The following is a 53,843-nucleotide window of genomic DNA, read 5'->3' on the forward strand; positions in this document are numbered from 1 at the left end:
CCGCCTTCGGGTCGAAAAGATCCACGCCGCTCCTGCTGTTTCCGTAGCCCGTTCTGGTGCCGTCCATTCTACGTGGCTGCGACGCTTACCGGGCTGCCGGTGCCTTCCCTGGATATTGGGACACGGCATGGGCACTTCTCCCCATGGAGCAAACCCGCAGGAATATGTAACACTCAACGCACAGTCCGTCATCCTCAGGGGGAAATGAAGATGAAATTCGAGCCCGATACTTTTACGGTGCCGTCTGCGCCGATTTCCGGACGTAGCGTTCGATACTCCATGGACCCAGCCGGTATTCATGCGACTTTGGTGGATGTTGCTGCAGACGGGGAATCCCTTAATCAGGCGGCGAAGGACACCCGTGCCTCCGGTGAAAAAATCTCCGGCGCCTTCGGTACCGCCGAGGTTGCAGCGGCGGCGTTCAACCGGTTTTGGGCGGCCCGTGACGATGTTGGGGAGCGGGTCGCCTCCCTTGTCTTCCGCAAGGCTGAAGCTGTCTCGACCGCTGCCCACGCATTTAGCCAGGCGGACAGCGACATGGCCTCCACAGCCCTGTCCAAACTTCCGGCCACTTACGCGTCGCCCAGCGGCGGCGGCATCCGGGCGGTGAAGTGAACATGACATCGCCACAGCTTCCTGACATCGTCGTCCCATGGGACACGCTGCAGAGTGCCGCGGAAGACATGTCTGTACGGGGGCAGATCACCGCAGAATACCTGCGCGACGCAACGTCGGTCTGGTCGCGTCTTCGTAGCTTTTATCAGGAGCCCGACACGGAGGAGCGAGTCTTCACTGCGCTGGATGATGTGCGGGAACCTTTGGAGAATTGGCACCGGTCGCTCCAGGAAGCCACTCAGGTTATCAGCGAGTTCGTGACAGCTGGTCGTGACTTGGAGCGTCGCCGACAGGATCTCCAGAGCACCGCCTTACAGCAGGGCAGCGGGCCGGAGGCAGGAGCCGGGCAGGATGAGCGTGCAGAACAGCAGCTCAACGAGGAGGCCGCAGCATTGACCCGCGAGTGGGCCAGCCTGCAGGAGGCCGCTGCCGCCTCCTTGGAACGCATCGCATATGGCACGGGTGCGGGCCTGCCGATGGGAGGGGAACCAGGCCGCGGAGTTCTACCTGCCGTCGGATGGGCGGAGCTGACCAGCCAACTGGACGATCGGTTCGGCACCCTCCATCCCGACGCGCTGCTGCCTTCCATAACGGGACTGAATGAGGAGGAACTGCGTGAGTGGGCAGCGGCCAATCCGGAGGCTGCCGCACTTTTGGCGGACAGGCGTCTGAACGGTCCGTTCCGGGCCGGAACTCCCGAAGCGATCATGCGCTCCGCGATGGCGGACGGCGCCCACCTCACCGAACACGGCGTGGCCGGTATCCGCAGCGCGTGGCTGGCCCTGTCCCCTGAGCATCAAGAGCGGCTGATGTTGCTCTACCCGGCGGTGTTCGGCAACCTCAACGGCATTCCCTTTGGGCAACGAACCAAGGCCAATATAGTCACATTGGCGGGCTATCGGCAGACCGCAAATGAAGTCCTGAATTCACCCGAGCCTTACCATCTCGACTATCCCACCCAGGAGGAATGGTATGCAGCGTTCCAGGCATGGGAAGCGGAAAAGACCCGCATGGCGGATTTGCTCCGAGGACTGGACCATGCCCATAAGTCAGGCGCTCAGGTAGTCAGCCTGGGCATGGAGGGCAATGGGCAGGTCATAACCATGGTTGGAACACCCTCCGATTCGACCACTCAGGTGGCCACGCTGGTCCCAGGCACCGGAGCGAAGCTCGGCGAGCTGGGCAGTTATTCGGAACGTCTGGCAGGAATCACCGGTGACCCCGCGGACCATAAAGTGGCCTTCTACTTCCAGAGCGCCGATTCACCCCAGAGCCTGGTTCTTGATAACGCGAGCCCCCATTTCAACGAAACGGGCGCGCCGATGTTGGCCGCATTCGACTTCGCCCTAGATCTGGAGATCCCGGCCGAAGCCCGCAGCACCTATGTCGGCTACAGTGCCGGCGGGTCCCTCATGGGCACCGCCGAGCGGGAAGGACTGGACTCCACCAACATTGTGTACGTGGCCCCTGCAGGCCCCGGGCACCAAGTCACCGGAGTGGATGCCACTGCTAATTCGGAAGCGAACCGTTACTGGGTCCAGACCCGTGACGATCTGATCCGCTTCGCCCAGGCCGGCGGCGGAAGCGCGCACAGCGGTTCCTTCTGGCAGACCGGCAGCCCGGAAAAAATGGGAGCAATCCGGCTCGAGCCCGGTTTTGCGGACCCGGATGATCCGGGCACCCTCTTGAAAGGGCACGAGGATTATTTCAAACGAGGTTCAACTGCTGCGATGAACATTCAAGGCGTCATCGACGGATCTACAGTGAGCCTGTTCGTAGAGGACGAAGTAATCCTGGGTGCCGATGGCTCCACCTCCTATTCACCAATCGAGGCCAATCCCGGTGACTACTCGCACGGCAGACTGGAATGGATCAACACCTTGGACCTCGAAAAATGATTCCCGCAACCCCTAAGCTGCGCGGGCACAGATTAACTGTGGGACTCCTGGCCGTCCTGCTGACGGTTATGACCACCAGCTGTGCTGCCTCAACATCCAACACTCCTCAGGACTCGGAGACTGCCATGACAGAGACGCTTTCATCGGACGAGTTTGCCGCTATGCAGGGCCGGCTCGAGCAGCTGATGCCCGCCCTGGAAACCGCGGGCGGCCGGTTCGTTGATCTCCACCTGAACCAAATCAGGGAAGTGTCCTGCCTACGGATCGAAAGTGAAAAAGAGCAGACCCAGACCAGCTGGCACGGCGAGCTCAGCGGCCCCGCCGCGGACCCGGAAACCGCCAACGCCGCCCTGGACGCCGTCCGCGATCTTCTGCTGGCCGAGGGGTGGGAGCTGTCCTGGGAAAAGAACGAACCACAGGAAGAGGTGGGCAGGCTGCGGGAGCTGAGCCTGCATAAGGACGGGCTCAAGGTTGCAGCCAGTTATGCGCGGGATCGGTCCGGATACGGCACAGTTCTGGTGTTGTCGACGACGCGTTGCACCGAACATCCGGAGGACCATCAGATGCTTCGCTCATCCCTCGATCCGGAGTACGGCGTCACGCACCCGAACTACACCGACGGCGACGACTAAATGGGTTCAAGCCGACCGACGCCGGCGCCGCTGTGCCCGGTTGTCTTGGGAATGACGGCCGCCGGCTAGTCCTCGCCGGCACCGGGCGGATAGTCGTCGTCGTTCCCCGGGACGTCCGTTTTCTGTTCCAGGATGTCGGCCTCGGACCCCTCGGGATAGACCGCACCTTCCGGTCCGGCGTCGCCGGCGCCGGGAACTGCGGGAATGTCCTGCTCAATGCCGTCCGCTTCCGAGCCGTCGCGGTGGATTTCACCGGCCGGCCCGGCGTCGCCGGCACCGGGGACCGCGGGCAGCGACTGTTCGGCCCGATCAGCGTCCGAACCGCCGGGGATTACCGGTTGGTCAGCGTCCTTGCGCATGCGCCTGCCTCCAATGCGGGTTGCCGTGGCCGCCGCGGGCGGCTTTGGTCTCTTCTGTCTATCACCGAAGCCGCCCGGTAGAAATAGCCTGCGGAACAGGTTAGGCGTCGTCCCGCAGGTCCAGTACCACCTTGATGTCGCCGTCGCGGTCCTCGAAGGCCTGGGCGTAGTCCGCCAGCGGAACCCGGCGCGAAATCAGCTGCTCCAGCCAGCGGGAGTCGCTCTTGGCCAGGGCCGCTGCGGCCTTGAGGTAGTGGCGCCGGTTGGCGTTGACGGTGCCGAAGACCACGCGGTTGTCCATCACCAGATTCAGGTTCAGTTCGCCCAGATCCACCGGCTGCTCTCCGCCGGGCTCGGAAACACCGGTGAGGCAGGTGACGGAGTTCTTGGCACCGTGATGGAGGACATCGTTGATCACCGTGGGCACGCCGGTGCATTCGATGATGATGTCCGGGGTGATGCCGGACTCGGGGAGCGTGTCGGTGTGGAAGACGGCACCCAGTTCCTTGGTCAGCTTCTCCTTCGGCCCGTCCTCTTCCAGATCGAAGACGTGCACTTCGAGTCCGCGCTGGACTCCGAACAAGGCACCGAGCAGTCCCACGGGGCCGGCGCCGGTGACGGCGACAACCCGCGGCCGGAAGTACGCGCGGCCGCCGATCCGGTCAATCTGCTCCCAGGCCTTGGCCAGGATGGTGGCCGGTTCCAGCAGCACCCCGACGCGTTCCAGCGAGGGTTCGAGCTTGACCATGTCGTCGGGGTCCCCGCGCCAGTACTCGCGCGCGAAACCGTCGAGGCCTTCGATGCCGTGCTCGGTGTAGGTGCCGGTCAGGCACATGTCCCATTCGCCGGCGGCGCAGGCGCGGCAGTTCTCGGCGCACGGGCGGCGGACTATCCCGACGACGAGGTCCCCGGCAGCCAGTTCGGAATCCTCCGGGGCCTCCACGACGCGGCCCAGGTTCTCGTGCCCCATCACCAGGTAGTCCCGGTCAGCGGGTGCGGTGCCGAATTCGGCGGCAATGACCTCACGGTCCGTGGCGCACAGGCCCACCGCGAGAGTCTCCACCAGCACGCTGCCTTCGGCGGCTTCCGGCTCGGGCAGGTCCCGCAGCTCCAGTGAGTCCTTCTGCCCGGGGGTGATGATTAGTGCCTGCATGTGTTTTCCTTCCCGCGGCTGCTTGCTGTCTGTATCCCAGATTAGCGCCGGGGCAGCGGCGGTTGAGACCCTGTGCACGATCCAGTGCCCGGAAACAGGGAAGGCCCGCCCCGATAGGGCAGGCCTTCCTTGTGGTGGAGATGGGGGGAATCGAACCCCCGTCCGGTGTTGTATTGCCAGGGCTTCTCCGGGCGCAGTATGCGTCGGATTTTCTCGGCCCCAGCCATCTTGCATACAGGTGGCTGTTCCGGGCCCAGCCGTCAAAATGTCCCGAACACCCCGACGGCGGGAGTGTTCAGCAGTGGCTCTCTAAACGACGCCAGCATCCGGAGCGAGAGCAACTCCGGGCTGACGGACTACTCCGGCTGCTTAGGCAGCGAGAGCGAAGTCAGTGCGCATAGGTTTGGCACTTATTGTTTTGCAGAGAGCGTTAACGAGATAACTCTGCGTTCTCGGCCCGCTTCCCCTGGCTCAACAAACATCGTCGAAACCGATCATCCCCGTATGGAGTTACCAAGCACCGTTCCCGGTGTTCCAGCCGGCCCTTTCGGACCGTCCACAAGATACAACGACGCCGGCCCGCGGATCATTCCCTCTCGACGGCACCTTTTGGAGGTGCGGGAAGGACCAGCGGACCGGCCCCGGTTAAACCGTGTCCCGGAAGCGGCAGCTGCTAGCGGCGGCGGCCGAAAACCAGGGAGGCCAGCGCCACGGCACCGGTCACGGTGTAGACGGCAGGCCAGGCACCCATCTTCTTGGCCAACGGGTGGGACAGTCCGAAGGCGGCTACGTAGCCGGCGGTCAGCGCCGCGGCAGTGCCCGTGCCGGCGTCGCGCTTCCAGAGGGCAAACGCACCGGCGCCGGCAGCGGCGAGCACAGCCCCGCCCAGCTGGCGGTTACCGGTGCTGCGTGCGGTCTTGTAGCCGCCGATGAGGCCGGCGGAAGTGATCAATGGGGTCAGCAGGGACAAGGTTTTCTCCTCGAGATAGGCAACACCTCCAGCTTATGCCGGGCTCCGCGCCGCCCGCCTCTCCGGCGTGGGACTAACCGGGCGGCTCTACCGGCACGGGGCCCCAGCCAGTGGTGCCCCTGTCAACTGGTGTGATCACTCTGGCAACACCAGCACCACTGCGTGGGACCCTCTGCACGGGACGGCACCCGCGGAGGCTCCCGCCGCCGTCATAGACTGGTCCTCCCCAAGCAGCAGCGCGAACGGAGGACCGTGGCGGATACGACATTGACCGAGCTGGCAGACCGGCTTTCAGCATGGGCTGAGCGGCCGGGCGGAACCGTGATCGTCGGCGTCGCCGGGGCTCCCGGGGCGGGGAAGACCACCCTGGTGGAAGCGCTGGTCCGCGACCTGAACGGCGCCGTCGACGACGTCGAAACGCACCGGTTTGCCCACGTGCCCATGGACGGCTTCCACCTCTCGGACCGGGAGCTGACCCGGCAGGGCCTGCTGACACGCAAGGGTGCGCCGGAAACCTTCGATGCGTACGGCTACGCGGCGCTGCTGGAACGCCTCCGGTCCCCGCGGAGCGCCGTCGTCTACGCGCCGGGTTTTGAACGGACCCTGGAGCAGCCGCTGGCCGGCGACATTCCCGTGTTTCCGGCAGCGAAGGTGATCCTGACGGAGGGAAACTACCTGCTGCTGGACCGCCCGGAATGGAGGCATGTCCGCTCCCGGTGCACGGAGGTCTGGTACTGCGAGCCCGATGACGAGCTGCGCGTGCAGCGGCTGGTGGAACGGCATGTCCGGTTCGGCAAGGCCCCGGAGCAGGCCGCCGCCTGGGTGCGCGACGTCGATGAGGCCAATTCGCGCCTGGTCCAGGAGTCCAGGCACCGCGCCGACGTTGTGGTCCGCCCGGTATGGGTGTGACAAGCGCCGGCTTTGGGCCGTAAGCCGCTGCCTCGCGTATAAAAGGACGCAGACTGCAAGTGTTGAAAGCAGGCCCTACGGAGCCGGCCCGAAGAAGGAGACAAAGCCATGGATGCACGCCCCCAGCCACTGCTGGAAGACGGAGCCTCGCTGGAGCAGGTGGGCAGGGGCTCGGTCTGGGCCGAGGGCCCCACCTGGGTACCGGAGCGAAATGCCGTGCGCTACAGCGACGTGCGGTCCAACCGGATCCTGGAGTACAGCGAAACCACCGGCGAACTCAGCGTTTACGGCGAGGACATTGAGTTCACCAACGGCCGCGCCCTGGACGCGGACGGTTCCGTGGTGCAGTGCTCGCACGGGCGCCGCGCCATCGAACGCGACCGCAGCGGCAGCGTGGAAACCCTGGTGGACCGCTTCGGCGACGTCCGCTTCAACTCGCCCAACGACGTCGTCGTTAAGTCCGACGGCACCATCTGGTTCTCGGACCCCTCCTACGGGATCGACAACCCGGCCGAAGGCCATCCCGGCGAGCTGGAGTACGGGGACCGGTACGTGTTCCGGTTTGATCCGGCCAGCGGGGAACTCACCGCTGTGATCACCGACATCATGGCCCCCAACGGGCTGGCGTTCTCCCCGGACGAGTCAGTCCTCTACGTCTCCGACACTGCCGAGGACGCCGTCTCCCCCTACGGCCCGGCGCAGTCCGAGGGCAACCCGATCCGGGCCTACGACGTCGTCGAGGGCCGGCAGGCGAAGAACGGCCGGGTGTTCGTGCGCGTGTCGCCCGGTGTGCCCGACGGATTCCGGGTGGACACGGATGGCAACATCTGGTCCTCCGGCGGCGACGGGGTACGGGTGTTTTCGCCCGCCGGTGAACTGCTCGAACATATCCCGGTGCCTGAAACCGTCAGCAACGTCTGCTTCGGCGGGCCGGACGGCCGGACGCTGTATATGACGGCAACCTCCAGCCTGTACCGGATCCGCACCACGGCAAGCGACGCCGCAGCCGCCCTGCGCTCGAGCCGGTAACGACGACGGCGGCACCGGCTGCGGCGGTTCAGGCAAGCAGGCGCCGCAGCCGGTATTCGAGTTTCCCGCGCCGGGTGCCGTCTTCGCTCAGGTGCGCGGTGCGCTGGATGTAGGCACGCCCCCACTGCTCCAGCAGGTAGTCATCCGCGGCCCGGACATGGCCCGGCGGAAACCGGTAGCGCAGCCGCGAGGCCAGGGACGGCCAGTTGGCTGAGCGCAGCAGTGCGGTGGCCTCGGCCAGTGAGTACACGGCATTGGCCTCCAGTGCCTGCACCAGCCAGTCATACTGTTCGGCACGGCTGCGCGGGTTTTCCGGCAGTTCCTGTTCGAGTACGCCGCGCAGTGCGGCGGCGGTCAGCTCGTCCCCGCTCTGCGCCCCGGGCCCCCGTGCGGCGCCGCGCATCCGCTGCAGGGCAACCACGTGGTTGATGGCATCGAACTCCCGGTCGGCCAGTTCGATCAGCCCGGAGGCCAGCGTGAACGCCCGGTTCACCTCCGGCGGCACCGGACCGGTGCCCTTGTAGCGGATTTCGTGTTCAAACTCGGCCCAGGCGTGCTGGAGGATGGTGCGGAACTGCACCTCGAAACGCTGTCCGCAGAGCGATTCGCAGCCCGGCGGCGGGTTTTCGGCGGGAACCCGCAGGACCAGGTGCTGTCCGGAGTAGCCGAAATCGCCCCGGATAATCTGCTCGGCCGACTTGTCCACATGGTCCAGCTCTTCAAAGGTGCCCGACAATGCCTCCATGGCGGCCGGGATATCCGATTCCAGGAAGAGGATGATCCGCACGCCGATCAGGTCGTCGATATCGTCAAGCCCGTTGATATACCGGGGTGATCCGTCCACGGTCCGCCGCTCAAGCTTCTTCCCCAGTGATTCGATGCCCTTCACCCGATGCTGGATGTGGTGATAATTCAGCCCGTCGTCGGCCAGCCGGGCAAGGACCGCCCCGTGGATCCCTTCCTCGGCGCTCTGGTAGCGGCCGCGGTTCATTGCGTAGTCACCCAACCAGCCGTTGATCCGCATGCTGTGCGTTGGCAGAAGTTCCATAGACAACTTGTTCCCCGGGCGGTCGGCCGACGCCGGTGGGCGGCCTCGGCGTGGAGCAATTTCCTCAATTCTGTGGGGACCGTCCCTGCCCTGCAAGGGTCCGCGGCGCTGTCCGCTGCCTTCCCGCCGGAGCCGGAAGGGACGGGGTGCTTGGGAAAGGTAACGCGAGGGGGTACCCCCGGGCCTGCCGGAGGACCATACTTCTGCCGTAGCCGGTGCCATAGACCTTGATTCCGGCGGTCCCGCCGGAATCGAAGGCACGGAGGGGAACAAGCATGTCCACAGATACCGGAAGCGGCGGTTCCGTTCTTCGCCGCAAGCCCATTGAGGAAATCGACGAGGAGAAAACCGGCAGCAAGCTGTTCAAGAGCCTCGGCCTCTGGCAGCTGACGGCCATCGGCGTGGGCGGCATCATCGGCATTGGGATCTTCACCCTTGCCGGATTGGTGGCCAACGGCGGCGCAGATGCCTCCCCGGTGGGACCGGCAGTGCTGATCTCCTTCCTTGTTGCGGGCCTGGCCAGCGCGGCGGCGGCCCTGTCCTACGCCGAGTTTGCCGGGATGGTACCGCGCGCCGGGTCCGCCTACACCTACGGGTACGTGGCGCTGGGCGAACTGATCGGCTGGTTCATCGGCTGGGACCTGCTGCTGGAATACACGGCAATCGTGGCGGTAGTGGCCATCGGCATCTCCGGTTATTTCGCCGAGTTCCTTGCCGGCTTCGGCATCGACATGCCCGTCTGGATGCAGGGAACCGGGGACACGGTGGAGGGCGGACTGATCAACCTCCCCGCCGCCGTCGTCTGCCTGTTCATCACCTTTATCCTCAGCCGCGGCACCAAGACCTTCGGCCGTTTCGAGCTGGTGGCCGTTGGCCTGAAGGTCCTGCTGATTGTGTTCATCGTGGGGCTGGGGTTTTTCTACGTCGACACGGATAACTACACGCCGTTCCTGCCCAGCGGTTTCGGTGCTGTGTTCACGGGCGCCGCCACCGTTTTCTTCGCCGTGTTCGGCTACGACGCGATGAGCACGGCCGCCGAGGAAGCCACGGACGGCAAGAAGCACATGCCCAAGGCCATCCTGCTCTCCCTGGCTGTGGCGATGGTCCTGTACATCCTGGCCACGCTGGTGCTGACCGGCATGCAGAACTATCGGGACATCAGCCCCACCGCCGGGTTCGCTTCCGCCTTCCAATCGGTCGGGCTGCCCGTCATTGCCACGGTGATCTCCGCCTTCGCCGTGCTCTCCATCCTTACGGTGATGCTCACCTTCCTGCTGGGTGTCACCCGGGTCTGGTTCTCCATGAGCCGCGACGGACTGCTCCCGGGCTGGTTCGCCGGGACCGACAAGCGCGGCACCCCGCAGCGGGTGACGTGGATTGCCGGCGGAACCTCCGCCCTGCTGGCGGGGTTCTTCCCCATCCGCGCCGTGGCCGACCTGACGAACATCGGCATCCTCGCCGCGTTCGTGGTGGTCTGCGTGGCGGTGATTGTGCTGCGCTACCGCCAGCCCGAGGCACCCCGCGAATTCCGGCTCCCACTGATGCCGTGGGTACCGGCGTTCGGGGTGCTGGCCTCCGGGTTCCTGATGCTGCAGCTGCACTGGGAAACCTGGCTCCGGTTCGGCATCTGGCTCGTCATCGGGATGCTGGTGTACGCGTTTTACGGGTATCGGCATTCCCTCCTGAACCCGAACAGTCCCCGGCACCGGGCCCAACGGGCGAACCCCCAGCCGGAAAACTGACAGTAACGGGCGTCAACACGGAATAGGCGCCGGCATCTATCGTCCAATTTCAATAAATACCGGTTATTATCTGCGGTATGGGTTTCGAATAAATTGGAACCCTCAGTTGGGGAGAATAACCGAATGGGCAGTCAGTCTCAGGCCACGCCTCCTGTGCGGGGGCGGTCCGTCATGCTTTTCCGCCGGGCACGGAGCGGCCTCGTGCTGATTGCCGCTTTCTGGCTTTGGCTGCTTTTTGGTGCCGCTGATTTTGTCGCAGCGCTTTTCGGTTCACCCATACATGCCGCTCTTGCCGTGTTTGCCCTCGGTGCGGTGACGCTTATTTCCCTGCTTTTCCTCCCGATCTGTGTTGCCTACCTGCTGCTCAACCGGCCAGGGACGCGGCCCGTATCGTCGGCCGCGCAGCGGTCCGGCCAAGCGCACGGCGCCGGCCTGGCGCCCGTGGTCCGGATGATGCCCCGCCGCGCCGCCGCCCGTGGTGCTGCCCTGACCGGCCGTGCCGCCGCCAAATGGCGGGACCTCGCTTCCTGATCTGCCGCGGCGGTCGGTTCGCTGCTGTTTCCCGCCCGGGTTTCCTCGCGGCTTTCTCCCGGTTTCCTCCGTTTCGGCAGGAATGTCAGAGGCGGTTGCCATTGTGGAGGTCATGACTTCCACCATCGGTACCCGGATGCCCTCCGCCCCGCCCGGCCCCGTCACCCACGCCCACTACCGTCGTGAGCCCTATGTCCGTTGCCGGACCGGAAACGGAACCGTTGACGGAAAGGCCGTGGCCTGGACCCGCACGGAGGTGCTCCTGCACTGGATTGACGACGACGGCCAGGCACACAACCGGTGGACGTCCGCCTCCAGCGTGCACCGGATTGCCCGGGACGATTCCGCCTGGCGCGACCCCTACGACGACTTCCGGTTCTATTACCAGCCCTCCCCCGCCGCCGCCTGAGCCCAGCCGCGGTTTTTGCGTAATCGTGCTTATCCGCATTTTGCAAAACTATTCGCTGCCGTTGGAAGTAACTGGGTCCCTTCCGGAAAAGTGGCCGCCGGAAAAGCTCGGGGACAAGAACGAATAACGGTTGGACAAAGACGGCCTGGGGTCGTGACCTGAATGCCCGAAAAAATATCGTTCCCGGCATAGCCATTTCAGTCTCGGGCCTGGTTATTTCTGCTAGCAATTCCAACCCGCATCAGGGCGCGCATCCCACGGGGTGCGTGCCCTGCGTTTTGTCCGGGGCTGATTTAGCCGGGACGCACCCGCGCAACCGGGGCGATCCACTGCCGATCCCACCCGGCGGAGGCCGTCCCGGAAGAATTGTTAGGCACACCGAAATTTAGGTGCTAGGTTGCTGTCATGGCCCGTACCGTCCAGCTCCCCGACGCCGCTGCGCGTCCGGCCGCCCGGCCCCGCAATATCCTGTGGCTGCTTGGCCCCGCCCTGGTGGCCGGCGTCGCCTACCTGGATCCGGGCAACGTAGCCAGCAATATGACCGCCGGGGCGAAGTTCGGCTACCTCCTCGTCTGGGTGGTGGTGACCGGCAACGTGATGGCGTGGCTGATCCAGTACCTCTCGGCCAAGCTGGGCCTGGTCACCGGCCGCAGCCTGCCGGAGCTTCTCGGCGAACGCATCGGCCGGAAACCGGCCCGGCGGCTGTACTGGCTGCAGGCCGAGCTCGTGGCCATGGCCACGGATGTCGCTGAGGTGATCGGCGGCGCCGTCGCGCTTTGGCTGCTCTTTGACCTGCCGCTGTTCCTGGGCGGAGTCATCACCGGCGGTATCTCCATGGTGGTGCTGCAGCTGCAGAACAGCGGCCGGCACCGAAGCTTCGAATACGTCATCGTTACGCTGATGCTGGTGATCGCGGTCGGCTTCACGGCCGGCGTGTTCCTCAGCCCGCCCGACGCCGGGTCGGTCGTCGAGGGACTGGTGCCGCGCTTCGAGGGCAGCGAATCCGTACTGCTTGCCGCCTCCATCCTGGGCGCCACCGTGATGCCGCACGCCATTTACGCGCACTCGGCCCTGACCCGGGACCGGTTCCCCGGGCGCACCGCCACCCTCACCACCAGCCGGCTGATCAAGGCCACCAAATGGGATGTAACCATTGCCCTGGCGGTGGCCGGTACGGTGAACCTGGCCATCCTGCTGCTCGCTGCCGGTTCCCTCCAGGGCGTGGAAGGGACCGACACCCTCCAGGGCGCGCACGCCGCCATTGCCGCATCGCTGGGCGGGGTGGTGGCCACCCTGTTCGCCGTCGGGCTGCTCGCGTCCGGCCTGGCGTCGACGTCGGTGGGCGCCTATGCCGGTGCGGAGATCATGCAGGGCCTGCTGAAGGTGCGCATCCCCATGCTGCTGCGCCGCCTGATCACCCTGCTTCCCGCCCTGGCTATCCTCGCCGTCGGCATCGATCCCACCTGGGCGCTGATCCTCAGCCAGGTCATCCTGTCCTTCGGCATTCCGTTCGCGCTGATTCCGCTGGTCTGGCTGACCGCGCAGCGGGATCTCATGGGGAACCACCGCAACCATTGGTGGACCACCAGCCTGGGCGTGCTGGTTTCGGTGCTGCTGGTGGGCCTGAACGTCACCCTGCTGGTGCTGACCTTCACCGGCGCCTGACCGCTAGCCGCTCAGGGAACCCTCCACGAGCGCGGTGGCGATGCTGTCGGCATCCGCCTGCGCGGCCAGATACCGCTCGGCGTCCAGCGCGGCGGAACAGCCGGTGCCGGCAGCCGTGACCGCCTGCCGGTAGCGGTGATCCACGGCGTCGCCGCACGCGAAGACCCCGTCCAGGTTGGTCTGGGTGCTCGGCGCAGCGACTCTGATGTAGCCCTCCGGGTCCAGTTCCACCTGTCCCGCCAGGAGATCGGTGCGCGGGGCATGGCCGATGGCCACAAAGATCCCCTGTGCCGGCAGGTCGCGGGTAGTCCCGGTGACGGTGTCCGTGAGCGTTATCCCGGTGACCTTGTCGGTGCCGTGGATGGCCGTGACCTCGCTGTTGAACTCGAAGCGGATCTTGCCGTGGTCACGGGCCCGCTGGGCCATGATGCGTGAGGCGCGCAGCGCGTCACGCCGGACGACGACGGTGACCGAGTCCGCGAAGCGGGTCAGGAACAGCGCTTCCTCCATGGCCGAATCCCCGCCGCCCACCACCACGACGTCCTGGCTGCGGAAGAAAAAGCCGTCGCAGGTGGCGCACCAGGAAATGCCCCGTCCGTTGAGCTGCTTTTCTTCGGGCAGCCCCAGTTCCTTGTACACGGAGCCGGTGGCGAGAATGACGCTGCGGGCCTTGTAGCTTTTCCCGGCACCGGTGGATACCCGCTTGGTGTGGCCGGCAAGGTCCACCGACACGACGTCGTCGTACTCCACCAGGGCACCGAACTTCTCCGCCTGCCGGCGCAGGTTGTCCATCAGGTCGGGCCCCAGGATGCCGTCGGGGAACCCCGGAAAGTTCTCCACTTCGGTGGTGTTCATCAGGGCGCCGCCCGCGGTGACGGAACCCGCGAGGATCCGCGGTTTCAACCCGGCGCGGGCGGCGTACACCCCTGCGGTGTACCCGGCCGGACCGGACCCGATGATGAGGACGGAATCAGTGCCCATCTGCGCCTCCCTTCGCCGGTGCGGTCCTTCAAGTCTGGCGGGCAGGAGGTTAGGGTCGGTACCCCGGGCGCGCTAAGCGGTGCCGGAAACGGCAAAGGAGCCAGCAGTGGTACTCAAACACATTCAGCTGATCCAGCTCCCCCGCGGTGTGATTGATGCCCTTGCCGCCGGCGACCTCCCCGGCGCCAACCGGCAGTCGCCCCTGGAACTTACCGAACACTTTTCGCAGGACCGGCAGCCGCTGTGGCGCATCCGGAGCGCCCAGTTGGAGCTGAATCCCGGGGACGCGGCGTGGATCACCCGCGCCATCTTTGACCCTGAGCTGAAGCGGGCGGTGGGCCTGGCAGGGTTCCACGGGCCCCCGGACGGCGAGGGCACGGTGGAAGTGGGGTACTCGGTGGACCCGGCCTACCGGCGCCGGGGCTACGCACGCGCGGCGTTGGAGGCGCTGCTTGCGGTGGCTGCCCGGGAACCGTCGATCCGCACCGTCCGCGCAACCATCAGCCCCGACAACGCCCCTTCCCGGCGGCTGGTGGAACAGTACGGGTTCGTGGCCAACGGCGACCAATGGGATGACGAGGACGGGCTGGAGATCATTTACGAAGTCCCGGCCGGGGGCAGCTGACGCCGGCCGGTTAGGATCGCTCCGGACCTGACGCTCAGCGGATGCGGGAACGGATCCTCAGCGCCGCCAGCAGGACAAAGACCACCACCATGGCAGCCAGGACAAACACCACATAGCCGGTGGGCACTTCCCAGTTCCCCACCGTGGCGGTGATGCCGAAGATTTCCCGCACCGCGGCGGCCGCTTCCGGCTGGTCCGTCACTGCGTCCATGGATCCGGCGGTCATTTCCTGGCGCACCACCATGGAGGACTGCATAAAGGGCAGTGCGCTGACGAAGTTCTTCACCCCCTCGGGAAAGGCCCCCACCGGGATGTAGGACCCGGCGGCGAAGCCGAGGATGGTGCCTACCAGCGTGGACAACGCCGCGAAAGAACCCGGGGTACGGACGAAGGTGACGATGAAGGCGCTCAGTGATCCGAAGGCGATACAGCTAAGCACCAGGTAACCGTAAGTGCGGGCCAGCTGGCCCGCTGTAAGCACCACGCCGTCCACGGCGGCGAGATATCCGAGGCTCACAGCCAACACCACGGTGGTCATGATCAGCGCGATCGCGACAGTGGAGAGCAGATACCCCAGGACCAGCTGCCCGCGGCTGATCGGGGAAACCAGGAAGTCCCGGAAGCGCCCCGTGGCGGTGTCATCCACGATCACGTTCACGGCGGCGAGCCCCGTGGTGATTGCGGTGATGCCCACGATCCCGGCGAACATCCACGCGTCCACAAAGCCCTTGATGTCCTCCTCGGCGGCCTGCGGAAACATTTCCGCCAGGCCTTCGGTCTGCTGGTTGCCCAGAAACAGGGTGTAGAGCAGGAACAGGACCAGTGCGCCGAGGAGGGAAAAGAACAGGTTGAGCCGGTCACGGAAGTACAGGCGCAGGTTCCGCCCGGTGATGTCCAGGACTACGTTCATGCTGCTTCCCCCTGCCGGCCGGTCAGGGCAAGGAAGACGTCATCCATCGTCCCGTGACGGAATTCGAAGTCCAGCACGCTGTCACCGTGCGCCGCGAGGAGGCGGCGGGCGGTGTCGGAGCGGTCTACGCGCAGCCGCAGCACGTTGCCGTCCACCCCGGCGACGTCGACCCCGGTTTCACGGGACAGGGCCACCAGTGCCTGCGGGTCGGAGGAGGTGATGGAGAGGATGCTGGTGCTGTATTCGGCCCGCAGCGTGGTGGGTGTGCCGTCGGCGATGATCTGTCCCTTTTCAATGACGCACACCCGGTCCGCTTCCTCGGTCTCCTCCATGTAGTGGGTGGTCAGGAAGACCGTGAGACCGTGGTTCTCGCGAAGGTCACGGATGGTGGACCAGACCAAGGCCCGGCTGGCCGGGTCAAGGCCCGCGGTGGGTTCGTCCAGGAAAAGGATCGACGGCGAGTGCAGCAGCGCCCGGGCAATGTCCACCCGGCGTCGTTCTCCGCCGGAGTAGGTGGCATAGCGCCGGTCGAGGAAGTCTCCCAAGCCGATCATCCGGCCCAGTTCCTCAATGCGGGCGTCATTGGCTGCTCTATCGGGTGAGTAGAACCGTGCCCGGGTTTGAAGGTTTTCCCGGCCGGTGAGGATGGGATCCAGCAGCGAATCCTGGAACACCACCCCAATGGCTTCGCGGACGCCGTCGCCGCTGGTTCGTACGTCGTGCCCCGCCACCTCGACGCTGCCCTCATCAAAGGGCAGGACGGTGGTCAGGCACGAGATGGTCGTGGATTTGCCTGCACCGTTGGCGCCCAGGAAAGCGAAAACACTCCCCGGCTCCACGTCAAAGGACAAATCATCAACGGCTGCAACACTGCCGAATTTTTTGGTGAGTCCCCGAACGGAAATTGCGGCTTCCGTAGTTACCAATTAGCCCCCTAGTTTGTGAAGAATTTATACGTCCAGGAGCAGATCGTCGAATTCCAGCGGGGTTACGGTGTTGTTTTCCCAGTCGGACCGAAGGATTGCATAGCCGACAGAGGCAACCCGGGTGCCGTCCGCCGTCGGCCACGCCTGCCGGTAGTGGGCTTCCTTGACGAATCCGGCGCGCAGGAACGTTTTACGCATCGCGATGTTGTCTTCCCGCGTCTGGCCTTCAACCCGGATGATTTGCGGTAGCTCGGTGAAGGCCAGTCCGCACAGGGCCCGCACGACGTCGGCGCCCAGTCCGCGGCCCCGCCGGCTTTCCGCCAGGCGGAGATCAAAGTCCAGGTTTTCGTCTGCCAGTCCCTCCAAAACCGCCAGCCCAATGTCTTCGCCGCCGTGCTGCACCCAGTACCCCTGGGATTCCCCGCTCCAGTAGTGTCCTTCCGCCACCCGCTTGTTTGCCAGGGACTCACCCGGAGCCGGGTTCACATGGAACGGAAACCGGTTGGCGGTCAGGAACGCGGTGACCGCACCGCCGTCGTCGGGGGTCATGCGGCGGAAGGTGACGGTCATGCGGGTGAGTCTAGCCAGCTGCCGGCACCGGCGAACCGCTGCGGTCCCGGCTCCCCGCCATGGCTGTCTTTTCCGCTTCTTCTTCGAGCCGGAGGCGCCAGCCCCGCGGCGGCGGCCAGGAGACACCCCACAGGGCGAGCTGCTGTTTGGTGAAACCACCTGCAGGAGTACGTGCTGCTTCTATTTCTTCACGGGTCGGCATTGGCAAATCATGACATGCGGCCGGGGTTATGTCACCGATAAGTCGGACATTTTCCAAGTGGTTTTTGCGGCCCCTTATTGACGGACCCGCAGAATGCCGCGATTCCGCTGGATCCCGCGGATTATCAGGGCTCCCACCGAATTCAGGGGACTCGCGGTATCACTAAAGAATTGTATTAGGGACTTCCGGTACCGCTTATTTGGCGATTAGGGATGAGTCGTCACCATAATCAATTGCCGATGACTTTCATGCCTCCCGGCCTAGGCACGGCACGGGACACCCTGCCCGCATAAAGCGGGTTGCGTCTAACGCCCCTAAGGGGATCGGGGCTAGGCCAGGTTTGCCGGCTCGTTACGCACGAGCTGATCCTGCACGACGGGATTTCCGGTGACGCCCAGCGAGGAAACTACGCGGTGAATGCCCACGAGGAGCATCGAGACACCGGCGATGGCAACAGCCACGCCGAGATACAGGAACATCACACTGTTGTGCGTATCGGCATAAGCACCGGATGACATCAGAACATCCATGGCCGAGAAGAGGATAAAGAGGGCACCGAGGAACAGAATCGCGCCGCCCCAGGAGATGAGCGCTGCGCTCTGCTTGAAGTTGTTCATAGAGCAACTCTATCGGCCCGGCCGGTGCCGCTTAGCCTGTCCATTGGTCCGGACAAAGCAAAACCCCCGGTTTCCCGGGGGTTTCTTGTGGAGCTTAGGGGAATCGAACCCCTGACCTTTTCATTGCGAACGAAACGCTCTACCAACTGAGCTAAAGCCCCGAAACTGCACCGTGCGGCGTCGTACTCCGTCCAAAACGACAGTCCAAACCACAGTCCGAACCACAGTCCGAACCAGCACAAACAACCGACCCCGCAAGGCTACACCGATTCTAATCACGCGCTCCGGCCCGCACCAAACCCCCGGCCCCCTAGGAATGCCGTGGGACCCTCGCTACGGTCAGGGACACCGGCACGGCCCGCCCGGGGAAGCGGTCGGCGCGAAGCACCGGAACCAAGGAGAATGCCATGGCCCTGATCACCGAAATGCTCGAAAACCATCCCGCCGGCGCCCGTACTTCGGACCCCCGGCTCCTCACCGAGTGCCTGCGAACCTGCGGTGAATGCGCGCAGGTCTGCAATGCCTGCGCGGACGCCTGCCTGGCTGAGGAGATGGTGGCCGATCTGGTCAGCTGCATCCGCATCGACCTGGACTGCGCCGAGATCTGCGCAACCACCTCCGCCGTCCTGTCCCGGACCAGTACCACCGGTCCGGCCACCGCAAGCCTGCTGCATGCCTGCCTCGCGGCCTGCGCCGCCTGTGCCGAGGAATGCCAGCAGCATGCGTCCGTGCACCAGCACTGCCGGATCTGTGCCGAAGCCTGCCGCCGCTGCCTTAACGCCTGCGAAAAGCTGCTGGCCTCGCTCAGTTAGCGGGTCCCCGGGTTTCAGGCACGCCACCGGGCCGTCTTGACCAGGTACGCCACCGTTTTCAGCGTCAGCTCCGGCTTCGCCGCGCGCAGGGCAGCAATCGCGGTGATCTCGGCCTGCCAGTCGGTGGCGTGCGGGTCCAGCCCTTTGGCCTTCAGCGTTTCGTTTGCCCACCGTCCCGCGGCGACCTGCGGATCCCCCGCACTGCCCCCGAAGGCTTCCTCGATCCGGACCCGGGGATCCACCCGGTCCCCGAAAATCCGTGCCCATCGAACTGACTGCACCACGCTGATTACCCCCTTGAATTCGCCAGTACCATTCCCCGGACATAGGCCGCCTGCCCCACATGCTCCAGGCAGTCCGCCAAGATACTTACCAGCCGGACGCCCAGCGTAACCGGCGGATCCCACGCGCGGTCCACAATCGAGTCCAGGTCCTCATCCGACAGCCCCGAGACGAAGGCTTCGGCGCGGGAGTGCACGTCGTCGTAATATCCCAGCAGCAGCTCCGCGGAGTGCACCTGGACCAGCGCCACCTGCTCGGAGGTGTGCCCGTAGCCGGTATCCTCCACCGCCAACGGGAGCCCCACCCGTTTCGCCCACCCGTCGGCGGTCCAGGCCTGTTCCTGCCCGGCCACCTCGGCAACCTGATGATCCTCCACCCGGCTCAGGTGCCAGACCAGCCAGGAGATGGAGTTCCCGTCCGGATAGGGACGCTGGTTCAACGCAGCGGCATCGAGGTTGTTTACGGCCCGTCGGACGGCGCCGGGCAGCCGCCCGAAGGCATCAACAAGGAGATCGCTCTGGTTCATGGCGGCAGGTTCCCTCGGGGGTCGGCGGCACGGTTTCGCCATCCTTTCACGGTGCCCGGGGTCCGGGAAGGGCCTTTTCGGGGTAGCCGCAGAAAAACCGGGACGGGCCGGTTCCATCCGCGGCACACGGTCCTAAAATTGCTCGCATGAGCTGGACAGACGAGCGTCCCGCATGGCTTCCGCCCATCCCGTCACCGCACCGCGGCCAGGCCCGGATTGTCCTGGGCATGATCCTGGTCTGCTCCAGCATGCTGACCAGCCTCGTGGTCGCCACGTTCGGTGCACTGCTGAGCATGTACATCCTCTGGCCGCTCGCCGGCGGCCTGCTCCTGCTGATGTCCGGGCTGCTGAGCCGGCGCCGCGGCGTGTAACCGCCCGGCGGGCAACGGCACACGTCACAGCGGTGCGGCGGGCGCTTAGGATTGGCGCATGACACCCCCTGAGCCGGCCGGAGCCGGCTCCCAGTCCCAGACCCTCTCCCGCGGCATCCGCGCGCTGGAACTTCTCGCCGACGCGGAGAACCCGCTGAGCATTGCCGAACTCTCCGATGGACTTGGGGTGCACCGTTCCATCGCCTACCGGATCCTGCGGACCTTGGAATCCCACTCGCTGGTAATGCGCGACGACGCCGGCCGGGTTTCGGCCGCTCCCGGCCTCGCGGCGCTGGCCCGGGGCGTGTCGCGGGACCTCCAGTCGGCGGCCCTGCCCGAGCTCAGCCTGCTGGCCAACGAGCTGTCCATGACGGCCTTCGTTGCCGTCTGGGACCGGCAGAACTGCGTCACCCTGATGACCGTGGAACCCACCCACAGCCGCACCGCGCTCATCCAGCGCCCGGGCACCCGGCACTCCTTCACCGCCGGCGCGCCGGGCATCGCCATCCAGTCCGCCATGACGGAGGACCAGTGGGACCGGCTGGCCCCCGGACAGAAATACCGCAGCGAAAGCCGGGCGGCCCGCGAACGCGGCTACGCCGTCAGCCACAACGAGGTCATTGAAGGAGTCTCCGCCGTTGCCGCCCCCGTCACGGCTGCCGGCCAGCTGCCCGCCGCCGTGTCGGTGGTCTATTTCGGCTCCGGCAAGGATGAAGATGCCATGGGACTGCGCCTGGCTGAAACTGCCCGGCGGATCGAAGCCGCCCTCCGCTGATACAGGCGGGCACCGCCGCGCTTCGCCGAAGTTAGGCAAGGTTTCTCTTGCTGGAAAGAGCCCGCCGACAGGCTTAAAACGGAAAGTATGTGGAGGAGGAGAACAACCGGAATCCCGGACGCGGTGCGCCGTTATCCGCTGGTGTTCGCCACACTGCTCGTTGGCCTGGCGGTCCTTGCCCTGCTTGCCGCCGATGCCGGCACCGCTGCGGCCCGGACCGCGAGCCTGTATGCCGGCGCCGTGGCGCTGAGGACCTCCGTGGGGATGGTCCGGAACATCCGTGCCGGGAACTGGGGACTGGATATCCTGGCGGTCATTGCCATCCTCAGCACCGTCGCCGTCGGGGAGTTCCTGGCCGCGCTGATCATCGTGCTGATGCTCTCCGGCGGGGAGGCGCTGGAGGATTATGCCGCCGGGCGTGCGCGCAGCGAGCTTGATGCCCTGCTGGAGCGCGCACCTCAGCGTGCGCACCGGGTGGCAGCGGACGCCGTCGTCGACGTTGCCGCCACCGATGTCCGGCCCGGCGACATCCTGCTGGTACGGCCTGCCGAACTGGTGCCCGTGGACGGCATCCTGCTGGATCCGGCCGCGGAGTTCGACGAATCCTCGCTCACGGGTGAATCGCTGCCCGCCCTGCGCAGCGCCGGGCAGAAGGTGCTCAGCGGGTCGGTCAACGGCACCGCCGCCGTCCGCATCCGCGCCACGGCGACGACGGCGGACAGCCAGTACCAGCGCATTGTGGCCCTGGTGCAGGAGGCCGCGGCGTCGCGGGCACCCCTGGTGCGGCTGGCGGACCGGTATGCCCTGCCGTTCACCGGGCTCTCCCTGCTGATTGCCGGTGCGGCCTGGCTCGCCAGCGGCGATCCCGTCCGGTTCGCGGAAGTGCTGGTCCTGGCCACGCCCTGCCCGCTGCTGATCGCCGCACCCGTGGCCTTTATTGGCGGCATGAGCCGCGCCGCCCGGCACGGCATCATCGTCAAGGGCGGGGCAACGCTGGAGCAGCTCGCCCGGATCCGCACCGCCGCGTTCGACAAGACCGGCACGCTGACCGCCGGACGGCCGGAACTTGTGGCCGTACATCCGCAGCCGCCGTTCACCGAGGATGAGCTGCTGTCCCTCGCCGCATCCGCGGAGCAGTATTCCCCACATGTCCTCGCCGCCGCCGTCCAGTCGGCCGCAACCGCACGGGGGCTGACGCTGCTGCCCGCCGAATATGCCTCCGAGGCGGCCGCCAACGGGGTCGAAGCGCTGATCGACGGCCGCAGGATCCGGGTGGGCAAGCAGCGGTTCATCTCCGGCACCGGCGCGAAGCCGGCAGAACAGGCACTGCAGCCGGGCGAACTGGCCGTCTATGTCGGTGTGGACGGCACCTTCGCCGGAACCCTGGTCCTCAGCGACACCGTGCGCCCCAATGCCGCGGCCACGCTTGCGGCCCTGCAGCGGATGGGCGTCCGCTCCACGGTGATGCTCACCGGCGACGCCGCAGGGACGGCACACAGCGTGGCTCACGGACTGGGTATCACGCAGGTCTCCGCCGGTTTGCTGCCGGCGGACAAGGTCCGCGTGGTTGCCGCCCTGCCCGGCCGTCCGGTGTTGATGGTGGGCGACGGCGTCAATGACGCCCCGGTGCTGGCCGCGGCCGACGTCGGCATTGCCATGGGTGCCCGGGGGTCCACCGCGGCGGGCGAGTCCGCCGATGCCGTGATTGTTGCCGATGACCTCTCCCGCGTGGCCGTCGCCGTCGACATCGGCCGGCACACGCTTCGGGTGGCACTGCAGAGCATCCGGCTCGGCATCGCCCTGAGCCTGGTCCTGATGCTGGTGGCAGCCTTCGGGTACATTCCGGCGGTCGCCGGTGCCTTGACCCAGGAATTGGTGGATTTGGCGGCCATACTCAATGCCCTGCGGGCCCTGCACGGGCCGGGACGCGGCCCCGACGGTGCCCGCGCGCGGCACCAAGCGGCACGGCAACCCGCGGACAGGGATAATGGACACTGGCCGCCGCCTGATGCCCGGCCAAAGACGGGTTTTTCGGTTTAGACGCTAGGGGAATGTCCATGACGTTGGTCGACAATGCGGTGTATGTGAACGGCAAGCGCCACCATGACCCGGACAGCCTGGATGAAACCTTCGAGCTGACCCGCAGCTCCGGCGGCATGGCCTGGATTGGCCTGTACCGCCCGGACGAGGTGGAACTGCTGGCAGTGGCCGAGGAATTCGGCCTGAACCTGCTTATTGTTGAAGACGCCCTGGCCGGCCACCAGCGCTCCAAGCTTGAACAGTACGGTGACCAGCTGTTCCTGGTCCTTCGTCCCGCCCGCTACCTGGACGACGTCGAACGCGTGGAGTTCGGTGAGCTGCACCTGTTTGTGGGCCCCAACTTCGTAGTGACAGTGCGCCATGCCGAATCCCCGGACCTGACCCGCGTCCGCAAGCGGCTGGAACAGGAACCGGAACTGCTCGCGCTCGGCCCGCAGGCGGTGCTCTATGCCGTGCTGGACCAGGTGGTGGACGAATACGCCCCCGTGGCGGCCGGGCTGGAAAACGACATCGACGAGATCGAGGACCAGCTGTTCGGCGGCGACGCCGAAGTGTCACGCCGCATCTACGAACTCTCCCGCGAGGTCATCCAGTTCCACCGCGCCATCAGTCCGCTGGAAAGCGTGGTCGGTGAACTGCGCCAGAACGCGGACCAGTACGGCATCCCGGCGGATCTGCATGACAACCTCGGGGATGTGCTGGACCACGTGCTGCGCCTGATCGACCGCGTCAACGCCTACCGCGCCATCCTGGACAACGCGCTCACCCTCTCCTCCACGCTTGCGTCCAACCGCCTGGCGGAGACCAGCATTGAACAGAACGAACAGGTGAAGCGGATATCGTCCTGGGCCGCCATCCTCTTTGCCCCCACCCTGGTGGGCACCATTTACGGCATGAACTTTGAGCACATGCCCGAACTCAGCTGGCAGTTCGGCTATCCGCTGGCCATCGTGGCGATGTTCGGGATGGGCGCCATCCTGTACGTGACCTTCAAGCGGAACAAGTGGCTCTGATCCGCAGGGTGCTGCTCCCCGTGCTGGCGGGGGCACTGCTGCTGGGCGCCTGCGGAACCGGTTCCGGTTCGGGCGCCGGCGGGTCCGGCGGTTCCGGCGGTTCCGGCGACCCCACGCCGGCAGCCGATGTAACCGGCGCGTGGGGCGACACCGCCGACCCCGAAGCGCCGTCCCTGGACTTCAGCCCCGACGGGCGGGTCAGCGGCACGGACGGCTGCAACCGGCTGATGGGACACTGGAGCATCTCCGGCAACCGCGTCACCCTTCGGGACATGGCAACCACCCTGATGGCCTGCCCGCCCGGAATGGACACGTGGCTCGCCGCGGGTGCCGCCGCCGACGTCGACGGCGGCACCCTGCGGATCTATGACCAGTCGGGCATCGAGATCGGTGTGCTGGAACGCTAGGTCAGTCCAGCTAGTGCCGGGACCGCTGCTTCGGCACTCCCTCCACGTGCAGGTCCGCTCCCTTGGTTTCCTTCACCATGGTCACCGCCACAAAGGACACCACGCACAGCACCATGATGTAGAGGCCGATGGACGGTGACCAGCCGGTCTCGTTCAGCAGTGCCTGGGCAATGGTCGGCGCGAAGGCCCCGCCCAGGATGGCCCCGAGCGCGTACCCGATGGAGACACCCGAGTACCGCACCCGGGCCGGGAACATCTCGGCATACATCGCCGACTGCGGACCGTAGGACAGGCCCAGGCCGATGGTCAGGACGAAAATCGACACGGCGAACAACACGATGTTGGTGGTGTCGATCAGCAGGAACATCGGGACCGACCACAGGAACACCCAGGCATAGCCGATCTGGAAAGTCCGGACCCGGCCGATCCGGTCCGACAGGATTCCGCCGTAGAGCGTGAAGATCAGCCATCCGAAGGACCCCAGCGTGGTGGCCAGCAGCACCGAGGGCCGGTCCATCCCCAGCCCGCCCGCGTCCGGCTTGCCGGTGGCGTAGGAAGCGAAGAAGGCAATAACCAGGTATCCGGCCGCATTGTTCGCAATAAAGATCAACGCGCTGAGGATCACCTCGCGGCTGTTGTGCTGGAACAGCTGGCTCAACGGCGCCGAAGATTCCTTCTTCCGCTCCTGCATCTCCTTGAAGATGGGGCTTTCCGCCACCGAACGGCGGATGAAGTACCCGACGACGATCAGCACCACCGAGAGCAGGAACGGGATGCGCCAGCCCCACGCCATGAACTGCTCTTCGCTCAGGCTGGTGCTCAGCACGTACATCACGAACGTCGCGAGGATCATGCCGATAGGCACGCCGATCTGCGGGTAGGCGCCGAACAACCCGCGCTTATTCACCGGAGCGTGCTCCACCGACAACAGGGCGGCCCCGCCCCATTCCCCGCCGGCGGAGAAGCCCTGCATAATGCGCAGCACAATCAGCAGGATCGGCGCGGCGACGCCGATCTGCGCGTAGGTGGGCACCACACCGATCAGGGCCGTGGAAATGCCCATCATGACCAGCGTGAAGACCAGCATTTTCTTCCGGCCGATCCGGTCCCCCAGATGCCCGGCGACGACGGCGCCCAGCGGGCGGAACAGGAAGCTGATGCCGATGGTTGCGAAGGAGACCACCTGACCCAGCGGTCCGTCGTTGATCGGACCGAAATACAGGGTGGCCAGGACCAGGCCGGCGGCCTGGGCGTAGATGAAGAAGTCGTACCACTCGATGGTGGTGCCGACCAGGGTTCCGGCGAGGACCTTGCGTTCCTCCCGGCTCATCCGGCCCGAAGAGGGCACGGCGGACGCGGCATTGACGCTCATCTAAAACTCCATTGTTTTGAGACGGACAGTGATTTTGGAACGGACAGTGATAGGTAATACGGACCCGGTCCCCGCATCCGGATGCACGCATCGTACGCCCGCCGCAGCCGTCGGGACCTGGATCGGGACCGGTGAGTTTCGAAGCTGCAGGGTTTCGTCACGAACCGCCCGGGGGTATGCCGTGCACGGAAGTAGGTCCACAATGGACTTCGGCTCTTTTTGCGCCTCTTCCACTTTCTAGACCGAAACGGCACCAACGCACTGTGAATACCTCCACGCCGGACATCAGACCCTGGCCGGCCCTCTGGTCCCTGGTCATCGGATTCTTCATGATTCTGGTGGACTCCACAATCGTCAACATCGCCACCCCGGCCATCATGGCGGACCTGGATGCCGGCCTGGACAAGGTCATCTGGGTGATCAGCGCCTATCTGCTGGCCTACGCCGTGCCGCTGCTGATCACCGGCCGCCTCGGCGACCGGTTCGGCCCGCGCCGCGTCTACCTGATCGGGCTGGTGGTCTTCACCCTGTCCAGCCTCTGGTGCGGCTTCGCGAACAGCGTGGACGCACTGATCCTGGCGCGTGTCTTCCAGGGCTTCGGCGCCGCGCTGATGACTCCGCAGACCATGTCCGTGATTACCCGGATCTTCCCGCCGAACAAGCGCGGCACTGCCCTGGGCCTGTGGGGCGCGACCGCCGGCGTCGCCACCCTGGTGGGACCCATCCTGGGCGGCGTCCTCGTGGACGCGCTCGGCTGGGAATGGATTTTCTTCATCAACGTTCCCGTCGGCGTCGTCGGCTTCATCCTCGCCTACCGCCTGGTGCCGAAGCTTGCCACGTCCGTGCACCGCTTCGACTATCTGGGCGTCCTGCTCAGCGCCGCGGGAATGTTCGCCCTGGTGTTCGGCATCCAGGAAGGCGAAAGCTACAACTGGGGCACCATCGCCGGACCCGTCTCCGTTTGGTCCCTGATCATTGCCGGTGTTGTGCTCCTCGCTGCGTTTGTGCTGTGGCAGCGGTTCAACCGTGCCGAGCCGCTGCTGCCGCTGAAGCTTTTCCGGGACCGCAACTTCTCCCTCGCAAATATCTCCATCACCGGCATGGGCTTCGCCGTCACGGCATTCTCCCTTCCGTTGATCCTCTTTGCGCAGAACGTGCGCGGGCTGAGCCCCACGCAGGCGGCCCTGTTGCTGGCCCCCATGGCGGTCCTGTCCGGGGTCCTGGCCCCGATCGCCGGCAAGACCGTGCAGCGCGGGAACCCCAAGTTCATTGCCGTGTTCGGGTTTGCCGCCATGGCGGTGTCCCTCATCTGGCTCGGCACGCTTCTGAGCCCGGACGTGCCCTACTGGCAGCTTGTGCTTCCCATGCTCCTGATGGGGCTGGCGAACGCCTGCATCTGGCCTTCGGTCTCCCTGACGGCCACCCGGAACCTGGCGGCCGACGTCGCCGGCGCCGGTTCGGGCGTCTACAACACCACCCGGCAGTTCGGCGCGGTGATCGGCAGCAGCGCCATCGCCGCGATCATGCAGTCCCGGCTGACGGCGCACCTGGGCGGCGGAGCGGCCGACGGCGGCACGGCACCGGCCGCCGGTGCGTTCCCCGAAGCACTCAAGGCCGGCTATTCGGAGGCCATGGGCCAGTCCCTGTACCTGCCCGCGGCCGTCATTCTCCTTGCCCTGCTCGCGGCGTTGTTCTACGCCAAGCCGGCCCCGGAGCTCACCTCCCGCGGTACGCCGGAAACCGCACCGACCGTCACGAAGGGCTGACCGCGTTACCCGGACAGCAGGAAACCGGACAGAGCCCCCGCTCCGCCCGGTTTTCCGTAGGGGGCTATTCCTTGTTCAGCTTGTCCTGCACAGCCCCTGCTGCCTTCTCGACCGGGTTGGGTACGTCGGTGGTGCCGTAGTACCGGGCGTCCGGGCGGGTGGGCGGCGGCATCGGAGCCGTGGTGGTCGGACCGTCGTGGTAGCTGAACTCGCCCTTGCCGTCCGGCGTCGGCCCCTTGGCCCAGGACCCTTCCTTCGCATGCTTCCCGTCGGAGAAGTTCAGGTACTGGTAGGACACCTCGCGGTGTTCCTTGTTGAGCGGGAAGTTGCTGGGTACCGGCAGCTGTTCCATGTTCTCCGCCTGAAGTTCCAGGGCCGCGGTGGTCCACTGGTTCTGGTGCATGGTGTCCCGGGCAAGCAGGAACGCCAGCAGGTCCCGCACCCCGTGGTCATCGGTCATGTGGTAGAGCCGGGCGACGGCGAGGCGGCCCTGCATTTCAATGTTGGCGTTGGAGGTAAAGTCCGCCAGCATGTTGCCGCTGGCCGTAACGTAGCCGCCGGTCCAGGGGTTGCCGTTGCTGTCCGCGGGGCGGGCACCGGCGCCGGCCACGATGGCCTGCTGCACGTCCATGCCGCCCACCACCGCCGCAACGGTGGGATCATCCTGGACCGCGTCGCCGGTAATCCCCAGCGGAGCCTTTTCCAGCAGCTGCGCAATCATGACGGCCAGCATTTCCACGTGGCCCATTTCTTCGGCGGCGATGCCGTACAGCAGGTCCCGGTATTTACCCGGGATGTGCGCATTCCAGGACTGGAATCCGTACTGCATGGCTACCGTTATTTCGCCGTACTGTCCGCCCAGGGCCTCCTGCAGCTTCCGGGCGTATACGGCATCCGGCTTCTCCGGAGTGGATTTGAACTGGAGTTCCTGTTTATGGAAAAACATACATTCCTCCGCACCTTGTGGACCGGCGCCGAAGTCGGCTTCCCCCTCGCTTGGAGGTGCCGTTGCCGGTCACGGTGTTTCCAACGTAGACCCGCGCCGAAGCCCGCGGAAGAGCAGACAGAACAGTTGGCGGACGCAGCTGACAACCAAGCCGTTTTCCTCCCGGCCTAACCCCGGAAGCACCTGTAGTGTCCTTGCCATGGTCTCCCAGGAACACTCTCCCGCCGCCGTCCCCGAATCATCCCCCGCCCCGGAAGCAGCCACCGCACCGGACGTTACCGATGACTTTGCCGTCCGCCGTCACACCCTGCCTTCGGGCCTGGCGTACACCAGCACCACCGGACGGATGGTGTTCCGCAAGGAAGAAGTCAAGGACGGGAAGTCGGACGGGTTCCGGCCCAAGGCGGAGATTTTCCTGGTCTCCTACACTGCGGACGCCCCGGAAACCGGGCCCAACCGCCGTCCCGTGGTCTTCGCCTTCAACGGCGGCCCGGGTTCCTCCTCGGTCTGGCTGCACATGGGGCTGCTGGGCCCGCGCATGGTGGACTCGGGCGACGCCGGTGCGCTGACCCCTCCCCCGTTCGGACTGGTGGACAATCCGCAGACCCTGCTCGAATACGCGGACCTGGTGCTGATCGATCCGGTCAATACCGGCTTCTCCCGGGTGGTGAACGGCAACGACGCCGCCGAGTTCCACGGGTTCGAGGAGGACCGGGACCTGGTGGCCGAGGTGATCCGGCTCTGGACCACGCGCAATAACCGCTGGCTGAGTCCGAAGTACCTGGTGGGCGAGTCCTACGGCACCCTGCGTGCGGTGGCTGTGGCCGGGAAGCTGTTCGACGCCTATGGCCTGGCGGTCAACGGCCTCGGCCTGATCTCCACCGTGCTGAACCTGGCCACCCTGGATTTCGCGCCCGGTCGGGACACCCCCTATGCCCTGCATCTGCCCACCTACGCCGCCATCGCGCATTTCCACGGCCGGCACCCGGGACGCGAGCTGGCCGACGTCGTCCGCGAAGCCGAAGAGTACGCCTCCCGGGAGTACGGCTATGCGCTGACCCAGGGCGCCCGGCTGAGCGCGGAGGAACTGGACGACGTCGTCGCCCGCCTGGCCGCGATCACCACCCTGGGTGAGGGCTTCATCCGCCGGACCAACCTGCGCTGGGACTATGCCATGTTTTCCGCGGAGCTGCTGCGCGAGGAGAACCTGGCGGTGGGGCGCATCGACGGCCGGTTCACTGCCGCGCCGGCGCATCAGCAGGACTGGATCAACTGGGATGATCCCAGCCTGGTGGCCATCAACGGCCCCTATTCCGCGGCCATCAACCACTATGTGCGTGCTGAGCTCGGCTACGAGAACGATCTTCCGTACGAGATCCTCAGCGGCCGGGTCCAGCCGTGGAGTTACAAGACCTTCGAGGGAGTTCCGGTAGACGTTACCGGCACATTGGAGCGGTTAATGGTGCACAACCCGGCCCTGCGGGTGCACGTGGACTACGGGTACTACGACGGCGCCACACCGCATTTCGCCGCGGAATACGTCTGGGCGCACATGCGGCTGAGCGAGGAAGCACGGTCCCGGTTCACGCACCACTACTACCAGGCCGGACACATGATGTACGTGAACCCCGACTGCCGCGCGGACCAGCTGCGGAACCTTGCCGGATTCGTGACCGGGGCCTAGTAAGTCCGCCGGCGGTGCTTTATCCGCTCCGCTTGCTTACCGGGTGGCGAAGTGCAGCCAGACGGCCCCGCCCCAGAGACCGCCGGCGGTCAGCGCCAGCGCCAGTTCGGCCAGAATGCCGATGCCCATGGCCTTCAGGGTGGCCACACTGGAGGACCAGGCTGTGGGCAGGTCCCGCTTGCGGAGCCACTCGCTGAGCAGCAGGCCGACGGCGAACCCGATGAACAGGCCCACGGCGGGAATGGTGAACATGCCGACGATGCCCACGCCTACGCCGGCCACGATGGAGCGCTTGGGGATTTCCCGTTCCTTCAGCCGCCGTCCGGTGAGGAAGGCGCTGGCGAGCATACCGGCAATCAGGAGCACCGCGCCGATCCCGAAGGCCCACCAGGCCGGCGCGCTCTGCACCCCGAGGGCCCAGCCCAGCAGGGCGATGATAATCAGGATGCTGCCCGGCAGTACCGGCACCACAATGCCGATCAGGCCCACGGCGATCACCAGGGCTGCGGCAATGGTTACAAGAAGGTCCGGATCCATCCCCCCAGTGTTCCACCAGCTGTCTACTCCCCTGCGTATTTGCCGTCCGGGTGGTTTCGGTTTTCCCGTTCCGCGCGGATTTCGGGGGCTAACCGGCGACGTGCTTTGGCGCACACCGGTGCGGCTAGGTGGAGGTATTACTAAGGATGCTTATAAGGTGGCATCTTCAGCCCGATTCACCGGACGGAAAACAGGAGAGCAGTAAATGAGCACCGAACCAGGGAACACTAACGCTTCTACGAGCGGACGCGGCGCCTCTGAGGGCGGCCCGTTCCGGGACCGCTCCGATCGGCCGGTACCCGTCGACGACAGCCAGGCCGTTCCCGTGGACGGGCACCGCGAGGACACCGCCACCCGGGCAATGGACACCGACGCCGCCACGGCTCCCGCTGCTCCGCTGCACACCTCCGGCCGCCGCTCTGGCAGCCATGCCGCCGCACCGGCAGCGGGTTACGACGACGACGCCGCCCGTACGGCGCCGGTCTCTGACACCGATGCCGGCTTCGGGTCCGGCTCCGGGTCCGAAGACACCCGCACCCGGGTTGCACCGGTCGCCGGTGCCGGTTCCTCCGACACGGACGGCGCGGACGGCTCCGGCGAACACCGGGGTGCCACCTCGGTATCCGCCGTGCGCGATCACCGCGACGCAGGCACCGACGCCGAGAACCGGCGCGACACGGCGGCCCGCGACACCGCCGACGACCGTAACGATGACCGCGATCGCCACGGCCGGAACGACAAGCACGACAGCGACGCCGTGCGGAACCGTGACCGCCGGAACGATGACCGGAACGCCGAGCACACCCGCGAGGCGGCCCTGCCCAACCGCGAGGCACTGCTCGCCCGGGAGAAGGAACGCTTCGGCGGCTTCAAGTTCGGTGCAGCCTTCTTCGGCTGGCTGACCGCTACGGGCATGGTTGTACTGCTCTCGGCACTGGCCGCCGCGATCGGCGCTGCCGTGGGCCTCTCGGCTGAAACCAACCTGGGCCAGGCCCTGGAATCCGCCGCGGCCAACCAGTCCGCCGGGATTATCGGTGCCATCATCATGCTTCTGGTGCTGCTGCTCTCCTACTTCGCCGGCGGGTACGTCGCCGGCCGTATGGCACGTTTCAACGGAGCCAAGCAGGGTCTGGCCGTCTGGCTGTGGGCACTGGTGGCGGCCGCCGTCGTCATCGTCCTGGGCCTGATCTTCGGCAACGACATCCGCAGCATCAGCCAGCTGAACTCGGTTGCACCGCTTCCGGAGAACCTGGAAGGCATGGACGCCGGCACGTGGATCGCCGTCGCCGCCAGCCTTGTGGCCACCCTGCTGGGCGCCATCCTGGGCGGCCTGGCCGGTATGCGCTACCACCGCCGTATTGACCGTGCAGACTTCCGCACGGAAGAGACCATCACCCGCTAAGACGCGGATTTTCGGTCCCTGCGGCCGCTGCAACCCTCCGGTTTCCGGGAGTTGCGGCGGCCGTTTTTGTTGGTCCGGGTGGGGTTCCAGCACGGTGTCCCACGGTTTGGGACGGATGTGACCCCTGGGACCCCGCCAGCAACACCAGCACCACCGGGTGGGACGCTGTGCGGGACACCTGCACGGTGTCCCACGCTTTGGGACGGATGTGACCCCTGGGACCCCGCCAGCAACACCAGCACCACCCAGTGGGATGCTGTGCGGGACAGACGCCGGACAGGGACCGGTCACCGGGACGCTGCCCGGCAGCTTAAACAACTGAGGCCCCGCAGATGCGGGGCCTCAGTTCTAGCGGGAGAAAACCGCAGACGTTACGGCGACGGGGTGCCGCCGTTGACGTTCAGGGTTTCGCCGATCACGTAGCTGGATTCCGGGGACGCCAGGAAGACGTAGGCCGGAGCCAGTTCGGTGGGCTGGCCCGCGCGGCCCAGCGGGGTGCTCTGGCCGAACTCCGTCAGCGCCTCCTTCTGCTGTCCGTCGGACGGCTGCAGCGGAGTCCAGAACGGCCCCGGCGCCACGGCGTTCACGCGGATGCCCTTGGGTGCAAGCTGCTGGCCCAGGCCCTTGGTGAAGTTGTTGATGGCCGCCTTGGTGCTGGCGTAGTCCAGCAGGTCGGCGGACGGCTCGTAGGCCTGGATCGAGGTGGTGTTGATGATGCTCGATCCAGCCGGCAGGTGCTTCAGCGCAGCCTTCGTCACCCGGAAGAACGAGTAGATATTGGTCTTGAAGGTGTGGTCCAGCTGCTCGTCGGAGAGATCTTCGAGGTTCTCCACGGCAATCTGCTTGCCGGCGTTGTTGACCAGGATGTCCAGACCGCCCAGGGCCGAAACGGCATCCTCAACCAGCTGGCGGCAGTACTCGGGATCCTTGAGATCACCGGGAAGCCTCACCAGCTTGCGGCCGGTCTTCTCGACCACCTCGGCAATGTGCTGGGCGTCCGGCTCCTCCTCGGGGAGGTAGGAGATGGCGACGTCGGCGCCTTCCCGTGCGAAGGCGATGGCCACTGCCGCGCCGATGCCGGAGTCGCCGCCGGTAATGAGCGCCTTGCGGCCCTCCAGACGGCCGGTGCCGCGGTAGGTGTCCTCGCCGTGGTCCACGTGCGGGGTCATGTCCTTATCCAGGCCCGGCTCGGGCTGGTCCTGGACGGGCGGTGCGATGGACGGGTACCGGTCCACCGGGTTCTGGAAGGTGTACTGGTCCGACTTGTTGCCGTTGGTCATAGAAGTTCCCACTTTCGGTAGGTCAGTCCATTCGGGCGGTCCTGTTCGGACCGCCGTAATAGGCGGGCGCTCACGCTAACGTAAGCATGCTTATTACCCTATGCCCGATTGTCAGTTCTACTCAAGTCCGCGGTTCCACCGCGCAATTCGCCGCTGCTCTGGCCCTGCCCGCCGCCGGGGGCGCAAACTGCTGCTTATCCAACTGCCCTGGAAGGAACACCATGACTGAGGGAACCCGGAAACGGATTGTGGTCGGAGTCGATGGTTCGGAGGAGTCGCTGGAGGCGCTTCGCCTGGCCCGTCGGCTGGCGGACCTGTTGGACTGCCGTATTGATGCCATCACGGTGTGGGAGTTTCCGGCAATGCTGGCCACGCCGTTTCCCACCACCGAATGGTCGCCGCGGGTGGAAGCCGAGCGAGGCCTGGCCGAGGCGGTGGAAGCAGCCTTCGAAGGGAAGGGCATTCCTGAGGATCTAACCCAGTCAGCGGTGGCCGGGCAGACCGCCGGGGTGCTGATGGAAGCCAGCCGCGGGGCGGAGATGCTGGTGGTGGGCAACCGCGGGCGCGGCGGTTTCGCCGGGCTGCTGCTCGGTTCCGTCAGCACTACTGTGGCCGCGCACGCCTACTGCCCGGTGCTGATCGCCCGGCCGCACCGGGACTAACCCCCGCACGGGGACTAGCGGTGAGCCGGAACCCGGCGCAGCAGCACCCCTGCACCCACGGCAGCCAGCACCATGGTGACCACGCCGATCAGCGAGGTGATGTTGACGCCGGAGTCGAAGGCGGCCTGTGCCGAATGCAGCAGCGCCGAGCCCGCCTCGGCAGGCAGGCCCCGGGCAGCCTCCACCGCTCCGCCGAGGGTTTCTCCGGCCGAAGCAGCCTGCTCGGGATCCAGCCCGGACGGAACGGTGACGCCGTTGCGGTAGGCCGCGGTCAGGATGCTGCCCAGCACGGCAGTGCCCAGGACGGATCCGATCTCATAGGCGGTCTCGGAAATAGCCGAGGCGGATCCGGCGCGGGACGGCGGAACGCTGGCCAGGATCAGGTCATTGGAAATGGTTTCCGCGGCCCCCACGCCCACGCCGAGCAGCAGGAACGCGATGACCAGTTCGAGCACGGTCACCGACTCCCCCGCAGCGAAAACCAGGGCATAACCGGCTCCGTTGAAGAGCAGCCCGCCGGCCACCACAATCGCCGGGCGGACCCGCTTCACCAGGGGCACCACAGCCAGGCCGGTGATGATGGTCAGCACCAGGCCGGGGAGCATGGTCAGGCCGGCTTCGATGGGTGTCTGTCCCACCACCAGCTGCAGGTGCTGGGACAGGAAGAAGATGAAGCCCACCATGGCGAACAGGCTGAGCAGGTTCGCGGCAATGGAGCCGGTGAAGACCGGGTTCCGGAACAGCCGGACGTCGAGCATCGGCTTTTCCCGCGAGAGCTGGCGGCGGACAAACAGGAAGCCGAGCACCAGGCCGACGCCGATGAACGGCAGGCCCGACCCGGCGCCGTCGTGCGCGAACTCCTTGATGCCGTACGTCACCGAGAGCATGGCCCCCATCACCAGCACAACGCCGAGAATGTCGACGGCGCCGGGACTGGGGTCCTTGGACTCCGGCAGCAGGATCGGGGCAAAGATCAGCAGGGGAAGCAGCACCGGAATGGACAGCAGGAACACCGAGCCCCACCAGAAGTGCTCGAGCAGGACGCCGCCGACGATCGGGCCGAGGGCCGCGCCGCCGGAGAAACCGGCCGCCCAGATGGCCACCGCGATGCGGCGCTGCGACGGGTCGGTGAAGATGTTACGGATCAGCGACAGCGTGGCGGGCATCAGCATGGCACCGAAGACACCCATCAGGGCTCGGGCCACGATCAGCAGCGCCGCCGAGGGCGCAAACGCGGCCACCAGGGAGAAGACGCCGAAGCCCACACTGCCGATCATCAGCAGGCGGAGCCGGCCGATCCGGTCGCCGAGGCTGCCCATGGGCACCAGCAGGCCGGCCAGGACCAGGGCGTAGACATCCACGATCCACAGCAGTTCGACGCCGGTGGGTGCCAGTGCCTGCGACAGCGACGGGATGGCGAAGCTCAGGACGTTGTTGTCGATGGAGATGAGCAGAACGGGCAGCATCAGGACTGCGAGTCCCCACCATTCGCGCGTGCCTGCACGCGTAACTGCGGGATTTTCCTGGACCGCCAGCACGGCTTCCTCCTTGTGGAACTGCGTTAGGAATTCATCACGGGAAATACCCGAAAAACTACTGTACCGTCTAGACTGTATGGTGGCAATCTGCGGCCCTTTCGCTGGCTGATGGCGTAGCGTGAAGTCATGCCCAACTCTCGTCCCGCCCGGGACCGTATCCTCGATGCCTACGAGGAGCTGCTCATCAACGAAGGCCCCCGCGGCGCCACCCTGGACGCCGTCGTCGCGCGCGCCGAAGTTTCCAAAGGCGGCCTGCTGTATCACTTCAAGAACAAGGAAGCGATGGCCGGTGCCCTGATCGAGAAGCTCCGCGGGCTCGCTGCCACTGATCTGCAGACCATGCGCGAGGATCCGGAAGGGCCGGCGCGGTATCTGGTCCGCAGCTCGGTCTACGTCGGCAGCGAGCTGGACCGGGCCCTGATCGGCGTCGTCCGCCTGGCGCAGGCCTCCGACCCCGTGGCCTCGGAGTTGCTGCAGGACATCCACCGCAGCTGGTTCGACCTGGTCCACGACGAGGTGGGCGATCCGGGCATTGCCCGCGCCATCACCCTGCTGGCCGACGGTCTGTATTACAACGAGGGCCTGCCCGGCGGCTGGCCGCAGGCCACCCGTGACAGCCGCACGCATTCGGTAGCGGACCTGCTGGAAATCGTGGACGTGCTCAAGTCCCACGCCCGGCAGGCCCGGACGTAGCCAACCCTCGCACACGCGCACGGCATTTCCCCGCGGTTTGGGGAAAACCGCAGGGATCCGGACAAACCGCAGGGCCGGCTGACAGCCACCCCTCGGCGTGGCAGGATGATTCGCTGCAGTGCCGTCTGTCACAGTGGTGCCATGAAAACAAGCACAGCTGACCTGTACGACGAACGCGGCGACGAGCTGGCCTCGGTGTCCCTGCAGTTCCAGGACCTGGGCGGGCATGTGGGCTTCACCGGCCCGATCCGCACCGTCCGCTGCCGGGAGGACAACGGCATCATCAAGTCTCTGCTGAACTCCCCCGGCGACGGCGCGGTGCTGGTGGTCGACGGCGCCGGGTCGTTGAACACCGCCCTGATGGGGGACCTGATTGCCGGGGCCGCCGTGGAGAACGGCTGGGCCGGCGTCGTTATCAACGGCGCCATCCGTGACCGTGCCGCCGTCGCCAAGCTGCCGCTGGGCGTGAAGGCGCTGGGATCGAATCCGCGCAAGAGCGCCAAGGACGCTGTCGGTGAAATCGATGTTCCCGTAGAGTTCGGCGGCGTCACCTTCCGTCCCGGCGCAACGCTCTACGCCGACGAGGACGGGATCCTCGTCGAACCCTAGGAGTCCCCATGGCCAACGTCCTGCTCTTCCACCACGCGCTCGGCCTGACCTCCGGCATGGATGCCTTCGCCGAGGTCCTGCGCGAAGCGGGCCACACGGTGACGGTGCCCGATCTCTATGATGGGCGTACCTTCACCGATCTGGAGGACGGGGTGGCCTATGCCCAGAAGATCGGCATGGACACCATCGAAGAGCTCGGCGTCAGTATTGCGAACCGGTTCCCTGCGGAAATGGTCTATATCGGCTTCTCGCTCGGTGTGATCCCGGCGCAGCGGCTGGCGCAGACCCGGCCCGGTGCCCGTGGCGCGGTGCTGGTCAGCGGCTGCATCCCGCTTGGCGCCTTCGCCGACACCTGGCCGGACGGCGTGCCGGTGCAGATCCACGGCATGGACGCCGATGAGGAATTCGTGGACAGCGGGGACCTCGACGCCGCGGAGAACCTGGCCGCGTCCACGCCGGACGCCGACCTTTTCCTCTACATGGGTGCCTCGCACCTGTTCGCGGACATCAGCCAGCCGGATTACGACATGGACGCCGCGTTCACCCTCACCCGGCTGGTGCTCCAGCTGCTCAGCCGGGTGGACAGCGGAGCGGAAACCGCCGGTTGACCGGCACCTGTACCTGCGCCCATGAGGTAGCGAACCACCTCGGCAGACTAGTGTGTCACTGCTGCCGACAATCCGCCGTCAACGGGCAGGCACACTCCGTTGATGTACCCGGCCTCGTCCGAGGCAAGGAAGAGGGCCGCGCGCGCAACATCGAAGGAGTCCCCCATCTTTCCCGTAGGGCTCAGCTTGTTCCGCGCTGCCACCATGGCCTCAACCGATTCGTAACTGCCCGCGATCTGCTTGTACATCATCGGCGTTTCCATCAACCCGGGGGCAATTGAGTTGGCCCTGATCCCTTGTGCGGCGTATTCCAGGGCTACATTCACAGTGAACTGGATGAGACCTCCTTTACTCGCGGAATAGCTTGGATAGTTGTACCCCAGGTAACGCAGCCCGCCTATCGAGGCAATGTTCACAATCGACCCTCTGCCCTGTTCCAGGAACAGGGGCAGCACGTGTTTTGTGGAGAGGAAGGCTCCGGTTAGATTGACGTCGAGGACAAATTTCCATTCCTCCAGGGACATCTCCACCGGGCCTCCCATACGGGCGATTCCGACATTGTTGTGCAGGACGTGCGGATTGCCCAACAGGGCGACACACTCCTCCACTGCCGCCTTCACGGCATCGCTGTCTGACACGTCGGCAACAGCTCCACCCCACTTGCCGCCTGCCGGGCGGGCAGAGTCCAGGCACTTGAGCGTATTGGCCAGGGCACGCTCGGAAGCATCCACGATGAACACATCCGCCGCCTCTTGCGCGTAGGTCAACGCCGCTGCCAACCCGTTGTTCATTTCCCCTTCCTGCGATCCTCCCCCGAAGATGATGATGGTCTTGCCCGCCATCCGTCCCGGAACCATGCTCAGACCTTTACCGTTGCATTGCGGAGAGCAAGAACGCTGGCAACTATCTCCGCCTCGGCAGGGATGACCGCACTTTCGAGCTTCTCGCTGTAAGGGATGGGGCTCCTGCTCCCGCCAAGGCGCCGAGGCGCCGCGTCCAAGTCATTCCAGGCTTCCTCCACCACGGAGGCAACGAATTCGGCACCCCACCCGTAGTCACGGACGGCTTCATGGGCAACAAGCAGATGCCTCGTTTTGCGCACCGAAGTGATGACGGTGTCCATATCGAAGGGGTACAAGGTTCTGGGATCGATAACTTCGATGCTGATGCCGTGTTCGTCCTGTAGGACTTGTGCGGCAGCGAGGGAGCGCTTCAGCATTTGCTGAGTTGCGACGACGGTTGCATCGGTGCCTTGCCGGGCGATGCGGGCCTGGCCAAACGGTATGGGCTCAAAGCTCACCGGCCCCTTGTCGTAGTACAGGTTCTTGTGCTCAAGGAAAATCGTGGGGTTGTTGCTGGCCACGGCAGTCCGCAGGAGGCCGTAAGCATCGCCCGGCGATCCGGGCACCACAACTTCCAGACCGGGAATGTGGGCAAAGAGGGTTTCCAGCGACTGCGAATGCTGGCCGGCCTTCCCTATTCCCGAACCTCCGTTTGTACGCAACACGAAAGGCACGTCGAACTGCCCGCCGAACATGTAGCGCGCTTTCGCGGCCTGGTTGATGATGCCGTCAAAGCCGAGGAAACTGAAGTCCGAATACATGATCTCGAGGATCGGCCGTGACCCCTTCATCGCAGCCCCGACGGCTGCAGAAATCATGACCTCTTCGCTGATGGGTGTGTCACGTACGCGGTCGGATCCGAAGTCGGTGACCAGCTTTTTGGTAACTCCGTAGATCCCTCCACCTGTGCCCCACGTGGTGATGTCCTCCCCCATCACAAACGCAGTGGGGGTGTCCTCGAGGATGTCATGCAGCGCTGCATTCAGTGCGCGCCAGGTGCTGAGCGTCTTCACGGTCTTCATGCCACGGTCTCCTGATATACATCGGTTGTCGCTGTGGATACATCGGGGAAAGGTGAATTGCGGGCAAATTCCTCCGCGGCGTCCATCTCGCGGGATACTTCCGCCTGTATTTCCAGCCAGCGTTCCTGCGTCAGGACGTCTGCCTCAATGAGGGTGGCGACCAAGCGGGCAATGGGGTCTTTATCTCGCCACTGCTGAACCTCATCGGGTTTTCGGTATATTTCCGTATCACCTGCCATATGGCCCAGATACCGATAAGTGTCGGCAACTATGAGGGTGGGTCCATCGCCGTCGCGCCCGCGCGCCACGGCGTCGGCGGCTGCACGGTAGACATCTTCCAAGTCCATGCCGTCCACATTCACAGAGTGAACTCCATAGGCAATGCCGCGCTGCGCCAGATCCGGTTGGGCGACCATCTGCTCAATTGACGCTGACTGGGCGTAATGGTTGTTCTCACAGACAAACAGCACGGGAAGATTCCAGATCGCTGCAAGATTCAGGGCTTCCGCCAGGACACCCTGGTTGGAGGCGCCGTCGCCAAAGTACGCAACGGAGACAGCTGTTGTGTTTTGCATCTTGGCGGCAAGGGCGGCTCCCGTAGCGAGGCCGATACCGGCTCCGACAATTCCGTTGGTGCCGAGGATTCCCAGCTCTTTCACGCCGATATGCATGGATCCACCCTTGCCCTGGCCGTACCCGTCCTGCCGGCCGAGAATTTCCGCCATGGTTCGCCCCGGATCGGAACCGCGAGCCAGGCAGTGTGCATGGCCACGGTGGTTACTCGCAATCGAGTCCTCCTCCCCCAGTGCCAGGGAGATCCCGACGGCAACCGCTTCCATGCCGACCGAAGGGTGTGTTGAACCTCGGATTAGTCCTTCGTCGGCCAGTTCCGGCATTTTGCTTTCAAATTCCCGAATTGATGCCATAAGGCGGAGGCCCGCCATGCCGTGGTTGTGTGCGTCATAAGTTGTCATGGTGTGCTCCTACGAAATAGTGGCGATGCTCTCATCGACCGAGATGATGTCACCCTCTTTAGCTGTGAGGGATATGGTCCCGGCGCGGGGAGCAGTGATCTCGTTGCTGGTTTTGGATGTCTCCAGTTCGGCAATAGGCTGTCCCTCGGTGACCTCCTCGCCGTCCTCCACAAGCCATTCGGTCAGCTCGGCTTCTCCTTCATCCCCAAGGAAATCGGTAGTTAGTAGGACATTCATGCCAGTGCCTCTTTCTGGTGCTCGGGGAGATCGGTTCCCCCCGGGATGGGGTTGAGTTCCTGGATCAGGAGTTCAAAGGTGACAGCAACCGGGTTTTCCCCGGGGACAAGGGTGCCTGCGTGAACCTGCCCGTATTTGTCGACAAGGGTGCAGTTGATGGTGACCTCCGGTTCGCCTGCCGTGTTCGTCGTGAGCAGCCCGACAAGAGTCGCTACTTCGGTACCAGGCCCCTCAACCCTGACCGGCCCCCGCTCTGCGGGCCCGGTGAGGGTTGCCCCGATGAGGCTGCCGATTCCGCCCCTGATGGCTGCGGTTCGTATGCCGGCGGATGCGCAAATGGTTTTGACGGCCGAGGTGATGTCCTCGTTGGGACAGACTCGGGCGATAACTGAGCGGCAAGTCTCTCCCCGCTCCCGCTGGTTTTCCGGCATGGTCGAATCCTTTACGAGTTGGGGCGTGAAAACCGGCATCGCAGTTTCGGGGTCGTCCGCACTAACGAGGTCGACGTCGTGCAAGGCATGAAGCACAACAACCGGGGGGCTCTGCCCGATCTGCGTTTCCGGCCAGATGTGGCCCGCCTGCAGCACCCCGTCCGGAGTGGTCCAGAGGCAGTGACTATGGATAAAGGGACTTCCGTCCCTGGAGCCCAAGGTGGCCGCACCGAGAATCAAATTGGCCTGGGGAGTGGTCCGGGTAGCGCTGTAGCTGACCGTTCTTTCATGTGTTCCGTCTGCCGGCACGCAGTAGCTGACAGGTGAAAGTGACCCCCCCGACAACTCGGCTATTCCGTTCCGCGCCCCGATGCCATGCAATGCATCAAAGAGTTGGCTCACTAGGGGTTGTCCGGGCTTAAGCCGGATTACTGCTGAGGACATGCGTGACTCAAAGGCGATCAACCGCGGTCTAGTCTGCGGTCCAGGGTGAACAAGTGTCAGCATTGCGACTCGTTTCTTGCTCGAGGGTGGTGAGCAGTTACGAGGCCGGGTTCCGGGGTTTGGAATGACCTCTTTAGAAATTGGTACTACCAAGAGATGCAAAATAAGAGGGGTCCCACATTCAGCCGATGGCAGCTCCGCCGCAGACCTTGAGAGTGTCGCCGGTGACGAAGGCTGCTTCGGGTGAAGCGAGGTAGGAGACGGCTGCGGCTACCTCGACGGGCGTTCCGAGCCGTTTGATGGCCTGGTTGTCAAAGGAGTAGCTCATGTTGTCGGTCATCGGCGTCTCGATAGGGCCGGGGGCAACGGTGTTGCAGGTGATGCCGAGGGTTCCGACTTCTTTCGCCACCCATTTGGTGAATGCGATGACCCCGCCCTTTGACGCTGCGTAGGAGGGGCCGGACCGTCCTGCCCCGTCCCCTGAGGCATAGGGGCCGCCCATAATCCCGCTGATCGAGCTGATGTTGATGATGCGGCCATCGCCTTGGTTCTTCATATGGGGATAAATGGCCGCTTGGGTGAAAAGAAACGTTCCTCGCAAATTGGTCTCGATATCGCGAGTCCAGGTTTCGTCATCCATGGTTTCGAGGTCAATTCGCCCGCATGTGCCTGCATTGTTAACCACAATGTCGACTGTTCCGAAGGCGTCGACAACCGATTGCACGCATGCTGACACCTCTGCCCGGCTCCGAACGTCTACGGCGGCCGTCATAACCTTCCTGCCCGTGCGGTCCGTGATGTCCCGCGCTGCCTCGGTGGCGTCGATGACGTCAACTATGCAAACATCGGCGCCCTGCTCGGCAAGACGCAAGGCGATCGCGTGTCCGATACCGCGGGCGCCGCCGGTGACGATTGCACTCTTTCCGGCGAGTGTTTCCACATTCATGTGGCCTCCTGGTTGATGCCCATTACAGGCCGAGAAGATCGGGAAGGAAATTGCTGAGTGCGGGCACAAACGTCACCAGCATGAGGACGCCGAGGCCCGCCAGGAAGAACGGCCAGATACCCTTGATTGCTTCTCCGAAGGGGATTTTGGCGATGCCGGCCGCAACGAACAGGTCGATCCCCACAGGCGGCGTGACCAGCCCAAGCGCAAGGTTAACCGTCATAAACACCCCAATTGTGGTCATGTCCATTCCCAGTTCCAGCAGCACCGGGACAAAGAGCGGGATGAAGAGATAGAAGGCGGAAATGGCGTCCAGGAACATGCCTGCGATCAGGAGGACCAAATTGATGAGCAGGACAAGGATCACCGTGTTGCTGGTCAGCGACAGAAGGCCTTCAGCAACGGTCTCTGCAATCTGATACTTCGTGATCACGTACGCAAAGAGTGTCGCTGTAGCGATGATGAACATAATGCGCGCGGCTTGCACGCCCGCAGTGGCAAAAATCTTGTAAACATCCGCGACCTTCAGGTCCCTCATCACAAACAAACCGATAATCAGGGCATAGACCGCAGCCACGGCGGCCGATTCAGTAGGCGTGAAGACGCCACCGTAGATTCCGCCCAAGATGATAAAAGGCATCATGAGCCCTGGGATGGCACGGACCAGCGCTTTACGGATCACTCGTGCCGGTGCCCGCGTGGTTCGGATTTGGATAGAGGTATCGTGCGGAATGTCCGCAAGGGTCATGGTGGCAGGATTCGCACGTTCCGGCCCGACCTCGGCGGCACCCTGACGCGGAGCGACATCCGGGGTCGATGGGGCTGCCCCTCCAGCATCGGGCGCTGTCCCACCCGCCGGATCTTTGGGACGGCCCAGGGCGTGCGCTGCGTGCAGCTTTGCACTTGCCTTGGCCTGCTCCATTTCCCTGGGCAAAAACCGGGCGACCAGGTAGAACGCAAGGCCCATGCACAGTCCCGGCAGCACACCTGCGGCGAAGAGCCGTCCGATGGAGATGCGTTCGTAGTCGCTCGCTACTACGGCGAAGACGATGAATGCGATGCTGGGTGGGATTACGATTCCCATCTCGCCGGCGCTTGCCACCAGGGCTGCAGCATGCCGTTTTTTGTACCCGTGTTTTGCGAGAGCGGGGATTAGTATTCCGCCCAGCGCTGCCACTGTTGCCGGTCCCGATCCGGAGATCGAGGAGAACACCAGAGCCGCCAGAATGGTGGTGAGTGCGATTCCGCTTTTGCGGTGCCCGACGCAGGCGTCGGCGAGTTCGATCAGCCGGGCGGAGATGCCCGTCAGTTCCATGATGACGCCAGCCAGTATGAAGAACGGGATGGCGAGGAGAGTTTCGGAGGCCATTGATGCGTACATGATTCCCGACGACGGGAACAGTGCGTTCACGCCCTGCATGTACAGGATGGTTACTAAGGAGGAGATGCCCATCGAAAAGGCGACAGGAACACCGAGGAAAAGCAAAAGTAGGAATGATCCGAAGAGAACGAGCTCAAGCATGTGGTTACCCTCCCGGCAGGAGCTGGCTTGAGCTCTGCTCGTCATGTTGAATAGCGGTGACGGCCATCTGCACCACTCGAACCATGCCCAGGACGGCTCCGAGGGGTAGCGCGAGCGACAGAAGCCACTGCGGCAGTCCGAGTGCCGGGGTTGCACGGCCCCGATCGAATTGGCTAGCGACCATGTCCCACCCCAGCCACAGGAGGATGGCCAGGAAGGTGAACATCGCGACGGCTATCGCGATGACCACGATTTTGCGCAGGATCGGGCGGGCAACGTCTTGGAGGATGGTGAAGGCCGGGTGTGCGTTCATGCGGATGGCGGCCGAGGTTCCGATCATGATCAGGTACACGGCCAGACCTACAACGAGTTCGTTGCTCCACGAGAGCGAAGCATGAAGCGCATAACGGCTGACAACATTCACGAACGCCAGAAGCGTGATGCTCGCAAAGGTGGCGACAATCAGTGCGTTCTCGAGCGAAGTCAGCGTGCGGTCGAAAGTGGATGCGACTGCCTTCATCGCTATTTGGGCTTCACTGCTTCAGCGAGATCTGCTGTCCACACCGATTCATATTTGTCGTAAATCGGCCCCATGGAATCACGGAAGACGGAAACCTGTTCCTCATTGAGTTCGGTGACAGTCATCGTCGACTTCATTTCCGCGAGCTGCTCCTCGCCGCGTTCACGGTTGGTCTTCTTCTGCAGTTCGTTGGCCTCGGCGGCTGCCTTCTGAACGAGTTCTTTATCGGAATCGCTCAGCTCCTCATACATGTCCTTGTTCATGCCCAGCATGAGCGGGTCGTAAATGTAGTTCCAGACAGTCAGATACTCCTGGACTTCCATCAGGCCGTTGGAGGCAATCACGTCGTAGGGATTCTCCTGGCCGTCGATGGTTCCGTTTTGCAGCGAGGTGAATACTTCGCTGAAGTTCATGGTGATCGGGTCTGCATCCATTGCGGAATAGATGTCGAGGAACATGCTCGAGCCGGGAACCCGAAACTTCAATGCCTTCAGGTCCTCGGGGGCGACAATCTCTTTGCTGTTGTTCGTGATCTGACGGAACCCTGACTCCCCGAACCCAAGGAGTTCAACCCCCTGCTCGTTGGCGAGTTCCTTGTAGGCATCGAGTGCCCCGGCTTCAATGGCCGCGTCTGCTTCCTCGTAGTCCTTATAGAGGAATGGAGCATTGATGGCCCCGTATCGGGGATCAATGCCGGAGTAGATGATGGTTGAGTTGTAGGAAAAGGCTTTGTCACCGTTCATTAGTTGTTCGACGCCGGCAGCCGCATCTCCACCGGAGAGCTGCTCATTTGCGTAGACGTTAACCGTGATGCGTCCATCGCTCTCTTCATTGAGAATCTCCGCGAACCGCTCGGCACCCAAGTACCAACTCGACGTATCGCTTACGGTCACGGTGAAGTCCCAGTTATATGTCTCCCCTTCTTCCCCGGCACCTGCGTTACTGGATCCGGAACCACACGCGGTTAGCATCAGCGCGGCGGTCAGTACGGGAACAATGTGCTTCGCCTTCATTCTTCTCCTCCTTGAGTGATACTCCCCCAGCAACGGTGGTTGTCTGGCGGAGGGCGGTGCGGTGATGCGCGAGGTTGGATTAACCAAGTTCAAACACAGGTGCAACGTCGGTGTGGCACTGCGAATACCCCCAGTGTGTCGTAGTTGGTACTACCAGACAAGAGTCTGGAGTAACCAGATTTAAATACTTTTGTGTGCGCAACCCCGCACGGCAGGAGCACGGGGGAAGCTCCTGCGGCTCCGCTAAGTCGTGTGATTTATGAGTTCATCAAGCCAGGAGAAGTGATCGTCAACGGCCATAACTGCGGCACCTTCATCTCCGGACTGCACCGCTTCCAGAATCGCCCGATGCAGGATGCGCATTCGGACCCGGTCCTGGTCGAGTGCGAGGTGCCGCATGGTATTGGACAGGACCGTCGAGAGGACCTTGGCGAAAAACACCAGCCCTTGCGATCCCGAGGCATTAAAGAGGGCTTGATGGAATGCCATGTCTGCCGCATGCAGTTCAGATGAGTCATCAGAGGCATCCATGCGGTCCACCGCTACGGCCATGTGGGCGCAGTTGACGTGGTCAACTCGCCTCGCCGCTTCAATCGCTGCCTGCCGTTCCAGCGCCACACGAACCGGCACCAGGGAATCAACAGTTATTTTCGATCCCATCAGCCCCAGGGTCAGCACTTCACTAACCGTTTCCGGACGAAGCCCGATGACGAAAGTTCCAGCCCTGTCCCTTCGCTCCAAAACACCCAGCGACTCCAGCCGGCCTATCCGGTCTCGAAGAGCGGTCCGGCTCACATTGAACCGCAGCGCCTGCTCGCGTTCACTTGGCAGGCGGTCTCCCGGTTCCATAGTGACAATCTGATTCATGAGCATGCCCATGATCGCGTCGCCGAAAAGCAAATCCTGAGAAGCCGTAGGCGGCTGAAACTCCATGCGTTGATGGTACCTTCTGGGGCAAACTGGTATTACCACTGCTGCCTCACACAGCGAACCTGCCGCTTAAGCGGCACAGCTGCGGCACCCGCACCGGATACCGCAGCTGTGTGGAACGAATAATTTCTAGGCGTTCCAGAGTCCGTAGGAGTCCGCCAGCGAGGAGATCTTCTGGGCGCGGGCCAGGCGCGGCAGGTAGGAGCCGTCGCCCACCACGGCTCCGGCGGCATGCGCCTCCAGCAGCTCGTGGGCCCAGGTGATTTCGGATTCGCTCGGCGAGAGACCCTGATTGATGAAGTCCGTGGCCTCGGGCATCAGGCACAGCTTGCCGGTCATGCCCATGCTCTGCGTGACCTTGCAGGCTTCCAGCAGCTTTTCACCCAGTGCGCCGACGGTGGGACCGTCGATCGGGCCGGGCAGCTGGCCGACGCGGGAGGCGACCACGAGCTTGGAGCGGGCGTAGGCCAGTGCCATCGGATCATCCGAGGCGCCGGTGTCGCGGCGGAAATCGCCGACGCCGAATGCGAGGCGGAAGGTGCCCGGCGCGCTGGCGATGGCGGTGGCATTTTCAATACCCAGGGCCGATTCCACCAGGGCCAGCACCGGGGTGCCGGCCTGCAGGCGCATGGCGGTGTGCGTGACCTGCTCGGGCTTTTCGGTCATGGCGAGCATCACGCCGCGCAGGCCGGGGGCCTTCGAGAGGGCAGCGAGGTCATCGGCCCAGTAGTCGGTTTCGATGCCGTTGACGCGCACCCACGCGGTCATGCCGGTGGAGAGCGCCTCGACGACGCGTTCGCGGGCTTCGGCCTTGCCGCCGGCGGGAACGGCATCTTCCATGTCGAAGACCACCGAATCGGCCTCGGACGCCAGCGCCGGTGCAAAATTTGCTTCATCTGCGGCGGAGGCCAGCAGCCAGGAACGGGACAGTTTGGCGGGGAGGGCAGCTGCGCGGCTGTTTCGGAAGGGGGCCATAAATAAGACATTACTTTCACGGCTGGCGGTTCCGAAAATGCGACGGCCGTCATGTGGCCACCGTCACCCCTGTGCGGTGGGCGCCCGGCCACCGTTGACTTCCGCTACGCCTCGCCCCGGCGCAGCAGCCGGCCGGCGGGAACGCCAGGGTCGACGTCGACGCCGGCCAGCAGCGTGCGGCGCACAACGCCGGTGAGCCGCTTCCCCGCGTACGGCGTGACCGGATTCCGGTGCTGCAGAGCCGCCGGATCCACGGTGAAGGTTTCCGCCGGCGCGAAGACCGCGAAGTCCGCGTCCCGGCCCGGCACAATGCCGCCCTTCCGGTCCAGCCCGGCCAAAGCAGCGGGAGCCGCGGACATCCAGTGCACCACCCGCTCCAGCGAAATCCCCCGGGTACGGGCCTCGGTCCAGATCAGCGCCAGCCCCAGCTGCAGCGAAGACACCCCGCCCCAGGCAACACCGAAGTCCCCGCGCACCAGGTCCTTCAGGTCCTGGGTGCTGGGCGAATGGTCCGACACGATGCAGTCGATGGTTCCGTCCGCCAGGCCGGCCCAGAGCTGTTCCCGGTTCGCGTCCGCGCGGATCGGCGGGCAGCATTTGAACGCCGTGGCGCCGTCCGGAATCTCCTCGGCCGTCAGCGTCAGGTAGTGCGGGCAGGTTTCGGCGGTGAGGCGGACGCCGTCGTCCTTCGCCGCGCGGATCAGCGGCAGCGCCTCGGCGGAGGACAGGTGCAGGATATGCGCCCGCGCTCCGGTGCGCCGTGCCGCCTCAATGACCTGCCCGACGGCGCTGTTTTCCGCTTCCGGCGGCCGCGAGGCCAGGAAGCCGGCGTACTGCGGACCGGCCGGGGTGTCCCGGATCTGGCCCGGGTCCTCGGCGTGGACGATCAGCAGGGCGTCGACGGTCTTCAGTTCGGCGAGGACGGTTTCCATTTCCGCCGGTTCCAGGTGCGGGAATTCGTCGACGCCGGAGTGGACCAGGAAGCATTTGAAGCCGAACACGCCGGCGTCGTGCAGGGGACGCAGGTCCGCTTCGTTTCCCGGAACGGCTCCGCCCCAGAACCCGACGTCGACGGCGGCCTGCGGCGCCGCGCAGGCCCGCTTGATCTCCAGCGCCTCCACGGTCACCGTGGGCGGGATGCTGTTCAGCGGCATGTCGATCAGGGTAGTGATGCCGCCGGCCGCCGCCGCCCGGGTGGCCGAGGCGAACCCCTCCCACTCGGTGCGCCCGGGCTCGTTCACGTGCACGTGGGTGTCCACCAGTCCGGGCAGCAGCGTTTCATCGTCGGCCAGTTCCAGCAGCCGCTCCCCCGCCAGCCCGGCACCCAGGGGGACGACGGCGGCAATCGAGCCGTCCCGGACGGCCACTTCGGCCGGGACAATTCCTTCCGGGGTGAGGACGGCGTTGCCGCGGATCACCAGGTCGTAGCGGTCTGCCACCGGCTTCCCAGCGGCAGCCGCCTCCGGCTCCAACCAGTCAAACGCCCCGGAAACCGGCGCCGCGTATTCCAGCGACACCTCCCCGCGGTAACCGCCGCTGCGACTCGCCCGGATCCAGTCCGCCAGGGGCAGGGTTCCGGTTCCGGGTGCCCCGCGGCCGGGCGCATCGGCAATCTGGACGTGCCCGAACCGGCCGGCGTCGGCGGCCACCAGCGCCGCCACGTCGTCGCCGTTCACCGCCAGATGGTAGAAATCGGCGAGCAGCGCCGTGTTGGCGGCCCCGGCGGCGTGCATCCGGTCCAGCACCGCGAACACGTCCGCCGCGGTTTTCAGGGGATAGTCCGGGGCGCCGCTGAGCGGTTCCAGCAGCACGGTTCCGCCGAAGGGCGCGACGGCGCGGGCCCCCTCCAGCAGGTTCCGCCCGGCTTCGGCGTCCTGCTCCTGGGGGCTAAAGCGGGGGTTGCGGTTGCCGTAGAGGGCGTTGAACAGCCGGCAGCCCAACCGTTCGCCGATTCCCGCCACCACCTGCACGTTGGCCCGGAAGTCCGCTCCCCGGTCCGGCAGGGAGGGCAGGCCCCGTTCGCCCGCGGGCATTGCCCCGGCGTCGAAGTTCAGGGCCCCCAGCCGCACCCCGGCGTCGCGGATGGCTGCCTCGAACTCCGCCACCTGCGCCTGCGGCGGCACCGGTTCGGTAAACGGCCACCAGAACTCCACGGTGTCGAAGCCCGCGGCGCGCGCGGCGGCCGGGCGTGCCAGCAGTGGCAGTTCGGTGAACAGAATGGAGCAGTTCACCGAGTATCCGGCGCGGGTACCGTCGTGCATCACCGGCCTCCCAGCAGGACCTGGCGGTTCACGTCCTTATAAAGGAGGTAGCGGAAGTTCGACGGGCCGCCGGCGTAACAGGCCTGCGGGCAGAACGCCCGCAGGGACAGATAGTCGCCTTCCTCCACCTCCACCCAGTCCTGGTTGAGCCGGTACACGGCCTTGCCCTCGAGCACGTACAGCCCGTGCTCCATCACATGGGTTTCGGCAAACGGAATCACGGCACCGGGTTCAAAGGTCACCACGTTCACGTGCATGTCATAAGCGACGTCGTCCACCGGGATCATCCGGGTGGTGCGCCATTTGTTGTCCGTGCCGGGCATCGGCGTCGGCGCGATGTCCGCCTCGTTGCCGAAGACCGGCGCCGGGGTGTGTCCCGGCAGCGGCTGGTGTGCCTTGCGGATCCAGGCGAACTTCGCCGGTTCCTGCCCCTCGTTGAACGCGCCCCACAGCGTTTCGGGCGGCAGGTAGGCGAACCCGCCCGGGGTCAGCACATGGTCCCGGCCCAGCCGGCGGACGGTCAGGGTGCCCTCGAGGACGAAAATAAAGGACTGCACTTCAAGTTCCGGTTCGGGCGCCCGGGAACCGCCGCCCGGGGCCACCTCCATCAGGTACTGGGCGAAGGTAGTGGCGCCGCCCGCCACCGGCCGGTTCAGGATCCAGGCGCGGGTATCGGTCCATTCGGGCAGCACGCTGACCACGATGTCCCGCAGCACGCCGCGCGGAATCACAGTGTAGGCCTCGGTGACCACAGCCCGTCCGGTGAGCAGCTCGGTCTGGGCGGGCAGGCCGCCCTCGGGGGCGTAGTAGCGGGGCGTGTTCACTAGCGGACCTTTTCGTCGGCGGCGGTGGAGGGGCGGGTAGCGCGGGGGTGGGCCAGGGCGGCAAGTTCGACGCCGGTCAGCCCGGTGTCCCGCGCAATCTCCGCCTCGGTGAGCGCTCCGCAGAGCATTCCCCGATGGACAAACCGGGCCAGCGCGCGGGCGGTGGCCGGTTCGTCGAGCACGCTGCCGCCGCGTTTCTGCACGTAACTGCGCAGGCGCGCCGCGGCGTCGTCGTACCCCTCCCGGTAAAAGGCGTACGTCGCCAGGAAGCGGGTGGGCAGCTGCGCCGGGTGCAGGTCCCAGCCCTGGTAGAAGCCGTGTTCCAGAGAGCGGCGCACCAGCCGGGCGTGCAGTTGCCAGGCGGAACGGATCTCGGCGGGCGTGCCCAGCGGCAGGATGTTGGTGGAGCCGTCCGAAAGCCGGACGCCGGTGCCGGCGGCGGCCACCTGCATCACGGCCTTGGCGTAGTCCGCGGCCGGATGCTCCATAGACTGGTAGGCCGCGGCGATCTGCACCGAATCGGAATAGTCGTAGGTGCCGTAGTGCAGGGCGGAGACCCGGCCCTTGGCCCGGTGGATCAGCTGCGCGGCGGGCACCGTGCCGTTGGCGGCCAGGACCAGCTGCGGGGTTTCCACCTGCACCTCGAACCGCAGCCGCCCTTCGGGCAGCCCGTGGGCGTCCTCCAGCAGTTCGCAGATGTAGACCATGGCCTCGACCTGTTCCACGGTGGAGACCTTGGGCAGGGTCAGCACCAGTCCCTCCGGCAGCGGACCGGCGGCCACCAGGCCGGCCAGGAACAGGTCCAGGGTGCGGACGCCGCGGGCGCGGGTGGACGCTTCGAAGGACTTGAACCGGATGCCGACAAACGGCGGGGCGGTTCCGGCCGCCACGGCCTCGGCCACGGCGGCGGCCGCCTGCCGGGCATGGCCGTCCTCCTCGTCGTCGGGCCGGAGTCCGTACCCGTCCTCGAAGTCCAGGCGTAGGTCCTCGATCGGTTCGGTGCGCAGCTTCGCCTCCACCAGCGGCACGACGGCGTCGGCCACGCGGGCGTCCAGGCCCAGCCGGTCCGCCAGCTCAGCGAGGGATCCGTGCGCGGCCAGGGCGGCCAGCGCGTCCTCGCCCCAGCTTTCGGGCAGGGCGGGCACGCAGCGGTCCGCCGGAACATAGACGGTGTGCACGGGCTGCCGGGTGCCGTCGTCGCCCGGGTAGGCCGCGGTGAGCAGCCGGTCCGTGTCCGCGAGGACGGCATCGAGCCGGGCCAGGTGCTCGACGCCGAGGACGGGTTCATCCGCGGCGGCGGAGTCCCGGGAGCGAGGGAGCATCAGCAGAACCCGCCCACGGTGTTCCACACCGATGCATCCGGGTCCGTGCCCTCACGCAGTACGGAGGCTTCGATCAGCCCGTAGGGGCGGTCCGCGGCGAAGAACACCTCGTTGGGGTTGTCCAGGCCAAACGGTGTCAGGTCCACCAGGAAGTGGTGGTTATTCGGCAGCGAGAGGCGGACTTCAACGATCTCCGGGTGGGCGGCAATCACGGCCTTGCCCATTTCATACATGCTCTGCTGCAGGGCCAGGGAGTGCGTCCCGGCGAAGGCATCCAGCAGCAGGGTCCGCGCCGAGGCATAGAGAGAGGTGAAATCCAGTGCGGCCAGGTCCGCGTCCGGGGCGTAGCGCCATTTGGCCGTGACGTCGGTGGCGAGGATCCGGTCAGTGGTTTCGGCGAGGGTGGTGTAGCGGTCCCGCGGGAAGCCGTGGAACTCGGAGCCGGTGGATTTGAGCACGGTCAGGCCGCTGATCCCGGAGACCAGCTGCCGCTCCCCGGCGGCGGACAGCAGCAGGGCGGTGCGGACTTCGGACTTGTCCTTGGCGAAGGCATGGTCGTGGTTGCTGATCCGGTTCCAGAAGTACTGCTCCGCGGCCCAGCGTCCGCCGGTGACCCAGCCGAATTCCCCGGTGAAGTGCTGCTCCAGGCGGAGCAGGAACGCCTCGGGTGAGCCGACGCCGTCGCGGGCGAAGGCGTAGATGGTGTTCTTCTGCGTATCGGTGGCCACCACGGAGGAGTTGTCCCCCTGCGTGTGGGCCGCATCGAAGTCGCCGTGCAGCTGGGAGGTGACGCTGAGGTCCTCGAGCTGGTGCCGGGCAGTGTCGCGGGTGACCTTCACCAGCCGGACCTCGGCCTTGCCGTACTGGTTGCGGCCGAGCACGACCCCCTCCACACCCGCCGTGGCGGTGTTGCCCCCCGCGGGGGCCTGTTTCGCTTCTGTCATGGCTCAGCTTCCTCGGTAGGTGGAGTAGGCAAACGGGCTCAGCAGCAGCGGAACGTGGTAGTGCTGGCCCGGATCGGTGAGGCTAAAGGTCAGGGAGACGCTGGGGAAGAAGGTGTCCGTTCCCGTGGCGGCGAAGTAGGCGCCGGTGGCGAAATCGATCCGGTAGGTGCCCGGTTCCAGTTCCGCCGGGCCGAGGCTGCCGATCCGGCCGTCCCCGTCGGTGGTTCCCTCGCCCACCCGGGTCGCGCCGTCGTCGCGCAGGAACCAGAGGGAGGCGGCGACGCCGGCGGCGGGCTTTCCGGCGCCGGTGTCCAGGATGTGGGTGGTGACGTGGCTGCGGCTCATGCGTTCAGCAGTCCTTCGAGTCGGAGGATGGCGATGTCCCGCAGCTGGGCTGCAACGACGGGGAGTTCCTCGGTGTCGTTGTGCTGCAGTCGTTCTTCGAGGACGGCGAGGATGTCCTCGGCGCTGCGGCCGGCGGCACGGATGAGGAAAACGCGTCCAAACCGGTCTTCATACGCCCGGTTGCCGGCCTGCAGCCGGTCCTGGATCTCCTCGAGTCCGCTCACGGACTCCTGCTCCCGGCGGGAAAGCCGTGCTTCGGCGCCGCTGCCCTTCGGGCTGTCGCCGATGCGCGGGTGGTGGGCCAGGGCGGCGTCGATCTCCGCCTCGGTGAAGTCCGGGGCGGCAAGTTCCGCGAAGCTCAGCAGCTCGCCGGGGGTGGCGAACGGGCGGGCGGCGGCCACCTCGTTGCACCACCGGGGAATGTCGGCGCAGGGGCGCAGCATCTCCTCCGCGTCCCGCCGGGACGCGGTGTTGAACGCGGCGAGGAAATCCGGTGCTTCTGTCGGCACGTCTTCTGAGGGCACGGGTGTCAGCTTTCAGTCAGGACTCTTCCGCCGCCGGCGCTGGACACCCTTGACCATCGGCGTCGCCGACTTGATTCGATGTTCCGGAAACGGAATTTATATTTGGGACAGTCTGTTCGCCGCCGATGTGTCTGTCAAGGAACATATGCAACCCGCCGTATTACCGCGGATTAGTTTGGGCGCTGTTCCGCGGACCCTTCCGGAACGCGAAGACCGGTTCCAGAATGATTCCTATGGACCGCTCCACGGGACAGCGGATGGCACGGAAAACAAGCCGGCGAAAGGCCCCAACCGGGTTTGGCCGCGCCTGCCTCTGGACGGCCTGCGCCGCCGGGCTGCTGCACGCCGCATTCAGCCTCTACTGGGCGCTGGGCGGCCGATGGCTGCTGGACACCGTGGGCCAGTGGGCGGTGCAGGAATCCGCCGACGCGCCGCTGCGGACCGGGCTGCTGCTTGGAGCTGTGGCACTGGCCAAGGCGGCAGCCGCAGTGATTCCGGTGGCGGCGGCGTACGGCCGGTTCCCCTGGCCGGGCCTGTGGCGGACGGTGAGCTGGATCGGCGCCGTGGTGTTGGTTCTGTACGGCGGTGCGAACACGGTGGTCAGCAATGCCGTGCTCGCCGGGCTGATCCGCCCGGACACCGGGTATGACCGC

59 protein-coding genes, 1 tRNA gene, 1 other RNA gene and 1 pseudogene (2 of these 62 cut by a window edge) are annotated in these 53,843 nt (G+C 65.4%); 24 read left to right on the forward strand and 38 right to left on the reverse strand.

Annotated elements, in window-relative coordinates; translation table 11 throughout:
* Nucleotides 1–67, reverse strand: partial view of a trimeric intracellular cation channel family protein gene (locus LOC60_RS03785; RefSeq protein ID WP_230022192.1) — the beginning only. It extends 698 nt beyond the left edge of the window; 67 of the gene's 765 nt are visible here — the first part of the coding sequence; its start codon is at nt 65–67; its stop codon lies beyond the left edge, outside the window.
* Nucleotides 68–279: 212 nt separating this feature from the next.
* Here LOC60_RS03785 and LOC60_RS03790 point away from each other — a divergent pair, with 212 nt between their 5' ends.
* The 3 genes from LOC60_RS03790 (at nt 280) to LOC60_RS03800 (ending at nt 3,145) form a co-directional block, all read left to right on the forward strand.
* Nucleotides 280–615, forward strand: coding sequence for a hypothetical protein (locus LOC60_RS03790; protein WP_230022194.1), 336 nt, complete (start codon nt 280–282; stop codon nt 613–615).
* Nucleotides 616–617: 2 nt separating this feature from the next.
* Nucleotides 618–2,513 carry a hypothetical protein gene (locus LOC60_RS03795; protein ID WP_230022196.1) on the forward strand — a complete coding sequence of 632 codons (1,896 nt, stop codon included), beginning with the start codon at nt 618–620 and terminating at the stop codon, nt 2,511–2,513.
* Nucleotides 2,514–2,638: 125 nt separating this feature from the next.
* Complete coding sequence (locus LOC60_RS03800) at nt 2,639–3,145, forward strand: hypothetical protein (protein WP_230022198.1); 507 nt, start codon at nt 2,639–2,641, stop codon at nt 3,143–3,145.
* Nucleotides 3,146–3,210: 65 nt separating this feature from the next.
* Here LOC60_RS03800 and LOC60_RS03805 read toward each other — a convergent pair whose 3' ends face one another.
* From LOC60_RS03805 to LOC60_RS03820, 4 genes are all read right to left on the reverse strand, one after another.
* Nucleotides 3,211–3,504, reverse strand: a complete 294-nt coding sequence (locus LOC60_RS03805) for a hypothetical protein (RefSeq protein ID WP_230022201.1) — start codon at nt 3,502–3,504, stop codon at nt 3,211–3,213.
* Between the two features lie 100 nt (nt 3,505–3,604).
* Entirely contained in the window at nt 3,605–4,657 is a 1,053-nt protein-coding gene (locus tag LOC60_RS03810; protein WP_230022202.1) for a glucose 1-dehydrogenase, read from the reverse strand.
* A 132-nt stretch (nt 4,658–4,789) separates the two neighbouring features.
* Nucleotides 4,790–5,159: a transfer-messenger RNA gene (gene ssrA, locus LOC60_RS03815) on the reverse strand.
* 171 nt (nt 5,160–5,330) lie between these two features.
* On the reverse strand, nt 5,331–5,627 hold the full coding sequence (locus LOC60_RS03820; protein WP_230022204.1) for a hypothetical protein: 297 nt from the start codon (nt 5,625–5,627) through the stop codon (nt 5,331–5,333).
* Between the two features lie 162 nt (nt 5,628–5,789).
* Here LOC60_RS03820 and LOC60_RS03825 point away from each other — a divergent pair, with 162 nt between their 5' ends.
* Nucleotides 5,790–6,536 carry a nucleoside/nucleotide kinase family protein gene (locus tag LOC60_RS03825; protein WP_230022207.1) on the forward strand — a complete coding sequence of 249 codons (747 nt, stop codon included), beginning with the start codon at nt 5,790–5,792 and terminating at the stop codon, nt 6,534–6,536.
* A gap of 108 nt (nt 6,537–6,644) precedes the next feature.
* Nucleotides 6,645–7,565, forward strand: a complete 921-nt coding sequence (locus LOC60_RS03830) for an SMP-30/gluconolactonase/LRE family protein (protein ID WP_230022209.1) — start codon at nt 6,645–6,647, stop codon at nt 7,563–7,565.
* 28 nt (nt 7,566–7,593) lie between these two features.
* On the opposite strand, the gene LOC60_RS03835 is transcribed toward LOC60_RS03830, so the two are convergent.
* Complete coding sequence (locus LOC60_RS03835) at nt 7,594–8,613, reverse strand: GTP pyrophosphokinase (RefSeq protein ID WP_230022210.1); 1,020 nt, start codon at nt 8,611–8,613, stop codon at nt 7,594–7,596.
* Nucleotides 8,614–8,888: 275 nt separating this feature from the next.
* On the opposite strand from LOC60_RS03835, the gene LOC60_RS03840 reads away from it, so the two are divergent.
* The 4 genes from LOC60_RS03840 (at nt 8,889) to LOC60_RS03855 (ending at nt 12,960) form a co-directional block, all read left to right on the forward strand.
* Nucleotides 8,889–10,355, forward strand: coding sequence for an amino acid permease (locus LOC60_RS03840; RefSeq protein WP_230022212.1), 1,467 nt, complete (start codon nt 8,889–8,891; stop codon nt 10,353–10,355).
* A gap of 123 nt (nt 10,356–10,478) precedes the next feature.
* Nucleotides 10,479–10,886 carry a hypothetical protein gene (locus LOC60_RS03845; protein WP_230022214.1) on the forward strand — a complete coding sequence of 136 codons (408 nt, stop codon included), beginning with the start codon at nt 10,479–10,481 and terminating at the stop codon, nt 10,884–10,886.
* A 112-nt stretch (nt 10,887–10,998) separates the two neighbouring features.
* Nucleotides 10,999–11,295, forward strand: a complete 297-nt coding sequence (locus LOC60_RS03850) for a hypothetical protein (protein WP_230022215.1) — start codon at nt 10,999–11,001, stop codon at nt 11,293–11,295.
* 405 nt (nt 11,296–11,700) lie between these two features.
* The gene (locus LOC60_RS03855) at nt 11,701–12,960 is read left to right on the forward strand and encodes an Nramp family divalent metal transporter (protein ID WP_230022217.1); all 1,260 of its coding nucleotides are present in this window, start codon (nt 11,701–11,703) and stop codon (nt 12,958–12,960) included.
* 3 nt (nt 12,961–12,963) lie between these two features.
* On the opposite strand, the gene trxB is transcribed toward LOC60_RS03855, so the two are convergent.
* Nucleotides 12,964–13,941 carry a thioredoxin-disulfide reductase gene (gene trxB, locus LOC60_RS03860; RefSeq protein ID WP_230022220.1) on the reverse strand — a complete coding sequence of 326 codons (978 nt, stop codon included), beginning with the start codon at nt 13,939–13,941 and terminating at the stop codon, nt 12,964–12,966.
* A 106-nt stretch (nt 13,942–14,047) separates the two neighbouring features.
* On the opposite strand from trxB, the gene LOC60_RS03865 reads away from it, so the two are divergent.
* Nucleotides 14,048–14,566 carry a GNAT family N-acetyltransferase gene (locus tag LOC60_RS03865; protein ID WP_230022233.1) on the forward strand — a complete coding sequence of 173 codons (519 nt, stop codon included), beginning with the start codon at nt 14,048–14,050 and terminating at the stop codon, nt 14,564–14,566.
* A gap of 34 nt (nt 14,567–14,600) precedes the next feature.
* Here the strand turns inward: LOC60_RS03865 and LOC60_RS03870 are convergent, their stop codons facing one another.
* From LOC60_RS03870 to LOC60_RS03895, 6 genes are all read right to left on the reverse strand, one after another.
* Nucleotides 14,601–15,476: an ABC transporter permease gene (locus LOC60_RS03870; RefSeq protein WP_230022235.1), complete on the reverse strand. Its 876-nt coding sequence runs from the start codon at nt 15,474–15,476 to the stop codon at nt 14,601–14,603.
* Nucleotides 15,473–16,402, reverse strand: a complete 930-nt coding sequence (locus tag LOC60_RS03875) for an ABC transporter ATP-binding protein (RefSeq protein WP_230022237.1) — start codon at nt 16,400–16,402, stop codon at nt 15,473–15,475. The genes LOC60_RS03870 and LOC60_RS03875 overlap by 4 nt, the downstream gene beginning before the upstream one ends.
* Nucleotides 16,403–16,426: 24 nt before the next feature.
* Nucleotides 16,427–16,972 carry a GNAT family N-acetyltransferase gene (locus LOC60_RS03880; RefSeq protein WP_230022239.1) on the reverse strand — a complete coding sequence of 182 codons (546 nt, stop codon included), beginning with the start codon at nt 16,970–16,972 and terminating at the stop codon, nt 16,427–16,429.
* 10 nt (nt 16,973–16,982) lie between these two features.
* The gene (locus LOC60_RS03885) at nt 16,983–17,174 is read right to left on the reverse strand and encodes a hypothetical protein (protein ID WP_230022240.1); all 192 of its coding nucleotides are present in this window, start codon (nt 17,172–17,174) and stop codon (nt 16,983–16,985) included.
* Between the two features lie 329 nt (nt 17,175–17,503).
* Entirely contained in the window at nt 17,504–17,791 is a 288-nt protein-coding gene (locus LOC60_RS03890) for a hypothetical protein (protein ID WP_230022243.1), read from the reverse strand.
* Between the two features lie 88 nt (nt 17,792–17,879).
* A tRNA-Ala gene (locus tag LOC60_RS03895) sits at nt 17,880–17,952 on the reverse strand.
* Nucleotides 17,953–18,198: 246 nt separating this feature from the next.
* Here LOC60_RS03895 and LOC60_RS03900 point away from each other — a divergent pair.
* Nucleotides 18,199–18,603: a four-helix bundle copper-binding protein gene (locus LOC60_RS03900; RefSeq protein WP_230022250.1), complete on the forward strand. Its 405-nt coding sequence runs from the start codon at nt 18,199–18,201 to the stop codon at nt 18,601–18,603.
* Between the two features lie 14 nt (nt 18,604–18,617).
* On the opposite strand, the gene LOC60_RS03905 is transcribed toward LOC60_RS03900, so the two are convergent.
* Both LOC60_RS03905 and LOC60_RS03910 read right to left on the reverse strand, forming a co-directional pair.
* The gene (locus LOC60_RS03905; protein WP_230022252.1) at nt 18,618–18,887 is read right to left on the reverse strand and encodes a hypothetical protein; all 270 of its coding nucleotides are present in this window, start codon (nt 18,885–18,887) and stop codon (nt 18,618–18,620) included.
* Nucleotides 18,888–18,892: 5 nt separating this feature from the next.
* On the reverse strand, nt 18,893–19,411 hold the full coding sequence (locus LOC60_RS03910) for a mycothiol transferase (protein WP_230022254.1): 519 nt from the start codon (nt 19,409–19,411) through the stop codon (nt 18,893–18,895).
* 146 nt (nt 19,412–19,557) lie between these two features.
* Here LOC60_RS03910 and LOC60_RS03915 point away from each other — a divergent pair, with 146 nt between their 5' ends.
* The 5 genes from LOC60_RS03915 (at nt 19,558) to LOC60_RS03935 (ending at nt 24,017) form a co-directional block, all read left to right on the forward strand.
* Nucleotides 19,558–19,782 (forward strand): hypothetical protein, encoded by a 225-nt coding sequence (locus LOC60_RS03915; protein ID WP_230022255.1) that lies wholly within the window; start codon nt 19,558–19,560, stop codon nt 19,780–19,782.
* A gap of 58 nt (nt 19,783–19,840) precedes the next feature.
* Nucleotides 19,841–20,557, forward strand: coding sequence for an IclR family transcriptional regulator (locus LOC60_RS03920; protein ID WP_230022258.1), 717 nt, complete (start codon nt 19,841–19,843; stop codon nt 20,555–20,557).
* 87 nt (nt 20,558–20,644) lie between these two features.
* On the forward strand, nt 20,645–22,597 hold the full coding sequence (locus LOC60_RS03925) for a heavy metal translocating P-type ATPase (RefSeq protein ID WP_230022260.1): 1,953 nt from the start codon (nt 20,645–20,647) through the stop codon (nt 22,595–22,597).
* Nucleotides 22,598–22,614: 17 nt separating this feature from the next.
* On the forward strand, nt 22,615–23,610 hold the full coding sequence (locus LOC60_RS03930; RefSeq protein ID WP_230022263.1) for a magnesium and cobalt transport protein CorA: 996 nt from the start codon (nt 22,615–22,617) through the stop codon (nt 23,608–23,610).
* Nucleotides 23,601–24,017, forward strand: coding sequence for an META domain-containing protein (locus tag LOC60_RS03935; RefSeq protein WP_230022267.1), 417 nt, complete (start codon nt 23,601–23,603; stop codon nt 24,015–24,017). Before LOC60_RS03930 ends, LOC60_RS03935 begins: the two co-directional genes overlap by 10 nt.
* Nucleotides 24,018–24,027: 10 nt before the next feature.
* Here LOC60_RS03935 and LOC60_RS03940 read toward each other — a convergent pair whose 3' ends face one another.
* Nucleotides 24,028–25,389 carry an MFS transporter gene (locus tag LOC60_RS03940; RefSeq protein ID WP_230022270.1) on the reverse strand — a complete coding sequence of 454 codons (1,362 nt, stop codon included), beginning with the start codon at nt 25,387–25,389 and terminating at the stop codon, nt 24,028–24,030.
* 329 nt (nt 25,390–25,718) lie between these two features.
* On the opposite strand from LOC60_RS03940, the gene LOC60_RS03945 reads away from it, so the two are divergent.
* Nucleotides 25,719–27,155, forward strand: coding sequence for a DHA2 family efflux MFS transporter permease subunit (locus LOC60_RS03945; RefSeq protein ID WP_230022878.1), 1,437 nt, complete (start codon nt 25,719–25,721; stop codon nt 27,153–27,155).
* A 64-nt stretch (nt 27,156–27,219) separates the two neighbouring features.
* Here the strand turns inward: LOC60_RS03945 and LOC60_RS03950 are convergent, their stop codons facing one another.
* On the reverse strand, nt 27,220–28,101 hold the full coding sequence (locus LOC60_RS03950; RefSeq protein ID WP_230022273.1) for a manganese catalase family protein: 882 nt from the start codon (nt 28,099–28,101) through the stop codon (nt 27,220–27,222).
* Between the two features lie 199 nt (nt 28,102–28,300).
* Here LOC60_RS03950 and LOC60_RS03955 point away from each other — a divergent pair, with 199 nt between their 5' ends.
* Entirely contained in the window at nt 28,301–29,785 is a 1,485-nt protein-coding gene (locus LOC60_RS03955; protein ID WP_230022287.1) for a S10 family peptidase, read from the forward strand.
* 36 nt (nt 29,786–29,821) lie between these two features.
* On the opposite strand, the gene LOC60_RS03960 is transcribed toward LOC60_RS03955, so the two are convergent.
* A complete protein-coding gene (locus LOC60_RS03960) occupies nt 29,822–30,322 on the reverse strand; it encodes a DUF456 domain-containing protein (RefSeq protein WP_230022290.1) in 501 nt (166 codons plus the stop codon).
* A gap of 205 nt (nt 30,323–30,527) precedes the next feature.
* Here LOC60_RS03960 and LOC60_RS03965 point away from each other — a divergent pair, with 205 nt between their 5' ends.
* Entirely contained in the window at nt 30,528–31,724 is a 1,197-nt protein-coding gene (locus LOC60_RS03965; RefSeq protein ID WP_230022293.1) for a hypothetical protein, read from the forward strand.
* A 371-nt stretch (nt 31,725–32,095) separates the two neighbouring features.
* On the opposite strand, the gene LOC60_RS03970 is transcribed toward LOC60_RS03965, so the two are convergent.
* Entirely contained in the window at nt 32,096–33,004 is a 909-nt protein-coding gene (locus LOC60_RS03970) for an SDR family oxidoreductase (RefSeq protein ID WP_230022296.1), read from the reverse strand.
* 221 nt (nt 33,005–33,225) lie between these two features.
* Between LOC60_RS03970 and LOC60_RS03975 the strand changes: the two genes are divergently transcribed.
* Nucleotides 33,226–33,666 carry a universal stress protein gene (locus tag LOC60_RS03975; protein WP_230022299.1) on the forward strand — a complete coding sequence of 147 codons (441 nt, stop codon included), beginning with the start codon at nt 33,226–33,228 and terminating at the stop codon, nt 33,664–33,666.
* 14 nt (nt 33,667–33,680) lie between these two features.
* Here LOC60_RS03975 and LOC60_RS03980 read toward each other — a convergent pair whose 3' ends face one another.
* Nucleotides 33,681–35,201 carry an MFS transporter gene (locus LOC60_RS03980; protein ID WP_231713159.1) on the reverse strand — a complete coding sequence of 507 codons (1,521 nt, stop codon included), beginning with the start codon at nt 35,199–35,201 and terminating at the stop codon, nt 33,681–33,683.
* Between the two features lie 129 nt (nt 35,202–35,330).
* Between LOC60_RS03980 and LOC60_RS03985 the strand changes: the two genes are divergently transcribed.
* From LOC60_RS03985 to LOC60_RS03995, 3 genes are all read left to right on the forward strand, one after another.
* Nucleotides 35,331–35,897 (forward strand): TetR/AcrR family transcriptional regulator, encoded by a 567-nt coding sequence (locus tag LOC60_RS03985; RefSeq protein WP_230022305.1) that lies wholly within the window; start codon nt 35,331–35,333, stop codon nt 35,895–35,897.
* A 141-nt stretch (nt 35,898–36,038) separates the two neighbouring features.
* Nucleotides 36,039–36,506: a ribonuclease E activity regulator RraA gene (rraA, locus tag LOC60_RS03990; protein ID WP_230022308.1), complete on the forward strand. Its 468-nt coding sequence runs from the start codon at nt 36,039–36,041 to the stop codon at nt 36,504–36,506.
* Nucleotides 36,507–36,514: 8 nt separating this feature from the next.
* Nucleotides 36,515–37,114 (forward strand): dienelactone hydrolase family protein, encoded by a 600-nt coding sequence (locus LOC60_RS03995; protein ID WP_230022310.1) that lies wholly within the window; start codon nt 36,515–36,517, stop codon nt 37,112–37,114.
* Between the two features lie 47 nt (nt 37,115–37,161).
* On the opposite strand, the gene LOC60_RS04000 is transcribed toward LOC60_RS03995, so the two are convergent.
* From LOC60_RS04000 to uraD, 18 genes and pseudogenes are all read right to left on the reverse strand, one after another.
* On the reverse strand, nt 37,162–37,971 hold the full coding sequence (locus LOC60_RS04000; RefSeq protein ID WP_230022313.1) for an SDR family NAD(P)-dependent oxidoreductase: 810 nt from the start codon (nt 37,969–37,971) through the stop codon (nt 37,162–37,164).
* 2 nt (nt 37,972–37,973) lie between these two features.
* Entirely contained in the window at nt 37,974–38,978 is a 1,005-nt protein-coding gene (locus LOC60_RS04005; RefSeq protein ID WP_230022316.1) for an alpha-ketoacid dehydrogenase subunit beta, read from the reverse strand.
* The gene (locus tag LOC60_RS04010; protein ID WP_230022319.1) at nt 38,975–39,952 is read right to left on the reverse strand and encodes a thiamine pyrophosphate-dependent dehydrogenase E1 component subunit alpha; all 978 of its coding nucleotides are present in this window, start codon (nt 39,950–39,952) and stop codon (nt 38,975–38,977) included. Before LOC60_RS04010 ends, LOC60_RS04005 begins: the two co-directional genes overlap by 4 nt.
* Nucleotides 39,953–39,961: 9 nt before the next feature.
* The gene (locus LOC60_RS04015; protein WP_230022330.1) at nt 39,962–40,189 is read right to left on the reverse strand and encodes a biotin/lipoyl-containing protein; all 228 of its coding nucleotides are present in this window, start codon (nt 40,187–40,189) and stop codon (nt 39,962–39,964) included.
* Complete coding sequence (locus LOC60_RS16260; protein ID WP_230022338.1) at nt 40,186–41,022, reverse strand: PCC domain-containing protein; 837 nt, start codon at nt 41,020–41,022, stop codon at nt 40,186–40,188. Before LOC60_RS16260 ends, LOC60_RS04015 begins: the two co-directional genes overlap by 4 nt.
* A gap of 223 nt (nt 41,023–41,245) precedes the next feature.
* On the reverse strand, nt 41,246–42,010 hold the full coding sequence (locus LOC60_RS04025; protein WP_230022340.1) for an SDR family NAD(P)-dependent oxidoreductase: 765 nt from the start codon (nt 42,008–42,010) through the stop codon (nt 41,246–41,248).
* Nucleotides 42,011–42,032: 22 nt separating this feature from the next.
* On the reverse strand, nt 42,033–43,532 hold the full coding sequence (locus LOC60_RS04030; RefSeq protein WP_230022341.1) for a TRAP transporter large permease: 1,500 nt from the start codon (nt 43,530–43,532) through the stop codon (nt 42,033–42,035).
* Between the two features lie 4 nt (nt 43,533–43,536).
* Complete coding sequence (locus LOC60_RS04035) at nt 43,537–44,052, reverse strand: TRAP transporter small permease (protein WP_230022343.1); 516 nt, start codon at nt 44,050–44,052, stop codon at nt 43,537–43,539.
* A gap of 2 nt (nt 44,053–44,054) precedes the next feature.
* Nucleotides 44,055–45,065 (reverse strand): DctP family TRAP transporter solute-binding subunit, encoded by a 1,011-nt coding sequence (locus tag LOC60_RS04040; protein WP_230022346.1) that lies wholly within the window; start codon nt 45,063–45,065, stop codon nt 44,055–44,057.
* Between the two features lie 243 nt (nt 45,066–45,308).
* A complete protein-coding gene (locus tag LOC60_RS04045; protein WP_230022349.1) occupies nt 45,309–45,998 on the reverse strand; it encodes a FadR/GntR family transcriptional regulator in 690 nt (229 codons plus the stop codon).
* Between the two features lie 126 nt (nt 45,999–46,124).
* Nucleotides 46,125–46,970 carry an HpcH/HpaI aldolase/citrate lyase family protein gene (locus tag LOC60_RS04050; RefSeq protein WP_230022352.1) on the reverse strand — a complete coding sequence of 282 codons (846 nt, stop codon included), beginning with the start codon at nt 46,968–46,970 and terminating at the stop codon, nt 46,125–46,127.
* Nucleotides 46,971–47,074: 104 nt separating this feature from the next.
* Entirely contained in the window at nt 47,075–48,409 is a 1,335-nt protein-coding gene (allB, locus tag LOC60_RS04055) for an allantoinase AllB (protein WP_230022880.1), read from the reverse strand.
* 12 nt (nt 48,410–48,421) lie between these two features.
* Nucleotides 48,422–49,231: pseudogene (locus tag LOC60_RS04060) on the reverse strand (TIM barrel protein); the annotation flags it as partial.
* The gene (locus tag LOC60_RS04065) at nt 49,231–50,055 is read right to left on the reverse strand and encodes a bifunctional allantoicase/(S)-ureidoglycine aminohydrolase (protein WP_230022355.1); all 825 of its coding nucleotides are present in this window, start codon (nt 50,053–50,055) and stop codon (nt 49,231–49,233) included. The pseudogene LOC60_RS04060 and the gene LOC60_RS04065, both read right to left, overlap by 1 nt.
* The gene (locus tag LOC60_RS04070; protein ID WP_230022362.1) at nt 50,055–51,377 is read right to left on the reverse strand and encodes a DUF6986 family protein; all 1,323 of its coding nucleotides are present in this window, start codon (nt 51,375–51,377) and stop codon (nt 50,055–50,057) included. Before LOC60_RS04070 ends, LOC60_RS04065 begins: the two co-directional genes overlap by 1 nt.
* Complete coding sequence (gene pucL, locus LOC60_RS04075; RefSeq protein WP_230022363.1) at nt 51,377–52,321, reverse strand: factor-independent urate hydroxylase; 945 nt, start codon at nt 52,319–52,321, stop codon at nt 51,377–51,379. The genes LOC60_RS04070 and pucL overlap by 1 nt, the downstream gene beginning before the upstream one ends.
* Nucleotides 52,322–52,324: 3 nt before the next feature.
* Nucleotides 52,325–52,666: a hydroxyisourate hydrolase gene (uraH, locus tag LOC60_RS04080; protein ID WP_230022364.1), complete on the reverse strand. Its 342-nt coding sequence runs from the start codon at nt 52,664–52,666 to the stop codon at nt 52,325–52,327.
* Entirely contained in the window at nt 52,663–53,190 is a 528-nt protein-coding gene (uraD, locus tag LOC60_RS04085) for a 2-oxo-4-hydroxy-4-carboxy-5-ureidoimidazoline decarboxylase (protein WP_230022366.1), read from the reverse strand. Before uraD ends, uraH begins: the two co-directional genes overlap by 4 nt.
* Before the next feature lie 233 nt (nt 53,191–53,423).
* Between uraD and LOC60_RS04090 the strand changes: the two genes are divergently transcribed.
* Nucleotides 53,424–53,843: the 5' portion of a DUF3995 domain-containing protein gene (locus LOC60_RS04090; RefSeq protein WP_230022369.1), read on the forward strand. It continues 108 nt past the right edge of the window; the window shows 420 of its 528 coding nt (coding positions 1–420); it begins with the start codon at nt 53,424–53,426; its stop codon lies beyond the right edge, outside the window.

Origin of the sequence: Arthrobacter sp. zg-Y769 (assembly GCF_020907405.1) — a bacterium.
Taxonomy (GTDB): Bacteria; Actinomycetota; Actinomycetes; order Actinomycetales; family Micrococcaceae; genus Arthrobacter_B.

What these genes read in the sequence shown, in the direction of transcription:
- LOC60_RS03790 (WP_230022194.1), top strand. Translation starts at nt 280, where the DNA reads ATGGACCCAGCCGGTATTCATGCGACTTTGGTGGATGTTGCTGCAGAC.
- LOC60_RS03795 (WP_230022196.1), top strand. Translation starts at nt 618, where the DNA reads ATGACATCGCCACAGCTTCCTGACATCGTCGTCCCATGGGACACGCTG.
- LOC60_RS03800 (WP_230022198.1), top strand. Translation starts at nt 2,639, where the DNA reads ATGACAGAGACGCTTTCATCGGACGAGTTTGCCGCTATGCAGGGCCGG.
- LOC60_RS03805 (WP_230022201.1), bottom strand. Translation starts at nt 3,504, where the DNA reads ATGCGCAAGGACGCTGACCAACCGGTAATCCCCGGCGGTTCGGACGCT.
- LOC60_RS03810 (WP_230022202.1), bottom strand. Translation starts at nt 4,657, where the DNA reads ATGCAGGCACTAATCATCACCCCCGGGCAGAAGGACTCACTGGAGCTG.
- LOC60_RS03830 (WP_230022209.1), top strand. Translation starts at nt 6,645, where the DNA reads ATGGATGCACGCCCCCAGCCACTGCTGGAAGACGGAGCCTCGCTGGAG.
- LOC60_RS03835 (WP_230022210.1), bottom strand. Translation starts at nt 8,613, where the DNA reads ATGGAACTTCTGCCAACGCACAGCATGCGGATCAACGGCTGGTTGGGT.
- LOC60_RS03840 (WP_230022212.1), top strand. Translation starts at nt 8,889, where the DNA reads ATGTCCACAGATACCGGAAGCGGCGGTTCCGTTCTTCGCCGCAAGCCC.
- LOC60_RS03845 (WP_230022214.1), top strand. Translation starts at nt 10,479, where the DNA reads ATGGGCAGTCAGTCTCAGGCCACGCCTCCTGTGCGGGGGCGGTCCGTC.
- LOC60_RS03850 (WP_230022215.1), top strand. Translation starts at nt 10,999, where the DNA reads ATGACTTCCACCATCGGTACCCGGATGCCCTCCGCCCCGCCCGGCCCC.
- LOC60_RS03855 (WP_230022217.1), top strand. Translation starts at nt 11,701, where the DNA reads ATGGCCCGTACCGTCCAGCTCCCCGACGCCGCTGCGCGTCCGGCCGCC.
- trxB (WP_230022220.1), bottom strand. Translation starts at nt 13,941, where the DNA reads ATGGGCACTGATTCCGTCCTCATCATCGGGTCCGGTCCGGCCGGGTAC.
- LOC60_RS03870 (WP_230022235.1), bottom strand. Translation starts at nt 15,476, where the DNA reads ATGAACGTAGTCCTGGACATCACCGGGCGGAACCTGCGCCTGTACTTC.
- LOC60_RS03880 (WP_230022239.1), bottom strand. Translation starts at nt 16,972, where the DNA reads ATGACCGTCACCTTCCGCCGCATGACCCCCGACGACGGCGGTGCGGTC.
- LOC60_RS03885 (WP_230022240.1), bottom strand. Translation starts at nt 17,174, where the DNA reads ATGCCGACCCGTGAAGAAATAGAAGCAGCACGTACTCCTGCAGGTGGT.
- LOC60_RS03890 (WP_230022243.1), bottom strand. Translation starts at nt 17,791, where the DNA reads ATGAACAACTTCAAGCAGAGCGCAGCGCTCATCTCCTGGGGCGGCGCG.
- LOC60_RS03900 (WP_230022250.1), top strand. Translation starts at nt 18,199, where the DNA reads ATGGCCCTGATCACCGAAATGCTCGAAAACCATCCCGCCGGCGCCCGT.
- LOC60_RS03910 (WP_230022254.1), bottom strand. Translation starts at nt 19,411, where the DNA reads ATGAACCAGAGCGATCTCCTTGTTGATGCCTTCGGGCGGCTGCCCGGC.
- LOC60_RS03915 (WP_230022255.1), top strand. Translation starts at nt 19,558, where the DNA reads ATGAGCTGGACAGACGAGCGTCCCGCATGGCTTCCGCCCATCCCGTCA.
- LOC60_RS03920 (WP_230022258.1), top strand. Translation starts at nt 19,841, where the DNA reads ATGACACCCCCTGAGCCGGCCGGAGCCGGCTCCCAGTCCCAGACCCTC.
- LOC60_RS03925 (WP_230022260.1), top strand. Translation starts at nt 20,645, where the DNA reads ATGTGGAGGAGGAGAACAACCGGAATCCCGGACGCGGTGCGCCGTTAT.
- LOC60_RS03930 (WP_230022263.1), top strand. Translation starts at nt 22,615, where the DNA reads ATGACGTTGGTCGACAATGCGGTGTATGTGAACGGCAAGCGCCACCAT.
- LOC60_RS03940 (WP_230022270.1), bottom strand. Translation starts at nt 25,389, where the DNA reads ATGAGCGTCAATGCCGCGTCCGCCGTGCCCTCTTCGGGCCGGATGAGC.
- LOC60_RS03945 (WP_230022878.1), top strand. Translation starts at nt 25,719, where the DNA reads ATGATTCTGGTGGACTCCACAATCGTCAACATCGCCACCCCGGCCATC.
- LOC60_RS03950 (WP_230022273.1), bottom strand. Translation starts at nt 28,101, where the DNA reads ATGTTTTTCCATAAACAGGAACTCCAGTTCAAATCCACTCCGGAGAAG.
- LOC60_RS03955 (WP_230022287.1), top strand. Translation starts at nt 28,301, where the DNA reads ATGGTCTCCCAGGAACACTCTCCCGCCGCCGTCCCCGAATCATCCCCC.
- LOC60_RS03960 (WP_230022290.1), bottom strand. Translation starts at nt 30,322, where the DNA reads ATGGATCCGGACCTTCTTGTAACCATTGCCGCAGCCCTGGTGATCGCC.
- LOC60_RS03965 (WP_230022293.1), top strand. Translation starts at nt 30,528, where the DNA reads ATGAGCACCGAACCAGGGAACACTAACGCTTCTACGAGCGGACGCGGC.
- LOC60_RS03970 (WP_230022296.1), bottom strand. Translation starts at nt 33,004, where the DNA reads ATGACCAACGGCAACAAGTCGGACCAGTACACCTTCCAGAACCCGGTG.
- LOC60_RS03975 (WP_230022299.1), top strand. Translation starts at nt 33,226, where the DNA reads ATGACTGAGGGAACCCGGAAACGGATTGTGGTCGGAGTCGATGGTTCG.
- LOC60_RS03985 (WP_230022305.1), top strand. Translation starts at nt 35,331, where the DNA reads ATGCCCAACTCTCGTCCCGCCCGGGACCGTATCCTCGATGCCTACGAG.
- rraA (WP_230022308.1), top strand. Translation starts at nt 36,039, where the DNA reads ATGAAAACAAGCACAGCTGACCTGTACGACGAACGCGGCGACGAGCTG.
- LOC60_RS03995 (WP_230022310.1), top strand. Translation starts at nt 36,515, where the DNA reads ATGGCCAACGTCCTGCTCTTCCACCACGCGCTCGGCCTGACCTCCGGC.
- LOC60_RS04000 (WP_230022313.1), bottom strand. Translation starts at nt 37,971, where the DNA reads ATGGTTCCGGGACGGATGGCGGGCAAGACCATCATCATCTTCGGGGGA.
- LOC60_RS04005 (WP_230022316.1), bottom strand. Translation starts at nt 38,978, where the DNA reads ATGAAGACCGTGAAGACGCTCAGCACCTGGCGCGCACTGAATGCAGCG.
- LOC60_RS04010 (WP_230022319.1), bottom strand. Translation starts at nt 39,952, where the DNA reads ATGACAACTTATGACGCACACAACCACGGCATGGCGGGCCTCCGCCTT.
- LOC60_RS04015 (WP_230022330.1), bottom strand. Translation starts at nt 40,189, where the DNA reads ATGAATGTCCTACTAACTACCGATTTCCTTGGGGATGAAGGAGAAGCC.
- LOC60_RS04025 (WP_230022340.1), bottom strand. Translation starts at nt 42,010, where the DNA reads ATGAATGTGGAAACACTCGCCGGAAAGAGTGCAATCGTCACCGGCGGC.
- LOC60_RS04030 (WP_230022341.1), bottom strand. Translation starts at nt 43,532, where the DNA reads ATGCTTGAGCTCGTTCTCTTCGGATCATTCCTACTTTTGCTTTTCCTC.
- LOC60_RS04035 (WP_230022343.1), bottom strand. Translation starts at nt 44,052, where the DNA reads ATGAAGGCAGTCGCATCCACTTTCGACCGCACGCTGACTTCGCTCGAG.
- LOC60_RS04040 (WP_230022346.1), bottom strand. Translation starts at nt 45,065, where the DNA reads ATGAAGGCGAAGCACATTGTTCCCGTACTGACCGCCGCGCTGATGCTA.
- LOC60_RS04045 (WP_230022349.1), bottom strand. Translation starts at nt 45,998, where the DNA reads ATGGAGTTTCAGCCGCCTACGGCTTCTCAGGATTTGCTTTTCGGCGAC.
- LOC60_RS04050 (WP_230022352.1), bottom strand. Translation starts at nt 46,970, where the DNA reads ATGGCCCCCTTCCGAAACAGCCGCGCAGCTGCCCTCCCCGCCAAACTG.
- LOC60_RS04070 (WP_230022362.1), bottom strand. Translation starts at nt 51,377, where the DNA reads ATGCTCCCTCGCTCCCGGGACTCCGCCGCCGCGGATGAACCCGTCCTC.
- pucL (WP_230022363.1), bottom strand. Translation starts at nt 52,321, where the DNA reads ATGACAGAAGCGAAACAGGCCCCCGCGGGGGGCAACACCGCCACGGCG.
- uraH (WP_230022364.1), bottom strand. Translation starts at nt 52,666, where the DNA reads ATGAGCCGCAGCCACGTCACCACCCACATCCTGGACACCGGCGCCGGA.